Origin of the sequence: Brevibacillus sp. NPDC003359 (assembly GCF_042878995.1) — a bacterium.
Lineage (GTDB): Bacteria > Bacillota > Bacilli > Brevibacillales > Brevibacillaceae > Brevibacillus.
This window is the reverse complement of the sequence record NZ_JBIAOR010000011.1, coordinates 115,113-171,633: the sequence shown is the minus strand read 5'-3', so window position 1 is coordinate 171,633 and position 56,521 is coordinate 115,113. Positions and strand designations below refer to the sequence as shown.

The window sequence follows — 56,521 nt, the reverse complement described above, 5'->3', positions numbered from 1 at the left end:
TTTAATGGGAAGGACGTTCGCCAAATTCGTGTGCTCAACAGTTGCTGGTTCTTATATTTAGAAAAAAATGGCGGCCACCCTGACTGACAGGAGGCCGCCTTTTAGTTCATTCTTATCCTTCCGTTGGCGCGATCATGGTCATCCCTACACGCTGACGCTTCTCGTCAATTTCTACTACCCATACATCTACGATATCGCCAACGGTCACCACTTCCAGTGGATGTTTGACAAAGCCCTTCTTCAAACGGGAAATGTGCACGAGACCGTCGTTTTTCAGGCCGATATCCACAAACGCTCCGAAGTCGACCACGTTGCGCACAGTCCCTTGCAGCTTCAAGCCCACACTCAGATCTGACAACTGGAGGACATCGCTTCGCAAGAGTGGTTTTGGCAGCTCGTCACGCGGGTCGCGACCAGGACGCAAGAGGCTGTCCACAATGTCTTGCAGCGTTGGCTCACCAATCCCGAGCTTTGAAGCGGTCTCTTTTACATCCAAAGACTGTATACGTTCCTTGCAGTTCTCGCTGCCGATTTCATGAGCGTTAATGCCCAGCATCGACAATAGCTGATGAGTCGCATCGTACGATTCCGGGTGAATCGGCGTTTTGTCCAGTGGATTCGCACCCTCCATCACGCGCAAAAACCCGATACACTGCTCGTACGTTTTAGCGCCCAAGCGCGGAACCGCCTTCAATTGGGAGCGCTCCGTGAACTTCCCGATCTCGTCCCGTTTTTTCACGATATTCCCCGCCACTTGACGGCTGATCCCTGATACATACTGCAAAAGAGAAGGAGATGCGGTATTCACATCTACCCCGACATGGTTTACGGCAGACTCAACCACAAACTGCAGACTGTCTGCCAGCCTCGACTGGGAAACATCATGCTGGTACTGACCAACCCCGACGGACTTCGGATCGATTTTGACCAACTCAGCGAGTGGGTCCTGCAAGCGGCGCGCGATCGAAGCTGCACTTCGCTCTGCTACATCCAGTTCCGGGAATTCTTCCTTGGCCAGAGTGGATGCGGAATACACAGATGCACCTGCCTCGTTCACGATGATGTACATGACCTCTCGCTTCAGCTCTTTCAGTAGCGTGGCAATGAACTGTTCTGTCTCGCGCGAAGCAGTACCGTTCCCAATCGCCACAACCGTAACCCCATAAGTTTCAATCAACTGCTTCACTTTCACTGTAGCTTCCGCCACTTTATTGGCCGGAGGGGTCGGATAAACGACTGCAACCTCCAGCAGTTTGCCGGTCTCGTCTACAACGGCGAGCTTACAGCCAGTCCGAAACGCCGGATCTACCCCAAGTACGATTTTGCCTTTTACAGGCGGTTGAAGCAGCAGATTGCGCAGATTTTCTGCAAAAATGTGAATAGCACGTTCCTCGGCTGCCTCTGTCAGCTCGGCGCGCACCTCCCGTTCAATAGAAGGTGCAATCAGACGCTTATACCCGTCCTCGACTGTCAGTGTCAGCAGATTGCGAGCCACTGTATCGCGAGGAATGGTGCGTTTTTGCATCCAAGCCAGAATTTCTGCAACAGGTGCTTCTATGGAAACCTTCAAAATGCCTTCGTTTTCTCCCCGATTGATGGCCAGTACCCGATGTGGAACGACCTTTTTCAGAGGCTCACTATATGCGTAATACATTTGGTATACATTTTTCTCGTCCGCTTCTTCGGCCTTCTGCTCCGTTAGAAGCAATCCTTTTTGCACGAAGCGTTGACGAACCCACTGGCGAATTTCTGGGTCATCAGACAAAAGCTCCGCCACGATGTCCATTGCTCCTTGCAAAGCTTGCTCCGTCGTCTCGACGCCTTTTTCCGGGTTGATATATGGTTTTGCTTCTTCTTCCGGACTCCCGGTTTTCGGTAAGCTCATGAGGTAGTTGGCAAGTGGCTCTAGTCCCTTCTCCTTGGCCATGGTTGCACGCGTTCGGCGTTTTTGACGGTAAGGGCGGTACAGGTCTTCTACCTCTTGCAGCTTTGTCGCACGCTCAATAGCTGTGCGCAGCTCGTCCGTCAGCTTGCCTTGCTCATCGATGAGCCGAACGACTTCTTCCTTCCGCACTGACAGGTTGCGTAAATAGCGAACGCGTTCCTCAATCGCTCGAATTTGTGTTTCATCTAGCTGCCCCGTCATTTCTTTGCGGTAGCGGGCAATAAAAGGAACCGTGTTTCCTTCATCCAGGAGGCCAACCGTACGCTCCACCTGGTGAGGTTTGACACCCGTATCTTGGGCGATTGTCTGGATCATCAACGTAAGCTCCATACCTGTCCTCCTGCGCTCATTCTTCGTCGTTTATTGTACCACATTTGCTAACAAGGACTGGAAAAAGGGAAGAAAAAAGAGGAGCCACTTGGCCCCTCTACCTCACGATTTCCAGTTGTTCCACTTTCAATGCTTCTCTCAGCTTGCCCAACGCCCTGCGCTGAAGGCGGGAAATATGCATCTGCGACATCCCCATGATGTCCCCCGCTTGTTTCTGACTCAAATTTTGATAAAAAGTTAATTGAATGATTTCTTTTTCACGATGATCCAAAATTTGCAGGGCCCGCTCCAGCATCAGATTCTGCTCGACTGCTCCGTACCCTTCTTCCGTCGACCCAACTAGGTCGAGTAAAGAAATGGTGTTGCCGTCCAAATCCGCTTCCAGTTCGCTGTCCATGGAGAGGGAATGATAGCTGCGCCCCATCTCCAATGTCTCCAGAATCGCTTCCTCTGTAACGCCGAGACTGTTGGCAATGTCCGCAATTTGGGGAGAACGTTGCAGCTTGATCGTGAGCTCGTCTACCACCCGTTTGATCTTCGGGCTCAGCTCCTTTACTCTGCGCGGAACATAGACACTCCATGTCTTGTCCCGAATATAGCGTTTAATCTCCCCCACGATAGTCGGGATCGCAAAGCTCTCAAATGTCCGCTCAAAACTAGGGTCGAACCGACGAAAGGAAGCAAGCAGGCCGATTAATCCGACTTGCACGAGGTCTTCATACATGACTTGTCCGCGAACAAACCTCTTCGCTAACGATGCTACAAGAGGAGTATAGGCCCTCACCAGCTGTTCCTGTATCGCAGGATCTTTTGTTTCACCATACAGGTGGATGAGCTCCTTCAACTCCTCTGGACTATATTTCTGCTTCCGAGATTGTCCAGTCATTGCCAGCCACCCCATCCTGCCGAACATACTTGGTCATGGAGACTACTACTCCTGATTCAGAGCGAATCTCCACTTCATCCATAAGCGTGTGAATGAGATAGAGCCCGAGCCCGCCCTCATCCAAATCCTCAAGGCTTTTCCCTGCATAAATCGGCGTCAGTTGCTCAGCAATGAGCTCATTTGAAAATCCAACGCCCTGATCGCCTACCTCGATCACCAATCGATCTTCATAAACGTGGCATTGGATATGAATGGAGCCAGGATTCTCTATTTCCTTGTATGCATGTCTTACTACATTCGTGCATGCTTCTCCGACGGCAAGCTTGATATCCTCAATCTCTTCATAAGAAAAGCCCATACGGTTGGCTACACCGGATACAGTCAGACGCGCTACTCCCAAATACTCCGCCTGGCTTGGCAAAGTCAATTGAATTACGTCTGCCTGAGGTCGATTTGGACCCATTACTCGCTCTCTCCTTTGCGGATGGCAATATGATCGTATAAGCCAGTGATGCGAAATAGCCTTTCCACACGCGGAGACAATTTGTGCACCTCAAATGTACGATTTCGTTGGATGCACTCTTTCATAATCCCGATGAAAATTCCGATTCCGGTACTGTCCATGTATTCTACTGCTTCCAAATCAACCGTAATGCGATTGATATCCGGCTTGGTGACGAGTGACATGAGTGTTTCCTTTACTTTCGGTGCTGTAAAAGCATCAATATCTCCACCAAGGACCACTCGGTGCTCAGTTTCAAGGCTCGTTGTCTGAATTAGCAGGTCCATCTGCGTCTACCCCCCGTACGTTGCTTAGGTTCTTCGAAGTACAATCATGGTGTAATCATCCAGCAGATCAAACTGGGAGAGCAGAAGCAGTCTATTGTACAGGCCGCTTGCCATCTTCTGGGCAGGTTCGCCCACCTCTTTTTGCAAATGGTGTACAAGCTCTTCCCTTTGCAAATAGTATCGGTTATTTTTGCATTCTGTTACACCATCCGTCAGAAGAATCAGAACATCATTTATTTCTAAACGAATCTCCTGAACCTCGTATTCACTGTTTGGGAATAAACCGAGTGCATTCCCTCGCCCTTCGAGATCGTAAAACTTCCCTTCGGCCGACCTGTACAAAAATCCTGGCTCGTGCCCTGCTGTCGCGTAACGGAAACAGTGTTCCTTCGAGTCGTAACTGCCAAACAACATCGTCACAAACATGCTCGGATCAATATTTCTTCCCACAATCCGGTTTAAATGGTGCAGCATTTCATCGGGACCCAGCTCCATTTGTCCAAGGCTGTCTATCGCATATTTCACCATCGACATACACATCGCAGCAGGCATTCCTTTTCCGGTAATGTCTGCAATGGCGACGCCAAAATGCCCTTCATTTTGCCCGATGAAGTCGTAATAGTCACCCGAGATTTGTTTCGCTGCAATACTCACTACGCCAATCTCCAGCTCTGGATAGACTGGAACCTTACTTGGCAAAAGTGATTGCTGCATCGCTTTCGCCACGGCTATTTCTGATTCCATTTGCTGATGCCTGTTTCGCCAGCTGTTTACGGATCGGTGCTCATTCCCGTATTCAATCATGACCTCTGTCAAAATGGAGAAGGAGGAGCGCACAAATTCTGGAACTTCCCCGAGCTGCTCAAGCGCTCGCGCATGCAAATCTGTTATTTCTTCTGGCGAAATATCTCGAGAAAGCATCCATTTGCCCAACTGCTGGGCTCCGTATAGCTGATCCTCCCCTTGAGCACTCAGGTAATCCCGAAGAATTTTTACATACTCTTCTTGGAAGCTCCGGGTTACCATCTATCTCATTCCTCCTTTACTTGATCGCTCCACTTCACAACAACGACACGTGTCCCTTCCCCCTGGGTACTGTGGATCTCAAATTCATCCATCATGCGCCTGACACCCGGCAATCCGGCTCCAAGTGCACCCGAAGTCGAATAGCCATCATCTAACGCCTGGCGAATATCAGGAATCCCTGGACCGTTGTCATTCGCTGTTATTTGCAAGCCGATCATTCCTTCGCGCTCAACCGGCGAAATCGTGATCGTCCCCGTACCCGCATACAAATAAATGTTGCGAGCTAATTCGGAGATTGACGTGGCGATGCGGGACTGCGTGATCGTACCAAAGCCAAACAGCTTCGACATATTTCGGCCCACTTGTCGCGCCGTCACGATGTCTGATTCTTGTTCTATATTGATTGTCTCAGGAAAATAGTCTGCCACAACCAAAAAAACCCCTTCCGCCTCGCTTGGTAGGTAGAAATGAGTTTTTTCTCTACCTCGAAAAATAATGCATATTGTGTCGCTTTTTGTCTTTTATTCTCTTTTCGAACACTTCGCTGTGCACCTATAAAATCCCTGCAAATCTGACAGCAAAAAACCACTTGCTTCACTCAAGTGGCTTTTCCTATCAAGTAGTAGTCTGATCTTCTTTCACACGTTAAAAATCAATGAGTCCTAAACTAATTTGCAAGGATTCATTAACCCGATCCATCATCTCGTCATCGAGATGCGTAATTTTATCAGTTAGACGTTGTTTGTCAATGGTTCGTATTTGTTCCAACAGAATAACGGAGTCACGATCAAATCCATAAGTTTTTGCGTCAATTTCCACATGCGTAGGCAGCTTCGCCTTTTGAATCTGCGCCGTAATGGCTGCGACGATGACCGTCGGACTAAATCGATTTCCAATGTCGTTTTGAATGACTAAAACAGGCCGTACGCCTCCTTGCTCAGAGCCAACGACCGGGGACAGGTCCGCGAAAAACACATCGCCACGTTTGACAATCACCAGTCACACCCCGCTAACTAAGCGGACAAGAGTATGGTCAGCCTCTTCTTCAGCGCCAAAAGCCTCCGATGCCATATTCAGATTGATCTTCGCCATCTCCATGTACCCTTTTTGCATGGTCTCACGGATCGTACGTTTTTTACGCTCTTTCAAATACAAATGCATCGCTTGACGAATAAACTCGCTGCGATTGGATTTTTCCTTTTGAATAACGCCATCCACTTCCTGAAGCAAGTGTTGTGGCAAGCTGATCATGATGCGTTTCGTGTTTGACTTCGACAAGACAAATCCACCTCCAACCATGACCGTAACTTCCATCCGCTATGCTAGTTCTAGAAAGAACAGCCAGTATGAACAATACCATTATGTCGAATCCATTGCAAAAATATACCTACTGTGCGCTTTTTCGGTGAGAAAACGTGAGTGTAAACAATCCAAAGGTGTAGGTGAAGACTTCGTTTACCCAAAAAAGCCAGCTTTTTCGCTTAACTAGTATTCGTGTTCCACGGGAAAATTCCTGCTGAATTTCCTTGCTAGTTATTTACATTTTCATAGGACGAGTGTTTCATCGTCAATGGGTGAAAGACGTCCGTAACTTTCTGGTCGCGCAAATAGAGGCGCGGAATTCGGTAATTCAGCATACAAGGAACCTCGTAATTGATTGTTCCCAGCAAATCGGCAATTTCATCCAGGGAGATTTCCTCGTCACCCTGCTTACCATACAAGACGACCTCATCATTGACCTCTGCTTCTGTCGAATTCAGGCTGACCATGATCTGATCCATGCAAACTCTGCCTGCAATCGGGTAGCGAGATCCATTGTACAACACCTCACCACGATTGGACAAAAGACGAGAATAGCCATCTGCGTATCCGATCGGCAGTGTTGCGATCCACTCGTCAGACTGTGCTGCATACGTAGCACCATAGCTGACCGTGTATGGCTCATCTGCCTTCTTTACGTGGGCAATTCTGGTCTTTAGCGCCAGGGCGGGGGCAAGAATGACATCCGCACGTTCTTTCATGTACAAAGAAGGATACAATCCGTATAAACCTATGCCTAAACGAATCGTATCATACCCCCAATCGGGAAATGCGATAGCCGCAGCCGTATTGCAGCAATGAACCGTCGGTAATGTTTTATTTGCTTCACGCAGTGCTTGCAAAAAGGATTGAAACAAGTCGTGTTGTCGTCGCACATGGGTTGTATCTGGTTCATCCGCGCAGGAAAAATGCGTAAAAATGCCTGTCCACTTAAGCTTCGAGCATTCTTCAAGGGCACGTACAACCGCAAGCAGATCTTCCTTTGTCCGAACGCCCAAACGCCCCATGCCCGTATCGGTCTTCACATGAATCCCGACAGGTTTGTGATCGTTTTTCAGAAGAATGTCGTTCGCATTAGTGAGCCATTCGACACTGTATGCGGTTAACTCCACTTCCAGCTCGCTTGCGGTGACGATGGATTCGACAGGTGTGTATCCCAGCACCAAAATCGGAGCTGTGATCCCTGCCTTCCGCAAAACAAGCGCCTCATCGAGCAATGCGACTGCAAGTGAATCTGCACCGCTCGCCAACGCTTCTTTTCCGACATGGACAGCGCCATGGCCATACCCGTCTGCTTTCACAACAGCCATAATACCTGTTTTTTCTGGCAAATGGCGTCTGAATGTCTTGAGGTTCGCCCGGATTGCATCCAGATCAACCTCTACCCAAGTGTCACGACAAAACGATTTCATTCCTATCTCCTCTTGTTCGCTTTTTTATAGTAAAACAAGCGCTCATTTAAGTGGGTGAGAAATTGCCTGGAAACCATCAGTGATTCCTTTTTGCCGCCTACACGATAAAAATGACGGCCTTCATAAATTTGCTCGACTTCAGATAGCGGGTAGCTCTTTTCCTGTCCTGACATGGATATAATCAGGTGGGTCTTGGTCAACTTGTACACCGGACGAAAAACCGATTTGTACAGAAACGGAGACAATCCAACAACAGCAATGGCAATGGCAAAAACAAGCACCTTGAATCTCGTGTCATTGGTCGGGAAAAATTGAGAAAGAATCATCATCCCCAGTACAAACATGACAGTCTCGTTAATACGCATTTTCCAGCTTTTTCGCAGGAGCATGTCTTTGTAGGTCGATGCTTCCTCGTACAAAACTTCGTTAGACGGTTTCTTCATGTAAAGCATGCCACCTCATTCAATAAGTTACTCTGAATGTATCGTGTTTTCCCGCTGTGTGTCAATTCGCGGATTGTCCCCTCATCTCATTCGCACGTTGGTTTTTATGTACAAATCGGCCCTCATCGACCAATCCTGAGAAAATAGAAAAGCAGATGGGATCAGCTCCCACCTGCTGTTATTTCTACTTCGTTTTCTCCTGGTCTTTTTTCACTTTGTCATGTCTTGGGAAAACGACTTTTTCAAAGCTGCCATCCACCATCTTTTGCACCATCGCTGTCAATTCCTCGCTGCGTTTGTCTGCTTGCTCCTGCGTGAGCTTGCCTGCCTCCACCGCTTCTTTTAGCTTGGCTTCCTGCTGACCTACTAAGAGCTCGATGACGTCATCCACTTCAACACCTTGCCCCTTAGCAATGGTCGCCAACGATTTCCCTGCTTTTTGTTCTTCCTTCAGCTTGGTTGCATCCAGCTTGAGGAGGGACAGCAGTTCTTCATTTTTCTCGATGCCCATTCCTTTACCCGGTCCACGTCCATGATGCGTGTTTTGCACCATTTCTTTTACCCGCTCGCTCGCATTTTCATTCACCTTGTCAGCTTGCTCCTGCTTGAGCTTGCCTGCTTTTACCGCCTCTTTCAGCGTGGCTTCCTGCTGTTTTACCAACAGAGCAACCAGATCATCTACAGATACGCCTTGAGCTTCTGCAATTGCCGCCAGCGATTTCTCAGCTTTCAGCTTTTCTTGGAGTTTATCGGCATCCAGCTTCAAGAGGGACAGCAGCTCTTCATTTTTCTCGAAGCCCATTCCTTTACCCGGTCCACGTCCATGATGCGTGTTTTGCACCATTTCTTTTACCCGTTCGCTCGCATTTTCATTCATCTTGTCGGCTTGCTCCTGCTTGAGCTTGCCTGCCGCTACCGCCTCTTTCAGCTGGGCTTCCTGCTGTTTTACTAACAGAGCCACCAGATCATTCTGAGATACGCCTTGGGCTTCTGCGATTGCCGCCAGCGATTTCTCAGCTTTCAGCTTTTCTTGGAGTTTATCGGCATCCAGCTTCAAGAGGGACAGCAGCTCTTCATTTTTCTCGAAGCCACCGATGAAGCCTCCTTTACCGAAGCCTTTATTTCCTCCTTTGTCAAAGCCTTTATTCGGCTTTGTGTTTTCTACTTGTTCTTTTACGCGATCGCTCAGATTTTCAGACTGCTTATCTGCCTGCTCCTGCGTCAGCTTGCCTGCCGCTACTGCTTCCTTCAATTTGGCCTCTTGCTGTTCAACCAGAAGTGCCACGACATCTGCTGTGTCGACTCCCTGAGCTTGTGCAATCGCTGCGAGTGTTTTCCCTGCCTGGAGCTCTTCTTTTAGCTTGTCAGCATCCAGCTTCAACAGGGAGAGAAGCTCTGTATTTACTTTGAAGTCCACTCCAACGTGTTGGCCCATCTTTCCTGTTTTGAATTTTACTTCTGTCGGTTTATTCAATGAAGTTGTTTGTGCTGAATCGGCTGCCATTGCTCCGCCTATGCTACCCAGACTCAGAACCACTGCCATCGTTCCCATCAGCATTCCCATTTTCGCTTTGCTAAACATATACACTCAACCCTTTCGTTATTGCTCGTGTAGTGTGCTGCCTCTTTGGTACAAGACCAAGTGTACATGGTTATTTTTAGATTCCCGTTTGAGAAAAAAGGAAAACTTGAGGGAAAATCGAGGAGTAGTAGAGGAAAAGAAAAAGCACAGTTCTCTTCGACTCTGACACGCCAGCGTGGGTGATTGACTGTCCGTCTCCACTTCAAAAAGAGGACCGTCGAGCCAAAGCCACCCTACGGGCGGACGTTTCTCAAAGAAGAAGTGTTCGACAAGCGTGGTCCTCTTTTTGAAGTTCCGACTGGGTAGGCGTTGTCAAGCTTCTTTAAAAACTTAGGAAGATCATTCTTTGAGTATCAACAGGGGGGTATTTTTCTCAAATAGTGGGACAAAGCCGCTTGGGAAGAAGTGCATTTCCAGTCCAAGCGCCTCTGGAGCGGACAGTCTAACCCCTTGCAGGGCGTAGGTCGAAGCGTAGACTGGAAATGCGCTTCTTCCCCTCCGCTACAGCCACTTTCTAATGCGAAAACAAAAGAGGACGGCCATCACCGTCCCCTCTCCCCCACTTTATTTCGCGCTGAGACCATATGTCGACTGTGCGACATTCACCATTTCTTCCTCTGGAAGATCCCCCGCGATTGTATATTCAATGCCGTCGAGCTCCCATGTCAGAAGTCGCTGATTCTCACCTGTCTGCGCAAGCACACCAACCGTAAAGCCGAGGTTCACAGGCATCCCTTGTTCATACGACACAGATGCTGCTGTCGGGCGCCCTTCGATTACCTTGTAGTTGTATGCCCCTTTGTAGGTCAAGATGACTTTTCTCTCCCCATCACGGGTAACTGGCTCGATATCTCCTTGCTTAACCCCTTCAGGCGTATACGTAGGGACGATGACACCGAATTGGCTGTTTGGTTGTTTCACGACCTGTCCATTTGTTTGCGCCATTGTTGGGATCGTTGTCATCGAGCTTGTTGTCATGTTGCGCTCTTTGTCAAAGGAATCTTTGTCAAACATAGGGTTGAACGAAAAATCAGTGAAATCAATCCGTACGAGCGGATTCATGCTAGCATCCATGATTTCAGCGTGCGTCGGTTTGAAATCTTCAGTCAGCCAAATTTTTTGCTTGGTCAAAGAACGATTGCCGCTGTAGTTCGCTTTCACTTCAAATACATACTGTTTTTCATCCATCTTCATTTGTCGCTCAGTGTCATCGATAATGCTCTTGGCCAGCGTTTCGTATAGATACAACGGTCCGTTGTTCTCAGGCCAGCCACTTTGGAAGCGGAAGCTCTTGTTCAGATGCGGGGTCAGTACAAAGACGCCTTCATTGTTACGCAAGATGATTTGTGTAATGCCACGCTGCTTCGAGGTGAGAGCTACCCGATAGTTGGTTGGCTTTTCATACCAAACCTGAACATCGTACTCCATGGGGGTAGAGCCTGTCTGCATGGTCAAAACAGCCTGAGACTTGTACCCAGTCATTTTTCCCAGCGTACCGTTCAGGTCGCTCACCACATCTTCTGGTGTTTTCTGACCGAAACAACCGCCGAGGAACAGGGTGAAAACCAACAATAACACCAGTGGTAAAGCTACCCGTTTCATTCAATGAACTCCTCCTTGTCAACATTTTCGACAAAGAAGGGCATCCCTGTCTATTTCCTGGGAAATCTGTCAGTCTCTCGCCTATGCAGCGCACATCGTGTCAATGGTTGCGAATGGATACGAAGTTGGCGATATATCGCTTTGATCGGCTACAGACTTAGCCTTCCTGTGTAAGAGCAGGTAGTCCCTCCTGATCTACGCGATATAAATGTATGTCCATCCTCGTCCCAATATGCAGACAAGTTTATCGTTCTTCTACAATTACTTGCGCAATCGCATGCGTCTGGCTATGTGAAATGCTCACATGAATATGAACGCGAGCTGGGTCCAGATCAAGTTTACTGTACACCTCGTTCTTTATGGTCATGACCGGCTTGCCCATATGATTCGGGAGGATTTCCATATCCAAAAAGCTAAGTACAGCACCAATGCCTGTGCCAAGAGCCTTTGCTCCCGCTTCCTTGGCAGCAAATCTGCCTGCAACCATTTCCACCTGTCTCGTCTCTGACTTTCCATGCAGGAGCTGTTGTTCATCTGTGGTCAAAAAGCGTTTGATCGCATTCTCTTGTCTTTTTATCAAAGTAGCGATGCGCTCTATCTCCACAATGTCTACGCCTGTTCCAATGATCATGAGCAATTGCCTCCTAGTGGGCTGATTTACGAATCACAGTATCATCCACTTCCACGCTTTTGCAAGTGCGAGGATAGAAACCACATTTCAGCGCATAGACTTTACGTAAAAAATAAGAAAACCCCCGCAAATTGCGAGGGTCTTTGTCCGCTGGCTACTACTCAGTAGCTTGGCCAGAAGATTGTTGCGCAGCCGATTGTTGGTTTTGACGGCGAACTTCCGCAACGTTTGTTTCACTTGCGAATTCAGTCGCAGCGTTTTGGGAAGCAGCGCTTTGTGCAGATTGTTGAGCGGATTGTTGGTTCTGACGACGAACCTCTGTTGCGTTTGTTTCACTTGCGAATTCAGTCGCAGTGTTAGCTGCTTGGCTAGCTTGGTTCGCTTTGCTCATACCAGCTTGTTTGTTTTGTTTAGGCATCGTTCCATTCACCTCCTCGACGTCACTGAATATAATTTGTACCTCCCCCCATTTGCGTATCCATCCTAATCTTTCCAAATCACATTGTGGTTGCACTTGCTTTGTTGTGACCATTCAGGCATATTGGAAAGTGCAAGGCTTACTCAAGCTTGTGAAAGGAGCAATTCTATATGGCTCATAAGGTCATCATCTATACCCAAGTCACTTGCGGTCCTTGTCAGGAAGAAAAAATGTGGCTGACTTCAAACAATGTGGCATTCGAGGACAGGGACATCCGTCAGAACGAAGCTTATTTTCAGGAAGCCATTCAACTAGGTGCCAGCATGACACCCGTCACCTATATTGAGAAGGAAAACGGCGAGCAAATTGTCATCCACGGATTTGACAAGGAAGAACTAAAAAAAGCGTTGGATCTCAATTGATCCAACGCTTTTTACAACTGATCAGCCAAATGAAGGTTCACTTGCGGCTGATTTTTGTTTGACGACTGGCGACATGTCCGGCAAGTTAGACAAAATTTGCTTCACTTCAGGACCGCATTCCGTATTAACGGAGTAATATACCCATGGTCCCTTCCGGCGCTCTTTGACCAAACCATGAGTTTTTAGCTTAGCCAAGTGCTGAGAAACAGAAGGCTGGGAAGTTTGCAAAATTTCTACGAGATCACGGACACATAAGGACTGTACTTGCAGGAGAGCCATGATCGTCAAGCGCGTCTTGTCACCAAGTAGCTTATAAGTCTCTGACAAAAACAGTACCTGCATCAAATCCATTTCCATAAGGATACCCACCTTTGCCTTACATATCTGCTTATCAGTATACTATATGGCTTATATGATGGGGAAGATAGGAACGCAAAAGTTATGTGAACCCTGCTTATACATCTTGCTTTTTCATCGCCTCAATGATCTTGTCTGCAGTGCGCGCAGCCAGTGCCATGACTGTATTTGTCGGGTTGCTTCCACTCGAGGTAACGAACGTAGAAGCACCCGCTATGAAAAGATTGGGTATGTCATGTGACTGCCCATATTCATTCACAACAGAGGTTTCCCTGTCATTCCCCATCCGGCATCCCCCCATGAGATGCGCGGTATCAGACACCACATGCTCCGGCTGTCCCCCCATCGCTTCTATAATCCGGTTCATTTGCCCAATCGCATGCTTGTACAGTTGTTTGTCGTTCTCCTGATAACTGAACGTTACCGTAGGAATTGGCATTCCGTATTCATCTTTTTCCCCTGAGAGCGTTACCCTGTTATCTGGATGAGGCAACACTTCCCCTACCAAGGTGATCCGCGCATACATATTGTAATCCAGCATGGTCTCTCGAAGCTGTTTTCCCCATAAATACGAGCCGTCTTCCCTCTCGGCAGCTATGGCAGCCGCCATCCCGACAGGACGTGCCCCATGAGCACTCAACGTATATCCGCGGGCAAATCCTCGTTCCCGGTCCGTCTCATAAAAATGCTGGGTCAAAGCAAGGACAGGTGTTCCTTTGTACAATCGAACTTCCTCCGGGAGTCTTCCGTATACATCATGGCTGGAGTGGGGCATAATTGCTTTTCCTACCCATCCACTCGAATTCGCCAGCCCTTGCGGAAATTGAGCATTCGCTGAACTGAGCAGCAATCTGGGAGTCTCCACCACAAATCCGGCCAAAATGACCACACGAGCCATTTGCCTGTGCGTCAAACCATTATGATTGAACAACACGCCGCTAACCCGGTCGCCAGCCATTAAAATTTCCGTCACCATACAGTCGGACAGTACCTCTGCCCCCTCCGCTATCGCTTTGGGAATATGATGAATCAACCCGCTGTACTTGGCATTCGGCATGCACCCTTGATTGCAAAAGCCACGATTGATACAGGGGGGACGTCCATCAAAAGGAGCCGATAAAATCGCCAAAGGGGCGACCACACTCTCGATCCCCAGCTTCTCGCACCCTTCCCGGAACAACTGGGCATTGGCACTGATGGGCTCCCGAACGGGGTAAGGATACGGGCCTTGAAAGGAACCCCACGGAAAATGATTCGGACCTGAGACGGCAATCTCACTCTCAATCTTGTCGTAATACGGGGCAAGGTCCTGATACGTAATTGGCCAATCTTCTCCTACGCCGTCTACGGTCTTTGTCTTAAAATCACTCTCGTGGAAACGAAGGAACACCCCCGTAAAATGCACGGTGCCTCCCCCAATTCCCCGTCCTGAGTTGTTATGGCCCAAACGCAGTGGGTCATTTCCTGCTACCAGCCTCGTTTCCTGCCAGGCCAATCTCCGCATCGACAGCTCATCACTGGCAAAATCGTGTTGCGGGTCCCAAAACGGCCCTGCTTCCAAAACGACAACACGCAACCCGGCCTTTGCCAGCTCGTAAGCCAGTACGCCACCTGCTGCTCCTGCACCTACGATGCATACATCTGCGTCATCGGCGTATTTTCTTTGATCCACGGAAGTGGGGCGATGAGTAATCGTACGATGGTCATGACTCGTCATTTGCTTTCGCCTCCCATGGGTCCGTCAATCCTTTTTCCACCCGTACATAGCCGCGCGGATAAGCAGGTCCGCCATAGCCGATATCCGACCAAACCAACGGATGTGAATAGTACGCACTGACAGTGTCATGCAGCAACCGCTTGAAAAAATCGACAGAAGCGAATTCTGTCCACGCTTCCTGGTTTTGGATGCCCCCATTCGCGACATGCTGAAGAACGGCCTCCTGCTGGTCTAGCTTCAACGCAACAAAGTCAGCTCCATAAGCGGCATGACTCTCCGCATCAATCCCTTTCAAACCCGAGCGGTAGAACTCTTTTTGGGGTGGAACTCCGACCTTTCGTTGCGACTCGCCGATATTACTAGCCGTCGTATCATCCAGATGCTCCACCACAAAAGTCAGCACCTCCAGGCGGTGATCATTGACCAATACACCTACGACTGTCTGCAAAAGCAAGGATTCAGGCTTCGTAAAAAATTGATTGGCAATCGCGGGCATTCGTCTGGCCCCTACTACTTTCCTGGTGTGAGCATCCCACTCTGTATGCTGGTCCCAAACATCATAGAATGGGTAACGTCCAGGCTTCTCCATGTCCTCTCACCCCTTCGAAAACGATTTTTACCAAAACAGCGCAAGAAGCCCTAATGCTGACATTGCCGTGATCAGCAAAGGAAGAATCACAGGAGGACCGACGAGAAAATTTTGACCTTGTGAATAACCTCCCACACGCTGTCCAACTCCGACCGTATGCAAATAGGCTCCGTACACCCCACCAGCCATGCCGACCACCATCATTAAGGCAAACACCCAGCGCAGCCACCCTGCATTCACAAACGATAAAACAATAGCAGTAACCGCAAATACAGGGAGCTCAAGCACGGGAATCCACATTGCCCAATGTCGGAAGTTTTGTCTGGCGTGAAAAAGTGTGACCTGAACCGCAATCAGGGCAAACGCCAATCCAGCAAAAAGAATCAGTACGCGTTCGATCGGCCAGCCATGCCACATGGAAACATCCTCCTTTTTAGTAACGTTGCGCCTATTTTTTCCGTCCTTGTCAGGTCCTATTCTGTTTGTTTTACTGCAAGCCACGTAATGAATAGAAAAAAGCCTGCTGACTAACAACCAGCAGGCGAGGCGTTTCCTTTCCTATGAAAAATAGACCAACGTCAGATACAATCCAAGCAAGGTTATCATCAATGTCGGTACGGTCAAAATAACGCCCGTCCGAAAGTACTGTCCCCACGTAATCGTCACGTCTTTGCGTCCCAAGACATGCAACCAGAGCAAAGTCGCCAGTGATCCAATCGGGGTCATTTTCGGCCCCAAATCGCTCCCGATCACATTCGCGTAAATCATCGCTTCCCGCATCACTCCGTCTGCCTGTGTTCCTGCAATCGCCAGCGCGTTGAACATGACTGTCGGAAGGTTGTTCATGACAGAGGAGAGAACAGCAGCCAGAAAGCCTGTTCCCAAAGTCGTTGCGAGTAAACCATGCGCCATGAACCAATCCAAGGTGTCCTTGACCAAGTCAGTCAATCTCGCGTTGTGCAGCCCCCACACCACGACATACATGCCAATCGAAAAAACAACGACTACCCACGGTGCTTCTTTCATAATCCGCCGCATGGCAATTGCTTCACTTTTTCTTGCAGCCAAGCAAAAAATGATGGCTGCCCCCGCAATGATGATCGAAACGGGCGTATGGATGGACTCGCTAATAAAAAAGCCAATCAACAAGACCGCAAGAATCGGCCACGCTAGACGGAACATTCTCTGGTCACGAATCGCTTCCTCCGGATTTTTCAGATGCGAGAGGTCGACCTGCGCCGGGATGCTTTTGCGAAAATATAAGTACAAAACCAGCAGACTTCCACCAATCGAAAACAAAGTCGGAAGGATCATTTTAGCCGCATACGCAGCAAAGCCTATATCAAAATAATCAGCGGAAACAATATTCACCAGATTACTAATCACAAACGGCAAAGAACTCGTATCTGCAATGAAACCGCTCGCCATGACAAATGCCAAAACCGTTTTCCCATCCAGCTTTAATGCCCGCACCTGTGCCAACACAATCGGTGTCAAGATCAAGGCAGCCCCATCATTCGTAAACAAGGCAGATACGAGTGAACCAAGCAGGATGACATAAACGAACATAAGCCGGCCATTTCCTTTAGCAAAACGAGCCATATGAAGCGCAGCCCATTCAAAAAAACCGATTTCGTCCAATACGAGCGAGATGATGATAATCCCGATTAATGCTAGCGTCGCATTCCAAACAATCGAAGTTACCTCTGCGACATCACCGATCGTAACTACCCCAATCGCCAAGGCCAACAGCGCTCCACCGACTGCCGGATAACCAATCGACAGCCCCCGCGGTTGCCAGATGACCAATGTCAACGTGATCAGAAAAAGGAATAATGAAATCCAAACCACTGCATGTATCTCCTTTCCAAAAACCAAAAAGAACGGACCTCGAAAAGTCCGCTCTCCTACCATCATGTCTATTGAATTATCCAAAACGTCCGGTAATGTAATCCTCTGTTCTTTTGTCACGAGGATTTTGGAAGATCGTCGGGGTACTGTCAAACTCGACTAGCTCTCCATTCAAGAAAAACGCAGTCTTGTCGGAAATACGTGCTGCCTGCTGCATGTTGTGCGTCACGATTACAATCGTATAACGGCTCTTCAGCTCTTCTAGCAGCTCTTCGATTTTGGCTGTAGAAATCGGGTCCAAGGCAGAGGTTGGCTCATCCATCAAAATGATCTGTGGCTGAACAGCGAGTGCCCGCGCGATACAGAGGCGTTGCTGCTGTCCACCTGAAAGCCCTGTTGCTGGCTTTTTCAGTACATCCTTCACTTCATCCCAAAGGGCTGCTGCCTTGAGGCTTGTCTCTACCAACTCGTCCAGCTTGTTACGATCGTTCATGCCATGGAGTCTCGGCCCGTATGTGATGTTGTCATAGATACTCTTCGGAAATGGATTCGGATGCTGAAACACCATGCCGATATTTTTGCGAAGTCGCTCGACTTCTACACGAGAGCTATATATATCCTCGTCGAACACTTTTACCGTTCCCGTTATTTTGGTGTTCGGTACAGAATCGTTCATTCGATTCAACGTCCGTAAAAATGTAGACTTACCGCAGCCTGACGGGCCGATTAAGGCTGTAATGGAGTCAGACTCTACATCCAGATTTATATTATAGAGGGCTTGCTTATTACCGTAGAAGAGATTCAACTCTCTCACCGAAATAACGCTCATACGGTCTTCGCTCCTTCGTGATTGTTACGTCCTTTTACTTCCCCACTATAGCGCACCAATGTTAGGTTTCCGTATGATGTTTATTAAGTTTCAATAAAGATTTTGTCTTAGGACTTTTTACATAGGTCATCTTACATTAAGTTATGGTAAATGTTGCTGGTAAAGCATATACGCTCTCCTAGGTACCCCCTACAATAAAACTGAACGTTTTGACGAATAAGGGGAGAACAATTCATGCCAGACATAAGAAAACTATGGGGTCACTCGTCGTTTCATTATCGTTCAATTTTCACTAGGCTGTTCGCAGGCATTATGGGGATGGTGGTCTGCATGATGGCAATCGCCGCTTTCTTCATCAGCTATCAATCCGAAGCCACACTTAATGAAAAAACAAAGCAGCAATTACACGAGGCATCGGGTGCAGCTCTACAGAAAGTACATAGCAGGGTCTATGACATCGTAACCGCCTTGCAATCATTTGCTTCCACTTATAAAAACAGTAAGGTCACCAACAGCCAGATATTTGGCATTTTTACAGATATGTCTGCAAGCAATCCTACGATATCCGAGCTACAGATCGTCACTTCAGATGGACGGTACTTGACCTTTCCGGGATCGCCCCTCGACAGTTCCTACGATCCACGAAAAATGGACTGGTATGAGGGGGCGTTGAATCAACCACCGCAGGGGGTTTTTGTCTCGGATGTCTTCCAGTTTTCCGAGACGGAGTTTCCAAAGATCGCCGTCTCACTCCCTTTGCGCAATGAAGACGAGGAGCCCGTAGGCGTCGTCGTAGCATTTGTCTCTGTTCCGAAGCTGAGCGAATCAATCGGTCAAATTAAACTAGGGGAAACCGGATATGCCATGATCGTTGATCAGCAAGGCAAGCTGGTCGCTCATCCCGATCAATCCTACGCGTTGCAACGCCCCCTTCTCACAGAACTTGCGATCGTGCAAAACGTCATCGGCGGTCAATCTGGCTACGAACCGAGCAGGATCAATGGGGTGGACTCTTTTGCCGCCTATCAATTTGACCCCTCCTTAAAATGGGGAGTGATCGTCGCACAGTCGGTATCCGAGGTAAAGCAAGAGGTACGTCGCCTACAGCTAACCATTTTGGCCGTCTCACTCGTTGGACTCGCTGCACTCGCACTGATGCTGTATGTGTACGTACGCCGAATCATCAAGCCCATTAAGGAAGCACAACAAAAAATGTCCGCCTTTAGCGAGGGCGATCTCCTGCAAACCATGCACGTACATAGCAATGATGAAATTCGCCAGCTGGCTGACAGCTTCAATCGAATGAGTGAACAAATCCGGACGATCATCGGTAAAATCCAGTACGTCATCGCAGACGTCAAACAAGTAGCCGATCATGTAGGAAAAGGCTCCCGCCACTCTCACGCCATGCAGTCAGAAGTCGTATCCGTAACAGAGCGGCTTGCCCTAGAAATGGACAACCAACAGGAACAGATCGATGATATCCACGCTACAATGGCCGACATCACGCAGGAAATGTCTCGGATCACTGACTCAATGGAACAAGCAATCGTACAAAGCCAGGAATCACGTCAGCAAAATGCCAAGGCAGCAACCTCCATTGATTTGTTAAAAGAAAATATGCACAGTATCTCAGAAGATATGAAAGCTTCGCTGCATGCCATGTCCTCCATGCGAGAAAGCATGAGCGATATCAACGAAATGCTCGGTCTGATTTCCGCCATCTCGAAACGAACTAAGCTATTGTCCTTCAATGCCCGAATCGAAGCTTCCCGGGCTGGACAAGCCGGGATCGGCTTCAGCGTCGTAGCAGACGAAATTCGCTTGCTATCCGACCAGACCGAAGAGGCATCGGCCCGTATTCAAAAGGTAATTGTATCAGGGGAAGAACGAATGGAGCACGTAGCCGCCTGCTTGCAAACGACCGATCACGCTACTGTAAATGGAATTCAAACTTTGCACCAGGCAGCCTCTATCTTTCACAATACGATACAGCTCAGCGAAGCGTTGACTGCTCAATTTGAATCGATCAGAAAGCTCACGGGAACAATCTCGACACAGAGCCAAGTTATTTCACAGCGAGTAGACAATCTGTCTGCCTCTGCACAGCAAGTAGTATCAGGTACGCAGCAAGCCGTAGCCGCCAATCAAGAAAGTCTATCCTTATCAGAACAATTTCTCGATGACTCCCTGCGTTTGGCAGAAATCGTTGAGGATCTGGAGCAAGCGATCAAATTTTTCAGAGCAGAAGACAGTCCCTCTCTCCAAAGACATTCATCATGACACGAAGAAGCCCTCCTACAAGCACATGTGCTTGGGAGGGCTTTTCTTTTCGATTAACCAAAACGTCCGCTAATATACGCCTCGGTTTTTTCGTTTTCAGGTGATGTGAAGATTTTCCCTGTCTCATTCATCTCAATCAGCTCACCCATCAGGAAGAAGGCGGTTTTCTCAGAAATTCGCGCTGCCTGATGGAGGTTATGGGTAACGATCACGATCGTATATTCATCTTTTAGCTGCATGACCAGCTCTTCGATTTTCATGGTAGAGATCGGATCAAGAGCGGAAGCCGGTTCGTCCAACAGCAAAATGGTTGGCTGCATCGCGATTGCACGTGCGATACAAAGCCTTTGCTGCTGTCCACCGGAAAGGGAGAGCGCTGAGTCGCGAAGACGATCCTTTACCTCATCCCAAAGTGCTGCTTTTCGCAGGCTCGACTCAACCAGTTCGTCCAAGTCACGTTTATTGGACATCCCGTGGAAACGCGGTGCAAATGCGATGTTTTCATAGATAGATTTGAAAAATGGATTCGCTCGTTGGAACACCATTCCGACCACTTGGCGCAGACTCTCGATGTTTACTTGCGAGCTGTTAATGTCGATACCATCTACAATAATGGAACCCTCTACACGACAAGAAGGAACCAGATCATTCATCCGGTTCAAGCTCCGTAAAAGCGTCGATTTCCCGCATCCGGACGGACCGATAAAGGCCGTCACGGAGTTTTTTTCAATATCCATCGATATATTTTTTACGGCCTGCTTCTCTCCGTAGTATACATTCACGTTATTCGTCTGAATGATCGTATCTTGCATGGTCAGTACGGACATGGCTGCCACCTACCTCTTCTTAGTTTGATCCTGACGTCATCTTTTTGTAAACCCAATTCCCGAACCAACGAGCGGAAAGGTTAAAGACCAAGACGGCAATAATCAGAACAGCAGCCGCACCATCTGCAACATCACGCGCATCCGGTGTCAGCCCCTCGCTGTTTACCTTCCAAATATGCACAGCCAATGTCTCAGCAGGACGGAACGGGTTCAACGGTGAGGTCGTACTATTCAATGAGAAGTCGGTGAAATCCAGATTCGGTGAAGACATCCCTGCCGTAAACAGCAAGGCAGCGGCTTCCCCAAATACACGGCCAGACGCCAGAATCGCACCCGTAATGATACCTGGGAGTGCTGCTGGAAGGATGACAGACACGATGGTACGCCATTTGGTAATACCAAGTGCGAGACTCGCTTCCTTTTGACTGCGTGGTACGTTGCGCAGTGCATCCTCTGTTACACGAACCAAGAGAGGCAGGTTAAATACCGTCAGAGCAAGCGCCCCACCAAACAGGGTATAGCCCCAGCCAGTCATATTTACGAACACGAGCAATCCAAACAAACCAACAACGATAGACGGAAGGGAAGACAATACTTCTATACTCATGCGGATAAACTGTGTAATCTTGTTATCCGGCGCATATTCAGCCATATAAATGCCTGCTCCGATCCCGAGCGGCAACGCGATCAGCATGGTCAGGACCAGCAAGTACAACGAGTTGAAAAGCTGTGGTCCAATCCCGCCACCCGCATTGACGATATCCGGAGGAGAGGTCAAAAAGTCGAGATTCAGCTTATGCCAGCCTTGGGAGAGAATGAAGCCCAATAATCCCACCAAGGTACCGATAATCAGTACGGCAATCAGTGTCAAAACAACAGTAGCAGCGCGGTCCATCAGTCTCGCTTTCATCTATTTCGCCAACCTCTTTCTGCCCAACAGGCGCAAAATAACGATAAAGACGAAAGACATCGCCAAGAGCAGCAAAGCCATTGACCAAAGAGCATTGTTATACGGTGTTCCTTGAATCGTATTCCCCATGTTCAATGTAATACCGCTAGTGAGCGTACTGATCGGTTCGAGCAAACCGCCTGGCAGCTTCGTTGTGTTACCGATAACCATTTGCACAGCCAAAGCTTCTCCAAAAGCGCGAGACATTCCCAAAACGATGGCCGTCAAACAGCCAGGAAGCGCGGAATGCAACACGACATTCCAAATCGTTTGCCAGCGAGTAGCACCCAGTGCGAGCGAAGCGTTGCGCAAATCTTGCGGAACAGCCTCAATAGCATCTGCTGCCACACTCGTAATCGTAGGCAAAATCATCAGGGCAAGAACAAGTCCCCCTGCCAATAAGCTGAAACCAAGAACATCAAATTGTTCGCGAATAAATGGAACAAGCAAAGTTAGTCCGACATAGCCGTATACGACCGATGGGATACCCACCAACAGCTCGATAACCGGCTTCAACACTTTTTTCCCGAAGCCCGGGAAGATCTCTGTCATGAAAATAGCGGCGCCGATTCCAAGTGGCGCGGCAATCAAAGCGGCCAGTGCCGTTACGAAAAACGAACCAAGAATAAAAGGCAGGACACCATACGCGGATGGCTCACCTTCTGGGTCCCATTTATTATGGGTTAAAAATTCTTTGATGCTTACTCCATCGACAAAGAATGTCGACAGCCCTTTTGAAGCAATAAAATAGGTGATCGATAAAACAACAATAACGAGCAAACCCGCACAAATCATCGCGATGGTTTTGCCGGTAATATTCTCTGTTTTTTGACGTTTGTTCGTTGTCAGCATCTTTTGCGCGATCATCGATTGACGCTCTGTATTTACCCCTTCAGTACGATGGCTCATGTTCTCCCTCCTGGAAAGAAAACGACTGTACGCAAGCAAAATGAGGGGAAGGCCCCCCTACCCCTCTATTTTGCTGTTGACGATAACGCTTATTTTTGTGTTACTTTGCCTTCTGCATCACGTTCTACTTTCATATCTGTGATTGGCAGGAAGCCCAATTCTGTAACGGTTTTCTTTTGTACGTCGTCAGTCAGGATGAAGTCGAGGAATGCTTTCGCATCACCAGTTGCTTCACCTTTGGTGTACATATGCTCGTACGCCCATACTGGATATTTGTTCGCTGTAATGTTTTCTGCGTTTGCTTCCACGCCATCCAATTTCAAAGCTTTTACAGAGTCATTGAAGTAGGACAGTGCCAAGTAACCAATTGCACCTGGAGTTTCTGCAATGATTTTGCGAACAGTACCGGAGGAATCCTCTGTGATACCTTCTGCTTCTTCTTTGCCATCCAACGCGAATTTGCTGAATGTCGCGCGAGTTCCGGAAGATTTCGGACGGTTAACCAACGTGATCTTCATATCTTCACCGCCAACGTCTTTCCAGTTGGTGATTTTACCAGTGAAGATGTCGATCAATTGTTGCTTGGTCAAAGTGTCTACTTTTACTTGCGGACTTACCGCTGCTGCCATTCCAACAACCGCTACTTTATGGTCAACCAATTCGTTTGCTGGGATCCCTTTTTTCTCTTCTGCAAAAATATCGGAGTTACCAATCGTTGCTGCACCACTTACTACTTGGCTTAAGCCTGTGCCGCTTCCTCCGCCTTGTACTTGAATTTGTGCGCCTGCATTCTTTGCCATAAAGTCTTTGGCCGCTTGCTCGACCAGAGGCTGTAAAGCGGTAGAACCCACTGCTGTTACAGGTTCACCGGAAGTTTTTGTTGTCGAACCAGAGTTGCTTTGCTCCTGAGCTGGTTTTTGCGCTGGTGCTGGTGTCTGAGCAGTGTTGCCGTTGCCGCTTCCGCATCCCGCGAGTAATGCCCCTACACATGTCAGCGCAATAAACATTTTGCTGAGTTTTTTCATTGGATGAAAATCCTCCTTAAAAGGTCCGGTTTGTTTTTTCTCTCTTACAAGTACAAACTATACAGGGGGAATGTTGTCGTATTATGTTGCGAATGTAAAGCTTTCTTAAAGATGGAGGGATACCTGTTGTAAAACGGCGCAAACATGGGAAAACTGTCCCTATTCTTTTTTTTGGGGGGTGTCCATGTGAATCGGCTGGCCTTGCTTTTTGTGATCATTGGTGCCCTGAACTGGGGATTAATCGGGTTATTTCAGTTTGATTTAGTCGCGAGCTTGTTTGGTGGAGCGGAGTCTATCGTAAGCCGAATCGTGTATACGTTGGTAGGCCTGTTTGGGGTGTACGCCATCAAGTTTCTTTTCACGGATCGGGAAGAAACACCAACATAAAAAACGATGTCCCGATGTCCGGCTGTTGGGGAGAGGAGGAAACAGGAGAAAACGCTCAGCTTCTTGTCCCACCCGCTGAGGGATTCACTGCCCGCGTCCAAAGTGGTCCATTCAAGAGGTGTCTCAGAGGTGGACGCTAAAAGCTTGTTTCGCTTTTTTTCATTACGCCTCGGTCGGTGTACCAAAGATCTTCGCTTATTTCTCCTGTTTCCTCTACCAGCTATCGTGCTATTCGGATTTTAAAAGCCTTGAAAGAATGAAGAAATGTAATCAGTCACGACAGAGAAGAATATTTCCAGACGTAGCGACTTGTGGAGTCCTACCGAGCGGAGTAGGGATTAGCGGACAAAAGAAACGCAACGTGCTCGCGCTTCGGAGCAGACAGTCTCAGCCCCCAGCAGGACGGAGCCTGGAGCCTAGACTGGAAATATTCTTCTCTCCACGACAGCCACTATACGTAAAACACGTTACTATGAAAAAAAGCGGCACATCCCGTTTAACAGGGTGTGCCGCCTTTATGTGATGATTAATTGTCTCGTTTCAGTGGCTCGGAGAGATCTACGTGCCCCATCAGCGTTTCTACTTTCTTTCCATCCTCTAGGAAGACAATTTCCTTTACTTCCGAGAACTGAAAGAATGTATTCTTCAACGCATCCAAAGCCATAGTCTCGCCACTTGAACCCATATTGAACTGATTTTTGCTATCTGCATCAATTGTCAGGGTTCCTTTATCAAACGTGATCGAATGGTACTTGAAGTCTTTCCACAGTGGAATGTGCACGTCTGGCTTTACAGGCGTCTCCAGCAGGGCAAGTGTCTTTTTGTACTTCTCGATATCTTCGGCAAACGTGATCTCTTGCTCTTCTTTTTGCAGCTCCATCACGTTATTATCCGAGTAGTAAACGGTGACCATTTGCTTTTTCAGAGTCGGCTCTGTTGTCGATGGATCAGTGTTTGAACCAGATGGCTGTTCTACTGGTGTGGTTGGCTGTGGTGTTTCAGTCGCGTTTTGTCCACATCCGGCCAAAAGCAGCATCACTAACGCTGCCATCCAGATCACTCGACTTTTTTTCATCGTGAAAAGCCCCCTTACTGATAAGACTCGTAGTATTCACGAATAGCCGCAACAATGGCTTTCGCGATTTTATCTTGGAATGCCGGATTCGTCAGCTGCGCATTCTCCTGTGGATTGGAGAGGAAGCCTGTCTCGGTCAACACAGCAGGCATATTTGTGTTTTTGATCACATAAAAGCCGCTCTGCTTGACGCCTCGATCCGGGAACTGCGTTGCCCCTCGTAAATGTTTATGTACCACTTGGGCTAAGTCTTTACTATTTTCATTATAATAGAAGGTTTCTGTTCCTGCAGCCGTCGGTTTCGGAAATGCGTTGGCATGAATAGACAAGAACAAGTCGGCTTCTAACTCATTGGCAAAAGCGACACGCTCTGACAGTTCATAAAACACATCCGTCGTGCGTACGGGAACGACTTGAAACTCCGGATATTGCTTCAGCAAAGCCACAATTTTATTGGAGACAGCCAAGTTGTAATCTTTTTCATTGTTGCCAGCGGTGCCCTTCGTGCCTGGGTCTTTTCCTCCATGACCGGCATCAACAACGATCAGGTAGCCCGTTTTCTTCGGTTTTGGCGTCAACTTTACTTCGATGCCATTTTCCGTGTAAACCAGCTCATACGCACTCTTTTGGTTCAGCTCAATGACGATGCGAACCGTATCAGGAGACGCGCTGTATTGGCTGTAACGCAGGTCAGCGATAAGAGGTTCTTCTTTCGCTCGCTCTGCCTGATTCTGTTCATCAGAATCTGAATCTGTGTCTTGGTCTTCATCATCAGCGGAGGCCGTTTCCTCTGATTCACCTACGCTATCATTTTTTTCATCTTGACGTTTTAGATCCTCAATTAAATCGTCATCCAATGATGTTTGTGGGAGATCCAAGACGATCCGGTGAGGACCTGTCATCACAAAGGACTGTGGAATAACAGGAACGGTCGTTTTAATACGAACACGGTCCCCGTCCTCAGATACATCTTTCAAAATATTGAGGCGATCGATCTCAACCTGATTATTTTTCTTGTCCCATGCAAATGAACCTCCAAGCTCGTCCTCCAATTGACGTAATGGGAGGACCAACTGATCATCAATCGTCATCCCGCGCTCAGGTCGTTTCCACGCAAAGCCTTTTTGTCCCACTTGCTCAGCTACAGCCTGTGCGGACGCGTACATCGTGTCTTCCACTTGATACAGCTTGATCGGTTGGGTTGGTGCCTTGCCATTCAGCTTGATCTGTGGTGTTTCGTTCGCAATGACAGTTCGTGTGCTGTTGTCCCACCCAACAGTAACACCAAGTGACTCCCCGACAAAACGCAGTGGCAGCAGCATACGCTTTTGTGAAATAACAGGTGGCGTATCGAGCTTCACTTGTTTGCCGTTCAACACTGCTGTAAGGGAGTCAAGTGTAAGGGAGAGCTGCTGTGTGCCTTTGGTAATGACAGCTGTACGAGTAGCGTCATTCCAATCCACTTTTGCACCTAGTCCTTCGGCGATGACACGAACAGGAACCAACGTGCGTCCATTCTTGATGACTGGCGGCACTTCAGCATTCACTGCTTGTCCACCAATCATGAGATTGACAGCTTCCTCTGAGGCACTGTTTGCTGCAACCGCCAAACCGGGGATCAGCAGCAGGACCAGCAATGCAAAAAGCAGAGGGTAAAATCGTCTCTTCATCCTGACCTCCTCCGTGATGTCTGTTTTTCTTTCGTTATGTGGCGTCAGCCAATGTGCAACGTTCACCATTCTATTAGACGCTAGATGATCTGTAAAGTTTTATAGTCTTTTGGTACCAAAATGAAAAGACCGCCTCCGCAAGACCCACGAGACAGTCTTTACCACTGATCGTTTGTTAGCGAAAAAATCCCCGCCTCTCTTGCCTGCTTACTTCTTGAACAGGTTTTTTTAACATGTTCAAGCCCCCGTTGGCAAGAAATTGCTGTATCAGCGAAAGCACAGCTGGATTCGAGAGCACTTTAATGGAGTCGGCTACTTTCGGATTTTTTAACTGGGGAATAGCATCGCCTAGATGCGGTAAAAGCGGCAGTAAATCTTCGATAGAAATGGCAGGCTTTTGTGGTTGGGATACAGTTTCCACCGGAGCACCATTCCGTCGCCCTCCAAACAGGAAACCTCGTCGTTCTCCTGTATTTCTTGGAGGTGCTTGTTTGAGACGCCCCAGTGTATTCTTCATGTCCTGCAGCTCCTGTCGCACCTGACTCATCTCTTTCATCATTTGGGCATTGTTTGTATGTTGTGCATCCGCAAGTTTGTTGATCGATTCTAGCAAATTGTTCTTGGGGACGGTCTGCTTCTTTTTCGCTTTCATTTTCTCAATGATAATCCCACCTCCCTCCTCACTTACCCCCTTATTTAAAGCGTTTTTTAATATTTTCCAAATCCTTTGCAGTGACACCTTTTTTCGAAAGCTTATTCAACAGACTTCCGACATTTTCTGTTTTCTGCATCTGACGAAACTGCGCAGCATACCCGTTAATCTCTTGCTCGGTCAATTTTTTCCCTGATTTTCTGGCCATTTCGCGAATGACTTCCTTGATTCCCGCATCTGTCCTCAGCTTTTCCTTGGGAATTGATTTTACAATGTTGAGCAAAGAACCAATATCCATCAATATCCCCCCTGGTTGCAGTTAGTTCCTTTTTACTCTATGTAGCCAAGAGCGTAATGGATTGGTCATTTGTCCATGAGACTAAAAAAAAGAAGAGGTCGTAAAAACCCTCTTCTCATCCGTGTTTTGATTATGGAGTAATATCTGCGTATTTGAAATCGATAGCACCTAGACCATCCATGATTACATCCTTCAGCTTGTCGTTTTGCACCCACGAATGCGTATAGTAGTAGAGGGGCGTGATAGGCATTTCATCCATTAAAATTTGTTCAGCCTGCGCCAAAATCGCTTTTCGCTTCTTTTGGTCTTGCTCTAGGTTAGATTGGTTCAAAAGCTCCCTGTATTTCGGATTTTCCCAACCAGTATCGTTGTTTCCACCGTCTGCTTCCTTGAACAATTCCAGGAAGCTTATCGGATCATTGAAATCAGCTGTCCAACTTGCACGAGCAATTTGGTAGTCACCTTCGTTCACATCTTCCAGGAACACCTCCCACTCTTTGTCTTCAAGCTTCACATCTACACCGAGGTTTATCTTCCATTGATGCTGAATGATCTCCGAGACCTTCTTATGGCCTTCGGACGTGTTGTAGGTAAGTGTGATTGGCGGAAGCTTGGTGATACCTTCTTCTTTCATCCCCTCTATAAGCAGCTTCTTCGCTGTTTCCACATCATTATCTGTAAAATATCCCTTTTCATTCAATGTCATAGTCGGCGGTACATATCTGGTTGCAAGCAATGGACTAAGGGGAGAAACATTCATCAATAATTGACGATTAATCGCATAAGCAAAAGCTTTCCGAATTTTTGCGTTGTGAAACGGTGCTTTTTCGGTGTTAAAACGGTAGAAGTATGTACCTGCAATCGGCTTCCATTTTATTTTCTCAGCAACCTTACTATCGATATAAAATGGCAGTGACGAAGTTGGAGATCCTGCCCAATCCAACTCTCCATGTTTGAACATTTCCAGCTCCGTGTACTCATCTTCTTCCATCGAGAAATCGATTCTGTCCAACTTTACGTTATCTTTATCCCAGTAGTTCTCGTTTTTAACAAGGACCATTTTGATTTTTTGTTCCCATGTTTCCATTTTGAATGGTCCGTTACCAATGATCGTTTTTACATCGTTAGCCCACTTCGGGTTACTTTCAACAACCTTCTTGTTTACCGGATAGTATGTTTTGAAGGACAACAGCTCCAAGAAATATGGCGTTGGGTTTGTTAGCTCCACCTTTAGCGTTTTATCGTCGATCGCTTTTACGCCAATGTCTCCCACATTGCCAGTCCCTTTATTAAATGCTTCTGCACCCTTGATATAATACAACTGGTAGGCATAATTAGAAGCTGTCTTTGGATCGAGAACGCGTTTCCAGGCATATTCAAAGTCGTGTGCCGTTACTTGATCGCCGTTACTCCATTTTGCTTTACGAATCTTAAATGTATATGTTTTCCCATCCTCAGAAATGGTATAGCTCTCTGCTGCTGCTTCGTGTGTCTTACTGTCCTTACCTTGACGGGTCAGCCCTTCAAAAGTAGCGCTGATAATCGTAAGAGAAAGCCTATCCTCTGCAATACCCGGGTCTGCTGTGGACGGCTCCGATTGCAGATTCATTCTCAGTACCTTTTTTGACTCTGCCATTTTGGCAATGCCCTCGTTCCCTGTCATCATTCCACCAAAAACGAGGACCGAACTTAACACCAGAAAAACACTCTTTTTCAAAATATACACCCCATTTTTTTCTAAATAATCCCAAAAATAGTATACATCAAAAATCGAATTTCAATTGAAAATGAGACAAAAAAGAAGAGTGGTTTATACAACACCACTCTTCTTTTTGCCTGTCATTTATTTCTTTTCTACGAGATCTGCATATTTGAAATCGATATCACCCAGACCATCGATTACTACATCTTTCAAATTCTCGTTTTGCAGCCATGAGTTCGCGTAGAAGTAGATTGGCATGATCGGCATTTCGTCCATCAGGATTTGCTCGGCCTGCATGAGAATTGCTTTGCGCTTCTCTGGGTCTTGCTCCAAAGCGGATTGGTTCAAGAGCTCCTTGTACTTTTGATTTCCCCAACGTGTATCGTTGTTTCCGCCGTCTTTTTCCTGGAACATTTCCAAGAAGTTGATGGGATCATTGAAATCACCCAGCCAGCCTCCACGAGCGATTTGATAATTACCTTGGTGTACGTCTTCTAAGTATACCTTCCACTCTTTATTTTCGAGTTTTACATCTACGCCGAGGTTTTTATTCCATTGACCCTGAATTTCTTCTGCAATCTTTTTATGACCTTCGGATGTGTTATAGATTAGAGTGATCGGCGGTAGTTTGGTGATCCCCTCTTCCTTCAAGCCTTCTACCAGTAACTTCTTTGCAACCTCAAGGTCATTATCTTTGAAATAACCGTCTTTATTCAACGCCATGCTCGGTGGTACATAGCTTGTTGCCGGTACTTGACCAGCTTGCAGGATATCGGAGGTGATGCTTTCACGATTAATGGCATACGCGAACGCCTTACGAATTTTTGCATTGGTAAACGGCGCTTGCTCTGTATTGAAACGGTAGAAGTAGGCACCGGCGATTGGCTGTGTCTTCAAGAAGCCAGCTTCCCTCAAAATCGGAAGTGCATCGGTTGGCAGCGAGGAGTTTGGAGCACCCGCCCAATCCAACTCGTCGTTATCAAACATGGCCAACTCAGTATTCTCATCCTCTATCATGGTGAATTCGATCTTGTCCAATTTTACGTTGGCTTTATCCCAGTACTTCTCGTTTTTTACGACAGTCAGCTTGCTCTTGTGTTCCCATGTTTCCATTTTGAATGGTCCGTTGCCAACAACCGTCTTTGCCTCGTCAGCCCATTTCTTGTTACCTTCGACTACCTTCTTGTTCACCGGGAAGTATGTTTTAAAAGCAACCAGCTCCGAGAAAAATGGTGTCGGGTTTGTCAGTTCCACTTTTAGTGTCTTATCGTCAATCGCCTTTACGCCAACGTCTCCCGCCTTGCCGATTCCTTTGTTGAAGTCTTCTGCACCTTTCAAATAGTACAGTTGATATGCATAGTTAGAAGCTATCTTTGGATCGATTGCGCGTTTCCAAGCATATTCGAAGTCATGCGCCGTTACTGGATCGTCGTTGCTCCATTTGGCTTCTCGAATCTTGAATGTATACGTCTTCCCGTCCTCAGAAATGGTATAGCTCTCTGCGGCGGCCGGATGCACCTTTCCGTCTTTTCCGAGTCGTGTCAGACCTTCGAATGTAGCTGTGATGATCGTGCTAGAGGTAGTATCCTCCGCAATTCCCGGGTCTACTGTAGGCGGTTCCCATTGCAGATTCATTCTTAATACTTTAGGCTCAGCTGCTTGGATAGCGCCTTCGTACCCTGTCATCATTCCACCGAAAACGAGGACCGAACTCAACACCATAAAAACACTTTTCTTCATCATATACACCCCATTACCCTCTGATAAAATCTTCCAAAAATAGTATACAATAAATAGTAAAAATTTGGATATTAAATAGATAAAAAAAGAAGAAAGGTGAGACACCTCTCTTCTTTTACATGCACAGTTATTATTTCTTTTCAGCGATATCTGCGTATTTGTAGTCTACAGCACCCAGACCATCGATGATTACGTCTTGAACCTTGTCGTCTTTAACCCAAGATTGTGTGTAGTAGTAGATTGGCATAATTGGCATTTCATCCATCAGGATTTGCTCAGCTTGTGCCAGGATTGCTTTACGTTTTTCTGGGTCTAGCTCCAGAGCGGATTGGTTCAGGAGTTCTTTGTATTTCGGATTTTCCCAACGAGTATCGTTGTTTCCGCCGTCTTTTTCCTTGAACATTTCCAGGAAGTTGATTGGATCGTTGAAGTCTCCCAACCAGCCTGCACGAGCCACTTGGTATTTACCTTGGTGTACGTCATCCAGGTATACCTTCCACTCTTTGTTCTCGAGCTTCACGTCTACGCCGAGGTTTTTCTTCCATTGGTCTTGGATTGCCTCAGCAATCTTTTTGTGGCCTTCGGAAGTGTTGAAGGAAAGAGTCAGGGCTGGGAATTTGCTGATGCCCGCTTCTTTCATACCTTCTTCGAGCAATTTCTTCGCTGCTTCGATGTCGTTATCCTTGTAGAAGCCGTCTTTGTTCAGCGCCATGCTTGGTGGTACATAACCTGTTGCAGGCAATTGACCAGCTTGCAGGATGTTGTCGATCAGGCTTTGACGATCGATCGCATACGCAAATGCTTTACGGATTTTCACATTGTTAAATGGTGGTTTTTCTGTGTTGAAACGGTAGAAGTAAGTACCCGCGATTGGCTGAGTTGTCATTTTGCCGGAGTCTTTCAAAGCTGGGATCGCGTCTGTTGGCAACGCAGAAGTTGGAGATCCCGCCCAATGCAGTTCACCGTTTTCGAACATGGACAGCTCAGTATTCTCATCCTCTACCATGGAGAATTCGATTTTGTCCAATTTTACGTTGTCTTTATCCCAGTAGTTGTCGTTTTTGGAAACTACGAGTTTGCTCTTGTGCTCCCAAGCATCCATTTTGAATGGACCGTTACCAATAACTGTTTTCGCATCGGTAGCCCATTTCTCGTTGCCATCTACTACTTTTGGATTAACTGGGAAGTATGTTTTGAATGCTACCAGCTCCAGGAAGAACGGAGTTGGGCTCGCCAATTCTACTTCCAGTGTTTTATCGTCAACTGCTTTTACGCCAACCTCTTCTACTTTACCCTTGCCTTTGTTGAAGGCTTCTGCGCCTTTCACATAGTACAGTTGGTATGCATAGTTAGAAGCTGTTTTTGGATCAAGAGCGCGTTTCCAAGCATATTCGAAATCTTTTGCCGATACAGGATCGCCATTGCTCCATTTATTATCACGAATTTTGAATGTATATTTTTTACCGTCTTCAGAAACAGTGTAGCTCTCTGCTGCTGCTGGATGGTATTTACCGTCTTTACCAACGCGAGTCAGACCTTCGAAGGTAGCTGTGATGATGGTTCCGGAAGTTGTATCTTCCGCGATACCTGGGTCAGCTGTTGGTGGCTCGGAGTGCAGGTTCAGTTTCAATACTTTAGTGCCGGTTGCTGGTGCAGAATTTTCTGTCTTTGCTCCAGAAGCGTTGCTATCTGCTGGTGCCGCCTGGTTTCCGCCACCGCATCCTGCGAGTGCCGCGCCAAGAACGAGGATAGAACTCATTGCCACGAAAACATTCTTTTTCATACAAGTAATCCCCCTTTTCTAAATCTTTTATCAATATACATGGTTTTATATATTTTTTAAATATGTTTTAGAATGATTTAATAAATTTTTATTTATTTATAAAGATAGTTAATGAATTATAAAATATATTGATCGATAAATTTATTTTCCAAAACATTCCTATCCCAATATTTCTATGAAAAACCGCATAATATCAAGCTTTCTCAGAGCTTCGGATTCAAATCGAATTTATTGATGTATTTTTCCATTCACCCAACTTTACCAACATTCAGTAAAGTAACAATAGTAATTTAATTTATAATTTTATAATTACTAACATCATCGTCAATCTACTGCTCGATTCCTTTACTCCCGAAATGGTTTACAAAAAAAGAAGAGTGCCGAAGCACCCTTCTTTTATTACAACGAGCTATGCTCTTTTTCTTATTGAATGTCTGCCCATTTCCAGTCTACGAAACCGAGACCGTCGAGTACTACACCTTTTACTTTGTCTTTTTTCACATAAGAATGTGTGTAGTAGTAGATTGGAACTGCTGGCATTTCGTCCATGAAAATAGCTTCTGCTTGTGCCAGAATTTGTTTGCGTTTTTCTGGGTCCTGTTCAAGAGCAGATTGGTTCAGCAGCTCTTTGTACTTCGGATTTTCCCATTTCGTGTCGTTGTTGCCGCCATCTTTGTCCTTGAACAGGTCCAAGAACGTGTATGGATCGTTGTAGTCACCACTCCAGCTGGAACGTGCGATTTGGAATTTACCTTGGTTCACATCTTCCAAGAATACTTTCCATTCTTTGTTCTCCAGCTTAATGTCTACGCCGAGTGCTTTCTTCCATTGGTCTTGGATCGCTTCGGCAATTTTCTTGTGACCTTCAGACGTGTTGAAGGAAAGAGTCAGGGTCGGCAATTTGGTAATGCCTTCTTCCTTCATACCTTCTTCCAGCAATTTTTTCGCTACTTCTACATCGGCGTCTTTGAAGTACGGGCTTGTTGCCACTGCCATTGTTGGCGGGATCAGACCCATAGCTGGTTCTTGATTTGCTTGTGTGATGTTGTCGATGATGGATTTACGATCAATCGCATAACCAAACGCTTTACGGATTTTCGCGTTGTTGAACGGCGGAACTTCCGTATTGAATTTGTACATGTACGTACCCGCGATTGGGCGTGTTTGCATTTGACCGGATTCTTTCAATGCAGGAATCGCATCGGTAGGAAGCGCACTCAAAGGTGCTCCGGACCAATCCAGATCGTCATTGTCGAACATGGACAGCTCTGTATTCGCGTCCTCAACCATGGAGAAGTTGAGCTTGTCGAGTTTTACAACGTCTTTATCCCAGTAGGTATCGCTTTTCACGAGAACCAATTTGCTCTTATGTTGCCATGTTTCCATTTTGAATGGACCGTTACCTACGTGAGTAGCTGCTTCGCCCGCCCATTTGTCGCTGCCTTCCACTACTTTTTGGTTAACTGGGTAGTACGTATAGAACGCAGTCAGCTCCAAGAAGAATGGTGTTGGGTTCTTCAATGTCACGACGAGTGTTTTATCATCTGTCGCTTTTACGCCAACATCTTCAGCTTTTGCTTTACCTTTGTTGAATTCTTCTGCGTTTTTCAGGTAATACAATTGGTAGGAGTAGTTAGATGCTGTCTTCGGATCGAGCGCTCGCTTCCAAGCGAATTCGAAATCCTTTGCTGTAACTGGCTCTCCATTGCTCCATTTGCTGTCACGCAGGGTGAATGTATAAGTAAGACCATCTTTGGATACGTCAATTTTTTCTGCTACAGATGGTTGTGGTTTGCCATCATCGCCAATACGGGTGAGACCATCAAATGTTGCACGCAGAACCGCACTGGAAGTAGAATCCTCAGCCAATGCAGGGTCAGCAGTTGGTGGCTCGGACATCATGTTCATTCTCAATTCTTTAGGACCACTTGTTTGCTCCTTAGAAGCATTGCCTTGCTCGCCTGCTTTCTCACCGCCGCCGCCACAGCCTGCCAGCGCCGCACTTAGAACCAGGATAGAACTCATTGCTGCAAAAACGCTTTTTTTCACGGTGTTGACCCCCTTTTTTCTATCGGTAAAAATTCCTTGAACGATACTCCACAAATATACTGCATTTTTAGTAATATTGAAGACATTTTAAGTAAAATTAATTATGTTTTATTCAAACATCAAATTCTATTAAAGGAAATAAATTTGGTATTTTTCATCATGTGAAGTATGCCTCGTACAAGAGAATTTATTCAGCAAAAACAACCCCTCCAGCCAGAAGGCGAAGGGGTTCACTATGATTACATTTGGGTTCGTCGATACTCATTCGGAGCTACACCGACGATTGCTCGAAAATCTCGAATGAAGTGAGAGTGATCATAGTAGCCAAGAGAGGTAGACAGGTCCAGCCAATCTTGGACCGTTCCCTGGTCAATCTGCTCTGCCGCCTCATGCAGTCTGTATCGTTGGATGACCGACTTCGGGCTGACACCTACATAACGGTCAAACAAGCGCTGCATCGTCCGCATGTTCATTCCGGTCAACTGTACCGCATCCTCAACCTTGAGTACGGATCGATCTGCCTGGATCATCCTGACGATTTCACTGATGCGCGCTACATTCGGGTCGGGCTTCGGCAAATATTCGTATAGAAAGGCTTCTACCCTTTTCACCATTTGCTCATCATCTGGCAGGCTTAGCACTTCTTTCTCAAGCTGCTCGGTCTCAACACTAAATACGGCTTCCAGACTCGTAGAAGTACCACTCAGCTTTGATACCGGGGCATTCAAATACGGATAAAAACCTCCGGGCACAAATTTCACTCCGAACACCTGACCTTGTCCCTCTAAAAGATGCGAGGAAGTCGTGCGGGCTACACCAAAAATGCCAGTTGCTCCTTTTTCAAACACCAGATTCACATTAGGATGAGCGAGTACGGTTTGCGAGTACGGAAGTTCTGTACGCAAATCCCACCGCACGACCCAGTAGTGCTGCACGAAGTAGCTAATTTCAGCAGATGGCTCGTATCTGTCCAGTGAAAATTTCTTCTGTCCAATCATCGCATGCAGTACACCCTTTGGGAGCTTGGCAGTCTGATTTTCCAAGGCGCGCCTCCTGTCGTGTTTTTACAATACACACTACTGAATTCTTCTTATAGTAAGAGTAGTAGTTGGGACACTTGATTACAATTCCCAAATGAAAAAATCAGGGGGTAAAACGATGGATCTTCGCTTCGATTTCTACATTGGTGCTACGCCAGAGCACGTCTGGCATGTCCTTACTTCCGATGAAGGCGTAAAGAGTACTTTCTTTGGCTGTACGATTCAGTCGACTTTTCAAGTAGGCGATGAGATGGCTTACGTTGGTCCGGGAAAAGACGGTGACGATACGGTGCATGTATACGGGAAGATTTTGCAGTTCGACCCTCATCACATTTTCAGTTTCACTGAACATCCTGGTCCTGCCTACTATGAGAATCATGCAGAATTGCAGTCTCGCGTCACGATTACCCTTGAACCGATTGGCGGCTGCACGAAGCTGACGCTGATTCAGGATCAATGGACAGAAAACCACCCCTCTCACGCAAGCGCCAGCAATAATTGGCCGATGATGCTTTCGTCGATCAAGACCTATGCGGAGACAGGCAAGACACTTGATTTTGGCTTCTAATAAAAAGAATCCCGAGACCAGGAAACGCCCTGACCTCGGGATTTTTGTTATTCTCGTTACTCCTTCATTTCTGCCCACTTCAGGTCGATAAATCCGAGTCCATCCACTTGAACGCCTTTCACCTTGTCGCTCTGCACCCAGACATCCACATCCGTGAACATCGGGATCAAAGGCATGGCATCCATGAAGATTTGCTCAGCCTCGCCAAACAGCTGCTTGCGCTTCTCTGGGTCCGTTTCTACCGATGCCTGCTTCAGCAGCTCCTGATAGCGCGGATCTTCCCAGCCCGTGTCGTTGTTGCCTGTTTTACCATCTCGGAACATCTCCAGGTAGTTCATCGGATCATTGAAGTCTGCATTCCAGCCGATACGGCCAATCTCGTAATTGAGTTCATGCATATCCTGCAAGTGAACAGCGAACTCCTTTACCATGAGCTTTACTTCAATGCCAAGTTTTTGTTTCCATTGGTCCTGAATCGCTTCGGCAATTTTCTTATGTCTGTCGTTTGGATTGTAAGACAAAGTGATCGGAGGCAGCTTTGTTACGTTAAGCTCCTTCATGCCTTCTTCCAACAGCTTTTTGGCTGTTTCTACATCATTATCCTTGAAGTAGCCTTCTTTATTGATAATCATGGATTGCGGCAGCATCCCCATCGTTGGCACCTGGCCCACTTGTGTGATGTTATCTACAATGGTTTGACGATCAACGGTGTATGCCAATGCTTTACGAATTTTCACATTGCTGAGCGGCCCTTTTGTCGTATTCATCTTGTACCAGTACATCGTCGCTTTTGGATGAACGACGAGTTTGCCCGCGTCCTTCAGTGACGGAATCGCATCGGTGGGAAGTCCGCCGAGTGGCTGACCTGCCCAATCCAGCTCACCGTTCTCGAACATGGACAGGGCTGTATTATCGTCCTCGATCATCGCGAACTCAATGCGATTGAGCTTCACTACGTCTTTATCCCAGTATTGCTCGTTCTTTTCCAGTACGATCTTGCTCTTGTGCTCCCACGCTGTCATCTTAAATGGACCGTTGCTTACATGCGTCGCCGCTTCGTTCGCCCATTTCGGATTGGCCTCCACTACTTTTTGGTTAACCGGGTAGTACGTGTAGAAAGCCGTCAGCTCCAGGAAGTAAGGCGTAGGATTCTCCAGCGTGACTTCCAATGTTTTGTCATCGAGAGCCTTTGCACCGAGGTCGTCGGGCTTCAACTTGCCTTCGTGAATCAGCTTCGCATTTTTAATGTAGTACAGCTGATAGGCATACTCAGCTCCAAAGGTCTTGCCGAGTGCACGCTTCCATGCATACACGAAGTCATGGGCAGTTACTGGATCGCCATTGCTCCACTTGGAGTCGCGGAGCGTGAACGTATACACCAGTTTGTCATCTGAGAGCTTTATTTCAGATGCTACTGAATTCACTGGCTTTGCGTTTGCATCGAAGCGAGTCAAGCCATCAAAAGTAGCACGAACAACCGCTCCCGAAGTGGCATCCTTCGTAAGACCTGGGTCGGCTGTCGATGGCTCACTCGTAATGTTCGCCCGAAATACCTGCTGCTTTCCATTTGCAGGCTTTTCAGCGGGCGCTGTGGTTCCCTCGGCTGGAGGGGTTGTCGTTGGTGGCTGCGTACTCGTGGAGCATCCGGCTAGCACACTTCCGGCGACCAGCATCGCACCAAGAAACAACTTGAGTTTCTTTTTCATCTGAAAATTCCCCCTTATCTATATTTTCTCACTTCAAACACAATATACTCGACTAGATTTGGGTTGAAAACGGGGTTGCTATAGATTTAATTTAATTTTATGAAAATTCACTATATTATAAATAAAAGTAAAACCCAACCAGCTTGTAGGCCAGTTGGGCTTTGTTGATCGATCAATTATTTCTACTTTAGAACGCTGGAATAATCGCGCCTTTGTATTCTTCTTCAATGAACTTTTTCACTTCAGGTGAGTTCAGTTCTTTTACCAGCTTTTGAATGGCTTCGGAATCCTTGTTGTCAGGACGAGCTACCAAGATGTTCGCATATGGAGTATCTTTGTCTTCAATAAACAGCGCATCTTTGGTTGGAACGAGCTTTGCTTCCAGTGCATAGTTGGTGTTGATCAGCGCCAAATCTACTTCTTCCAGAACGCGTGGCAGCATTGCTGCTTCTACTTCTTTGAACTTCAGGTTTTTCTTGTTCTCAACAACGTCTTTCACAGTACCACTGATGCCAACGCCTTCTTTCAGCTTGATCACGCCGTTTTTCTCCAAGAGTGCCAGTGCGCGGCCGCTGTTTGTTGGATCGTTTGGCAGCGCAATTGTTGCGCCATCAGCTAATTCATCCACAGATTTTACTTTTTTGCTGTAAGCGCCGAATGGCTCGATGTGTACAGCCACTACTGACTCCAGGTTCATGTTTTGTCCTTTATTGAACTCTTCCAGGTAAGGCTTGTGCTGGAAGAAGTTAGCGTCGAGTTGTTTCTCGTTCACTTGAACGTTAGGTTGTACATAATCGGTGAATTCTTTAATTTCCAGATTCACGCCTTGTTCTTTCAGTTTTGGTTGAACCAGCTTCAAGATTGCTGCGTGTGGAACGGGAGAAGCGCCTACCTTCAATGTTACTTCCTGTTGTCCGCCTTGTGCGCCGCCTTCAGCTGGTGCTGGTGATGTTTCGGTTTTGCCTCCGCAAGCTGCCAAAGAAAATGCCAACACAGTAGAAAGTACAGATACGACTAGCTTTTTCATGAATGATTTCCCCCTTGCATGTATTTATCTTATCATTTGAAACCCTATATGGAAAAATCCTACTTACGGCTGAACTTCAGAACCAGACGGTCCCCCAGCGATTGTAAGATCTGTACCAACACCAGCAAAATAACAACAGTCACAATCATGACATCGGTTTGGAAACGCTGATAACCGTATCGGATCGCCAAGTCACCCAAACCACCACCGCCAATTACTCCAGACATCGCAGTGTAGGAGACCAGCGTAACCGTCGTGATCGTAATGCCCGCGATCAATCCTGATCTAGACTCTGGCAAAAGGACATTCCAGACGATCTGCCAATTAGAAGCTCCCATGGATTGTGCAGCCTCAATCACGCCTTTATCAATCTCACGCAGAGAGGTTTCCACCAAACGCGCGAAAAACGGAGCGGCACCGAATACGAGCGGCGGAATAGCACCAAGTACGCCGAGTGAAGTTCCTACGATCATTTTCGTCACAGGAATCAGCAAAATCATCAATATGATAAACGGTACCGAGCGCAATACATTGACCACGAATGATGCGATCGTATAAAAAGAGCGGTTTTGCAGAAGCTGTCCGCGTGAGGTCAAGAACAGAATGATTCCCAGCGGCAAACCAATCAGGACGGTAAACAGAGTGGAAAAACCAAGCATCGTGAGCGTATCCATCGTACCTACACCGATTTCAGCCCAATCCACATTTTCGAATGTCCAGTCCATTTATATCACCTCTACTTCCAAGCCACGTTGGCGCAGCGTCTCGATGGTCTTTTGATTCTGTGCGACATCGCCTTCCAGCTCGATCACCAACTGACCATACGGCGTATCCTTCATGCGAGAGATCGTTCCCTGCAAAATGCTGAAGACCGTACCTGTCTCTTGCATCGTTTGGAATAGAATCGGCTGATACGTTTTTTCACCGAGGAAAGTAACACGAGCGATCGTGCGGTTCCCCGAGGCTTTTTCGTGCTCGACTGCTTCACGCAGTTCAGTAGAATCCGCTACTTGTTCCACGAATTCTTGTGTCGTTGGATGCTTCGGACGAAGGAAGACATCCAGTACGTTACCTGACTCGACGATCTTTCCTCCATCAATCACGCCGACACGATCACAAATGGAGCGAATGACGTGCATCTCGTGGGTAATCAACACAATGGTCAACCCCAACTTACGGTTGATGTCCAAGAGGAGTGCCAGAATGGAGTTCGTCGTCTGCGGATCGAGAGCCGACGTAGCTTCGTCACAGAGCAGCACTTTTGGATCATTTGCGAGCGCCCGGGCAATCCCGACACGCTGCTTCTGTCCGCCAGACAGCTGGGTCGGATATTTGTCCTTATGTGCCTCCAAGCCAACCAGCTTCAGCAACTCGTTTACTTTCTTATCTATCTCTGCCTTCGGACGCTTCGCCAGCTTGAGCGGAAACGCGACATTTTCGCCGACTGTCGACGAAGACAGCAAGTTAAAGTGCTGAAAAATCATGCCGATTGCGCGGCGTTTTTCTTGCAGCTTCCCTTCAGCCAGCTTTGTCAAATCGACGCCGTCTACAATAACTTCCCCCGAAGTTGGGCGCTCTAGCAAATTGATGCACCGGATCAACGTACTTTTTCCTGCACCTGAGTGTCCGATAATCCCGTATATTTCTCCTTGCTCTATGGAAAGGTCGATCCCCGTTAACGCTGGGATGGTTTTACCTTGTACTTGATAGCTTTTATGCAAATGACGCAGTTGGATCAACGCATCCACCTCCCGACCACAATCTTGATAAAATATAAAAACCCCTTTTTCACAAACGAAAAAGGGGCTGCAACGCAATGTATACGTTCGCATCCACCTTTCTCATCTATACAAGATCCAAATGATCCTGTAGGAATTGGCACCGCGACGTTCATTCGAAAATGAACCGGCTGCCGGGCTTCATAGGGCCTGTCCCTCCGCCTCTCTTAATAAGAAAGATATCTACGTATATTATGTTCGTTTTTTTGTTTTCATCATGATACAAAACGGATTATATCCTTTTCGGAAATATCACGTCAATAGTAATAGAAGGAAAAGTTTTTTAATCCATGACGCCGTTGCGGATAATGGTAGAAAATCATGGTTAGTCTTTCCCAAAATACAAAAAACAGCACGCTTAGTTTTGCGTGCTGCTTTCTTTCTCTCCCACGGGTTTATCTGAAGTTTCTGTAGGAGGGGCTATTTTTTCTTGGATAAAAGACTGAATCTGATCGACATCTGGAATCAAAACAGAACCTGCTCGGTTCGATTCACGGAACATCCCCATTGGTGGCAATTGATAATTGCCCGGCTGTAGCGTGTCCAACTTTAATCCGAGTGCAGACAGCTTCAGCATATCCACCGAACTAATGTTGGTTTGAACATACGGGGTTACTTCCTTCAAAATCGTAGGAAGCTGAATCAACGTCGTGCCATTCTTCATCTGATTCACGACAGCCGACATCAATTTGCGTTGTCGCTCCGTCCGTGTATAATCTGAGGTCGCATCATGGCGGAAACGGACATATTGTAAGGCTTTGTCTCCATCCAGCTTTTGCAGACCTTTTTTCAGATTAATATCGTACACACCTTTGTCTGTCGGGTCATGATAATACATATTTTTTTCTACATCGATCTCGACTCCGCCCACTGCATCAATCAGAGCCTTGAAGCCTTCAAAGTCAGTAATCACGTAACGATCTACTGGAATTCCAGTGAACTGACTAACCGTTTCCATTGCCAGCTCAGGTCCACCTTCTACAATCGCAGAATTGATCCGCGAGCTACCTCTACCTGGAATATCTACATACGTATCACGCAGGATTGAAAACATGTCATAACGTTTCCCCGTAGGATCGATGCTGACCAGCATCATGGAGTCAGAACGAGGAAGCCCGTTATTTTTCATTCCTCTGCGGTCTACTCCCATCAACAAGATGTTGACACGTTCCTTGCCATCCCACTCTGGTATTTCTGCTGCTTTGGTGGAATTCCCACCACTAGGCGGTGCGATGTTGGGTTCTTGAATATTTTGAGCAAATTGATAAAAAGAGTATCCGTAATATCCTGCTGTCGTAGCCATCACGACAAGCAAAAGAAGCAACACTCGTTTCCATATTCTCATAAAGTCCACCTTTATTCTCTCTATCCTCAGTTGATGTCATCTCTCCACTTTGTTTAGTATACTCGAATTTGGGGAAAGTGGAGCAGCCTTTATTTGGCTACCTGTGACATTATATACATTTAGATTTACAAAGTTTAGAATGTTCGTTATACTATTCTTATCCTTATTATAAGGGGTGAATTCCCGTGATATCACCGTCAGCCTTTCTCCATCGCTATCCGCGTGAGGCCATTTTCTTCCTCATCGCCAGCTTTATTAACTCCTCCGGGAGCGCTTTTATGTGGCCCTTAACTACATTATACGTACATACCATTTTGCAACGGTCGATGACGGAAGCCGGATTCGTCTTGATGATCCAATCGCTGGCTGGAATCTTCGGCCAATTCATCGGCGGATCGTTGTTTCATCGACTAGGTGCCAAGCGTCTCATTGTCGGCGCATTGATTGTTCAAGGACTTATTCAATTTTCCATTCCTTTCGTTCAGAGCTGGCCTGTCTACCTGATTCTCATGATGGGACTTGGCTTTACGTTCAACCTGTCGTTCCCAGCCATTCAAGCATTTATCGGTTTTCGCTGGAAAGAACAGCGCCGAGAATTGTTTAACATCGTCTACGTCGGTAATAATCTAGGGATGGCAATCGGAACCGCGTTGGCCGGCGTCATTGCCACTTTATCTTTCCAGCTGACTTTTTGGTTCAATAGCACGAGCACTTTACTGTTTGCCTTGTTCTTCTTCCTTTTTATGAAGAACATCTCCCATCAAGAGCTGGTCGGAGAGAATCAGGATGAACAGCAAAAGCAGCGCGAGAAAAACAAATTCACCCTGCTATTGAGCTATCAATTGTACTTGTTTATGGCATTGGGCGCAGCATTCATTTTCTTTTCCAACACGGTATGGAACACAGGCGTTGCTCCTTATATTACCGAGCAGGGTATGCCACTGTCATCGTATAGCTGGCTATGGACCATCAACGGCATTATCATTTTTGCCGGGCAGCCCATCACATCCTGGATCAAGCGGCTGTTGAATCAGAGCTTGTCTGCCCAACTTGTCGTCAGTGCCATCGCGTACGCTGTCGGTTTTGGGTGTATGCTGATCTACCACGGTAGTTATTACGCATTTGTCGTCGGAATGGTTATCACTACATTTGGTGAAATGCTCATCTCGCCCACTATTCCTACCTTTATTTCGGAAAAGACTGGAGAGAATGCACCGTTTTATTTGGGGGTCGTAGGGGCGATTACCACGGGTGGAAGGCTCTTGGGGCCGTTGGCTATGGGGTTCATGTACGACCACGGTGGCATTCATCCAACTCTGCTCTTGGCAACATTTGCATCCGCTGGTTCGGTCTTGCTCTGTCTGTTACATGCTTATTTTCATCGGGAAAAACAAACAGAGGTTGCCAAATACTGATTTCAACTGCAAAGAAGCCGCCCGATCCCTATTACAGGAACGAGCGGCTTGTTCATTACACTACTTCTTTTCTCCCTTGATTGGCACTTCCCAATCGACTTTGTTCTCTTTTATTACATGATCGAGGACAACTGTTATTTCCTTCACATCTTTTTTCTCAAAGAGCACCTCTAGCTTCCCTTCGAGTTTTATCGTACCATCTTGATTTTCTTTTTTGTTGACCATTAACCTTACTAGTCTGGCCTCATTCCCGTTTTCGTCCTTTACCGTCCATCGCTCTGGAAGTCCCACAATATCTTTGGCCAGAATGGCTTCCAATGGAATATCGATTGAGGTATCCTCCTCATCAACTTCCATTTCGATCGATTGAAACGTGATTTGGTTCCCAGCTACATTCACTTTTTTCGGACTTTTCTCCAGTTCAGCAAGAGATAGCTTGGTTTGAGAAGAGACTTTCTCTCCTGTATAGACAGCATCGAGCTTCATTGTCAAGTTTTTTGCAGGGTCCAGCGGCATGTACGTATGGACAAAACTCGTACTTGGCTGCCACTTCGTTGTGTAGTCAATCGAGGCGCCATGGCCCATGCCTAGGATTCTGAGATTTTGATCCCCTTCATATGGGTCAATCATATCATCCCATTTGCCCACTACAGTACCCGTTTCATCGACAAGCTCGTAACGAAAACCCTCCACTACTTTCTCATTCGGATTGCTGTTTGAGAACTCTAGCTGCGTAGCAGTGGGAACAAAGCGCGCTTCTTTTAGCTCTACTGTTGCCCCTGTTGGAGTTTTTAACTCCTTGTTTAACGCTACTGTTTTCATGGCTGCTTTTGCTGGTCGCATATCAATCGGGATATCGAAATTCCACTTGCCTTTCGTATCTGTCAGGCGCTTCACGCGCATTTCCAAAATCAATTCGTCCGGCATTGGATTCGCTTCATTAAAGAATGCACCCAGACCGCCTCCGTAGCCGTAGGCGAAGTTTTCACCGTTCGGCAGCGGCAGCCACCCCAGCAATTCCGATTGATCATCTAATCGTTTGATTACTTTGCCATTTTTATCTTTCAGTCGAACTTCCCTGAATTCATTCACATTGTCGCTTGAAATGAACGTGAACTGATCCTCCCAGAACGAAGGAATCTTTTTGCCTGACGAGTCCTTCACCGAACCCAGAACTATGATACGCAAGGGATCTGCTACAACTGCACTAATTTCCATGGTCAGACCTTGGTCTGTCACCTTCATGTCAAGCGGCTGTACAAAGCCGTTTTCTGCCGCTTTCTTCACGCCAATGTCTGTCTGCTTTTTATCAAACAGGTCGACTACTTGTTTCGCGTTGTATGGCCCTTTTGTTACCGTTATCTCGCTCGGATTGATCGACGCATAAATTCCATTCACATAGTTCGCAAAAGTAGGAGAAACTGCTGTTCCGAATGTGACAACCATAGCTAATCCTGCAACTGCAATCGTTGTTTTCTTCATTATATCTACACTCCGTTTTTTCCAATTCATTTGAACTGGTTGTTGTTGTATTGGTTTGAGTTTTAGTACGTTCATCGGGTAAGCGGGGAGCTTATCCATGACATTTTGAATGGTTGCCTCCGTCTGCCATACATCGTCCGCTGCATCGTCGGATGTATCCAACTCATCCAAATATTGCTCAAACTTGCTCTGGCACCAGCTGCATGTATCCAGGTGTCGTTGTACTTCTTGTTTCATTCGCAAAGGAAGCGTGTCTTCCAAATACGCATTCAGCATGAATTTATCCAAGCATGTCATAGGTGGAGGTCCCCTCCTTTACCCGAATTCGTAATGGCATTTTTGAGCTTGGCCCTACCTCTGGAAAGACGTGTTCGCACCGTACTGATGGGAACACCCAGCTCCTCGCTAATTTCTTCGTAGCTCAAAAATTGGAGGTAACGCAGTTCCAGGACGACGCGGTATTTTGACTCCAGGGTCATCATTCGATTTTGTAAAAAGACTTTCTGCTCTTTCGCAAGGTACTCGTGTTCAGGTGTATGACTGGTAGCCAGTTCAATCTCTGCTTCTGCAACCGTAATCGATCGTTTCCGGTTACGCAGCTCATCAAAGCAATAATTGGTGGCGATCCTGTAGAGCCAGGCACCGAATTCGTAGCTTTTGCTGTAGTCACCCAAATGGTAGTACACCTTGATAAAGATCTCCTGAGCCATGTCCTGCTCAAGATGCGGCTGTCCGATCATCTTGCGAATGAGCAATCTGACCCTTTTGTTATATTTTTGTATGATCTGAGAATACGCCTCTTTGTTTCCTCGGAGGACCTCCTCAATGATCAGCCTGTCGTCCTGCATCTGTCTTCCTCCCCATATCAAAAACCTGTATCGAGGGCTACAGGTTCAAAAAGGTACGCTGCGCAGCTATCACCTTTTTACTTGTACACCTTAATACGACGGAAAATGGTGGAAAAAGATCGCAACTTTTTTTGAAAAATTTTATGTAAGTGAAATAGTCGAACGAAAAAGTGGAGGTTGTATTACCTGAGAGTTATTTGCGGCAGTCGGGTAGCCTATTATTTGCGAGCTTTATCATGGGTGCCTACACATTAGCCCTTGGTATCATTCCGAACTTTTGGATTTATCTAGTCTTCATGGCTCTATTTGGATTCGCTTTGCCCATTTTCAATACCCCGACAATGGTCTTGGTTCAAGAGAAAGTGGATGAAAACTATTTGGAAGGCTATTCATTTTAATACTGGCTATGTTATTAGAGAAAAATAAGGTATTAATACAAGCTGGAAAGCCTAAATTGACTAAGTCTCCATGAACAAGGTCTCCCTTACACGGGAGATTTTTTTCATACAAAAAAGCTGCCAAGATATCCTCGACAGCCTGTGAAAGTATCAAAAGTGATTCAGTTGATTCTAACGGGCGGGCAGGTGAGCGACTTCCCGTTGTCTTGCGGACCAAGTCCGATGATGTACGGTACCGCAACATGGCTCCATTCTACCGGATTCGGTGCAGCGTCCACATCTTCTGGCGAGCATGATTGGAGCATGGAAGTATCGATACTGCCTCCTGGATCAAGCGCCACCACTGCCATTCCCTCAGGTAATTCGGCTGCCAATGATTGCGTCAATCCTTCGATGGCGAACTTCGATGCGCAGTACGGCGATAAAAACGCTTCCCCGATTCTTCCCCAGTAGGAGCTAATATTTACGACGACTCCGCCATTTGCGCGCTGAACCATAGTCGGTAAAAAGGCGCGAATCACATAGAATACACCATTCACATTGATGTCCATCACTCTCGAAAACTCACTTGGCGCAAGACCAATGACTGGACTGTTCCGGTTGATAATGGAAGCATTGTTAATCAACAAATCGGGAACGCCCAACTCGGCTCTGACTTCCTCTGCCCACTTTTCCACCTGCTCCATCACCGCAACGTCGACGACAGAAAAATGATGCTGTTCCCCGAATTGTTGACGCAGCCCTTGCACCTCTTTCTCCGAACGACCGCAGCCCGCAACCGTCCAGCCTGCTTCGTGAAAGCGCTCGACCATCGCCCTACCCAAACCACGTGTCACACCTGTAATCACTACCAACTTGCTCATTCTCTCTCCTCCTCCATTATTATACTTATTAAATATTTTAGTATAATAACAAAAGGAAATCAATCCCAGAACACAAAAAAGACGCCCGTTGCCGAGCGCCTCGTGTTGTTTCGTGATTTCTTATTTGTACGTATCGTAAGCGTTGGTCAACAGGCCTGCGATTGTTGCCAGTTCATTGTTCTCGATCTGATGACGCTCGACCATCGTCATGATTTTGCCGTCCTTCATGATCGCGAAGGATGGGGAAGACGGTGCATAGCCTTCGAAATACTCGCGTGCTTTTGCAGTCGCTTCCTTGTCTTGACCTGCGAATACAGTAAAGATGTTGTCAGGCTTGTTAGCGTGATTCAAGGAATGTACAACTGCTGGGCGAGCGAGTCCTGCCGCGCAGCCACAAACGGAGTTTACTACGACAAGTGACAAGCCTTTTGCGTTTGGCAGTGCTTGTTCTACTTCTTCAGCAGTGCGGAGCTCTTGAAAACCATTGCGAGTCAACTCATCGCGCATTGGTTGAATTACTTGGCTCATATATGCTTCATAAGACATCATTGGGCAACCTCTCCTTTTATCACGTGTTCAACTTACTTATTATTATAACCCGACTGCGCCTACCCGAGAAAGCAGAAGTGGTGACCAGTTACACTTCCATCAAAATGGTAAGGATCATCGGATTTCGGCCTGTTTTTTCGTAAATGAACGGCTTGATCACTTCATTAATCTGCGACTTCAGCTCAGACCATTCCTTGATTTTCTTATCCAATGCTTCCTGAAGACGCCCACGAACCAGCTGTGTCGCTTCCTGAATCAAGGATTCCGAACCGCGTACGTAAACGAAGCCCCGGCTCACGATATCTGGACCCGTTAAAATTTTGAAGTTCTTCATATCGAGGCTGACAACCACGACCATCAAGCCATCCTCAGCCAAATGCTTACGATCGCGCAGGACGATATTGCCCACGTCGCCGATACCACTGCCATCAATGAGGACAATCCCTGCTTGTACTTTGCTGAGCCACGCTTTTTCGCGGTTGCAGTTCAGTACTTCGCCGTTGTCCATAATAAAGATGTTGCTCTCCTCGATCCCAACCTGTTGGGCCAGCTTCGAGTGAGTCTTGAGCATCCGGTATTCCCCATGAATCGGGATGAAATATTTCGGACGAATGAAGTTGAGCATGAGCTTCAATTCTTCACTGCTGCCATGTCCAGATGCGTGGATGTCAAACGCATGACTCAATACCACGTTGGCACCTGCACGGTACAGCTTGTCTATCGTGCGACTGACGTTGATCGTGTTCCCAGGAATCGGGGATGCGGAAATGATAACCGTATCTTCTGGATAAATGGAAACAGTACGGTGCGATCCGGAAGCAATCCGGGTCAACGCTGCCATCGGCTCACCTTGACTACCCGTGCAAATAATCAGCACTTGGTTGTCCGCGTAGTTGTCGATGTGCTTAATATCAATCAACATGCCCTCTGGCATTTGGATGTAGCCCAGCTCTTGTCCAATCAAGAAAACCTTTTCCATACTGCGACCAATAACCGCCACTTTGCGATTGCATTGCTCGGCAGCGTCTACCACTTGTTGCAGGCGATGCACGTTGGAAGCAAAGGTAGCCAGGATGATGCGTCCACGCGCTTTGCGTACTACATCGAGAATCCCTTCCCCTACCGTTCTCTCCGACATAGTAAAGCCGTAACGCTCACTGTTCGTACTGTCAGACAAGAGCGCTAAAACGTCACCGCTCGCACCTAGGCGTGCAATTTTCCCGTACTCGGTCGTCTGTCCTACCGGTGTCATGTCAAACTTGAAGTCACCCGTGTGAATGACCATTCCTTCTGGTGTATGGAGTACAACCCCGAAGGAATCAGGAATACTGTGGTTCGTACGGAAGAATGTCGCCTTCAGCTTGGCAAAAGGAATTTCCGTATCTTCCGAAATTGGAATCAGCTTCACTTCATTTTGCAAACGGTGCTCTTCCAGCTTCGCCTTGACCAAGCCCAGGGTCAGACGACCACCGTAAATCGGCACCTTGATTTGCCGTAAAATATAAGGAATCGCTCCGATGTGATCCTCATGTCCGTGCGTCAACAAAAGTGCTTTTATCTTATGCTGGTTGTCCTTCAGATAAGAAATATCCGGGATAACCAAATCAATACCAAACATTTCATTTTCGGGGAATTTTACCCCGCAGTCAATAATGATGATTTCGTCCTCATACTCGACGCAGTACATATTTTTTCCGATCTCGCCGAGGCCGCCCATCGCGAAAATCTTAACGTCGCTCAAACTCTTTCCTCCTAACATCGTCGTGCATGATTATGGGAACCCGAACCAAGCATGCCATTCTTATTATATCACAACGTATGACGTTCGTTTCACCTAGTCTTGACTATTCCACACATTCATCTTCGGTCAATAATCGCATACTGATACTCCAAATCGGTAACTCGTTCATCGGTAACGACACTTGCTCTCGCCCAAAAGTCGTGCTTCGCATAGGAATCGCCTGTCCATACCTCCGTAATTTCTCCTGAAGAGAGCTTTAGTGGTACTGCCTCGATTTCTTTTAATACGGAGCCGCTTTTGTTTTGCAATCGTAGCTTCAAATCGATCTCCAACGGTTTATCCGATTGATTCCGTACCAGAATCAGACTTGTATACGGATACCCGGCACAATTTTTGGTACAGTCTTGTCTGCTGTATACGATGGCGAGATCAATGGGCTTCTCATTGTCCATCTTCGCCGATTTCCACCGGTCTTTTGCTTTTTGCACGACTGTGACGTACTCTGCTTTCTTCAAAAAGGGCCCCATGCCTAAAAAAGCAGCAGCAAAAAAGCTAAACAAACCAACGGCTGTGCATAGAAAAACGAGATTCATCTTCCAAAACTGTTTTCTCATCGTGATCAAAAAGCCAATATACATGAGGATACAAACAAACACCAACAGGATACAAAAGTATAAAAATACCTCCAAGTCAGCCTCCGTGGGTAACACCGGGATGCCATACTTCATTTGCCAATGTACATTCGCAGCGAAGCAGCCTCCGTAAATCAATACAGCTGAAGCAATCGTGAGTCCCCATTTTTTCCAGAACGGAGGCCTTTGAAAAATCACCGCCAGAACGCCCAACAGAACGGGAACACCAAATAAGGGAATGAGCAAGTAATGCATCGAATACCTCCCGACACTTCATTGTCATTATTTTCTACGAATGATATTCCGAAAAGTTTTCAAAATACATGGCAAACCATTTCGAAAAGGAGAGGGATAAGCAGGTGCAAGCCACTCGTCGCCTATTTCGCTTTCGAAACATGATACCCCTTTTCTCCACTGTATTTTTACTGCTCCTGTTTCAGACGCTCCCCACTTATGCTCAGCCTTCCTATGCAAAATGGGGCAGGCTCGCGATGCAAGAAACGATGAAACGGTATCCAAGCGCTCAAATTGTGGACTACCTGCACGTCGGACGAAAACAAAAAACGCCCACCACGTCGGAAGAGACGTTTAAGCTCTTGCTTCAAGAAGGCAATCGCAGGTGGGCGTTACTCGTTCATATTGAATTCGTAAATCAGACAGAAGAAGTCGTAAACATCTCCTATGAAGATACCCGCTAGTCAGCGAGCTGCTCCATCTCTTTCATCATGACTTCCATGTCCATGTCAGCTGCCATCCCGTACGCGCGGCGCATGTTTCCATCTCCATCCACCAGGAACATGCGAGCCGTATGGGCATAAGAACCATCTGGCTGCTTAATGACCATCAGACCAAAATCCTTCGTCACTTTCTCTACAGCCTGAGCGTCCCCGCGCAGGAACTTCCAGCCACTCTGATCTGCCTTGAATTTGGCTGCGTACTCCTGCAAGACTTCCGGCGTATCGTTATCAGGGTCAAAGGAAATGGAAATAAACTCTACTTTGTCTCCGAACAATCCCTTTTCCTTCAATTGATCTTGCAGCTTGGCCATGTTGTACGTGGTCGCCGGACAAATATCCGGGCACTTGGTAAACATAAACTCCACCAGTCGTACCTTGCCAGCACTTGCATTAAACGTATAGGGTGTTCCGTCACTATTGTCTAAGGTGAAGTCCGCGATGGGCTTCAACACCTCGATCTTCTCTTGTGTCATGTATTTATAACCAAATACTCCGACGATAGCCAAAATGATAATACCAGCTAACACAGGAAACCAATGTTTCTTCATTGCAGATTCCTGCTGCAATTGTGTTCCTTCACTCACGGGTTGTATCCTCCCTGCTTGTCCCATGCGAGATGCCTCCTGATTACACGCTGGAGGCATTCACACTGTTTCTATAACTTCCTACCGTTCCACTTCACCTTGCCATGCGAGCATACCGCCAACCATATTCGCCACGTCATACCCTTGCGCACTCAAATATGCTGTAGCATTATGGCTTCTGGCACCACTACGGCAAACCATCACAATCGGAATGTCCTTATCCAGCTCATCGATACGGTGCGGCAAAAAGCCGAGTGGGATCAGCTGTGCCTCTTTAATGTGACCTGCATTCCACTCATCGACTTCACGTACATCAATGACTTGCAGTTCCTCTTTGGCTTCCAGCTTTTCCAACAGCTCTTGTGGTGTCATTTCCTTTACTCCATGGCTCATCGCTATTTATCCTCCTATATGTACGATCAGATCAGTTGTAACCACCTCCATGATATCACACGTTTTTTTACTTTTCTAACGCGAAGAGCATCTGGCTTCATCCATGAGACCTTGCTCCCTATTTTCTACCATTATCGCCTATTTCGCTGCGGCAGTAGCCCCACGGGATGTGAACAGCTTGAGACAAAACCGTTACAAATTAATGGCATGAGTGAATAGCTTTTATACACATATACATAAAAACCTCCCTGATAACTATCTATTGCACATTGACAGCAAGGGGATATTTTCATACAATTACGACAACAACTTTTCTCATCGAGAGCGGTGGAGGGACAGGCCCTACGAAACCCGGCAACCAGCAGACTAGCTGCATGGTGCTAATTCCTGCAGAATCCAGTGATTCTGAGAGATGAACACAAGCCCGTGCATGATCGGAGCCTTCTTCTTCTCAGGAGAACGCTCCGTTTTTTATTTTCCGATTTCCCATAGAAAAAGGAGAGATGAACATGTCCGATCAACAACAATGGAAGCCAGAAACACTTGCCGTACACGGTGGGCAGGAGGTTGACCCTGTAACAGGCTCACGTGCTGTTCCGATCTATCAGACGACCTCCTACGTTTTCCGTGATACGGAGCATGCAGCGAATCTGTTTGGCTTAAAAGAGTTTGGGAACATCTATACACGCATCATGAATCCGACGCAGGATGTGTTTGAAAAGCGTGTTGCCCTGCTCGAAGGTGGCGTTGGCGCATTAGCGACCGCATCCGGGCAAGCTGCCATTACGTTCGCCATCTTAAATATTGCGCATGCAGGAGACGAGATTGTCGCTTCCAGCAGCCTCTACGGCGGTACCTACAACCTGTTCGCCCACACTCTTCCCCGCCTCGGTATCAAGGTTCATTTTGCTGATCAATCCAATCCGGAAAATTTCCGCGCCTATATCAACGAAAAGACAAAAGCCGTGTTTTGCGAGACGATCGGCAATCCACGTATTGATGTCGCGGATATCGAGGCGATCGCCACTATTGCCCACGAAAATGGCGTGCCTTTAATCGTGGACAACACCTTCGCGACTCCGATTTTGTGCCGTCCTTTTGAGCACGGAGCCGATATTGTCGTGCACTCCACTACCAAATTCATCGGCGGTCACGGAACGGCAATTGGCGGTATCATCGTAGACTCTGGAAAATTCGACTGGAACAACGGAAAATTCCCAGGCCTGACTACACCAGACCCAAGCTACCATGGCGTCGTCTATACAGAAGCAGTCGGTCCGCTTGCCTATATTATCAAGGCGCGCGTCCAGCTCCAGCGCGATATCGGAGCGGCTGTCGCCCCGATCAACTCCTTCTTGTTCCTCCAAGGCTTGGAAACCTTGCATCTGCGCATCGAGCGGCATAGCCAGAACGCCTTGGCAGTAGCCCAGTTCCTCGCCAATCACTCTGCCGTAGAGTGGGTGAATTATCCGGGACTGGAGGCAGACTCCCAGTATGAATCGGCACAAAAATATTTGCCAAAAGGTGCTGGCGCAATCCTGACCTTTGGAATTCGCGGGGGCATTGAGGCAGGAAAAACATTGATCGAGTCAGTGAAGCTGTTCTCCCATCTCGCAAATGTCGGAGACTCCAAGTCACTCATCATTCATCCAGCTAGCACAACACATCAGCAGATGACGGAAGAAGAACAGGTAGCAGCCGGAGTGACCCCAGGACTTATTCGCCTCTCAGTTGGCACAGAATCGATCGACGATATCATCTCTGATCTGGAGCAAGCACTGCAGCGTGCATCGCAATTATCCACGGTCGGTTAATGGAGCATCTATGATAAAAATAGAAGCACGTAGCTCTCTTACAGAGTTACGTGCTTCTTTCTTTCTATTATCGTTATAGTTCGGTTCCCTTGCCTTGGAACGCTTCCAGATTCCAAGTCAGACTGAGGGTGTCCCCTTGGAATTTATTTTGATCCTGACCATTCTCTTTAAAGATGACTTTCATTGCAATCGTATCTTCGTCACCCACTGGGAGCTTTTTCAAGCTCGTGTACAGGGTCGAGATGTCAGGTGACTGACCGTTGCTTGTTTTCCGTTGCAGCTCGCCCAAGGATTCGTTCAACAAAATCACTTGTCCATCGCTGGTTAAAAACTCCACGTACAAATGGTCGCCGAAGTCTTCTGTACCGTTGTCACCCTTTGCATCACTCACGGTGTATTTGGAATGCATCAGCACTTTTTCGATATCCAATGTACCGGAGTTCTTTATGGTAAAGTAGCGAACCATGTAATCTCCCGGCTTGATGTTTTTCACATCGTACACCACTTGCTTGTTCACGGATAAATCGAGGGTTCCAGCAGCAAATGTATTGTTGACCACCTCTTGGTCACTAAAGTAAGCAAAAGTCGCTCCTCCTACTAAGGCGCTACCTACGCCCACTGCTGCGAGGGCTATCATGAACTGACTTTTCCACTTTTTCATAGGTCATCTCCTCATTTGTAAAACGAAGGTGGGAAATCCCACCTTCGTTTTGAATCGTTATCTCATCTGGATTAGAGTTCTTTTCCTTTGGTTTGTGTAGCATCAAGGGTCCATTTCAATTTAACCCCATCGCCTTGGAACTGGTTTTGGTCTTTGTTGTTTTCTACAAACTCGATTTCCACGCGGATATCATTGATATCTTTTGCATTCAGTGTGTGGCCAGCTAACAGGTCTGGACGACCTATGCCTTGTTTTGCTTTCATTTCAGCCAATGTGTCCGAATAAACAATAACGTCTTTGTTATCTACGTTATAGATAAAATTCACACGCAAATGTTTGCCCAGATCTTCCGAGTTGTTTCCTTTTGCATCTGTAATGGTGTAATCACTGGTCAAGAACACGTTTTGGATTGCGAGAGTTCCGTTGTTCGTGAGCTTGTAAGATCTCTTTGCTTTGTCACCTGGCTTCATGTTCTTAAGGTCAAATACTACTTCCGGATTCACTGCGAGATCCAGAGTACCTGCTGCAAATGTGTTTTCTACTTTCTCCTGATCGCTGAAGTACGCAAACGTTCCTCCGCCGATCAGTGCTGCACCCAAACCTACCGAAGCCAATGTTAGTGCGAATTGTTTTTTCAGGTTCATCTATAATTCCTCCTATAAAATAATTGCTTTTCGTATGTGGCACCCCGTATGTGGTGTGCCTTACACTTCCAATCTTACTGATTTCTCCCCGTTCCAACTTCCTGCATCAGGGTGAAAAAAGGAGGAGGAGACGGATGAACTCACACTACAACTGCTCCGCTACCTGCCCTCATACTTGAGTATGAGAGAGAAACATCCAGACAGAAAAAAACCGCCAAGGCAAAAACCATGGCGGTCGTTGAGACTAAAATCAGCTCGTCTGCGCTCCTGCTTCTTTTATCATCTTAAATAGCTTCATGACTTGACTCACAATTAAATAGATTCCCGGAACCCCTAAAAATACGAGCATCCCTACTTTGGAACGGATGAATTCTATCAAATAGCCGAGAAGCGGCACATAATACTCTACTTGCCCAATCAATCGATCTTGAGTGACTGGCATGGTGTCATTCCCGTTGTTAGCATCGCCTCTCGTAATCAACCCTTGACCGGTGACCTCGACGACTCGGTGAGTAATCGTTAAGTCGTCTTCATTTTTAAACGTGACGATGTCGCCCTGTTTGATCTCTCCAAAGTTGACTGGCTTCACTGCGACGATGCTTCCCGTATCAAATGTAGGTGCCATCGATCCACTCAGTACGACCATGATCTCGCTGCCGAACAAGGTCGTCTTTCCACCGTTCATTTTGCTCGCAAACAAAAAACCAGAGAGAGCAATGATAAGTACAAGAAAAAGAGTCGTTGCATAGGACAAGCATTTTTTGAGAATGACCACGCATCCATTCCTCACTTTCCGTT

57 protein-coding genes, 1 pseudogene and 2 riboswitches (1 of these 60 running past the window's edge) are annotated in these 56,521 nt (G+C 46.9%); of the genes and pseudogenes, 9 read left to right on the top strand and 49 right to left on the bottom strand.

The genetic code is table 11. The annotated features are described in order from the left end of the window. Positions 1-87 carry the 3' portion of a cortex morphogenetic protein CmpA gene (cmpA, locus tag ACFYU8_RS22865; RefSeq protein ID WP_390304103.1) on the top strand. 36 nt of this gene lie to the left of the window's left edge, so 87 of the gene's 123 nt are visible here — the last part of the coding sequence; its start codon lies beyond the left edge, outside the window; its stop codon occupies positions 85-87. 25 nt (positions 88-112) lie between these two features. Here the strand turns inward: cmpA and ACFYU8_RS22860 are convergent, their stop codons facing one another. From ACFYU8_RS22860 to ACFYU8_RS22795, 14 genes are all read right to left on the bottom strand, one after another. Continuing rightward, positions 113-2,275, bottom strand: a complete 2,163-nt coding sequence (locus ACFYU8_RS22860; protein WP_390304101.1) for a Tex family protein — start codon at positions 2,273-2,275, stop codon at positions 113-115. A gap of 97 nt (positions 2,276-2,372) precedes the next feature. Continuing rightward, on the bottom strand, positions 2,373-3,161 hold the full coding sequence (gene sigB / locus ACFYU8_RS22855; protein WP_390304099.1) for an RNA polymerase sigma factor SigB: 789 nt from the start codon (positions 3,159-3,161) through the stop codon (positions 2,373-2,375). Then, positions 3,130-3,624, bottom strand: coding sequence for an anti-sigma B factor RsbW (rsbW, locus tag ACFYU8_RS22850; RefSeq protein ID WP_390304097.1), 495 nt, complete (start codon positions 3,622-3,624; stop codon positions 3,130-3,132). The genes sigB and rsbW overlap by 32 nt, the downstream gene beginning before the upstream one ends. Continuing rightward, on the bottom strand, positions 3,624-3,950 hold the full coding sequence (locus ACFYU8_RS22845; RefSeq protein ID WP_106841967.1) for an anti-sigma factor antagonist: 327 nt from the start codon (positions 3,948-3,950) through the stop codon (positions 3,624-3,626). The genes rsbW and ACFYU8_RS22845 overlap by 1 nt, the downstream gene beginning before the upstream one ends. A 24-nt stretch (positions 3,951-3,974) precedes the next feature. Beyond that, positions 3,975-4,976, bottom strand: a complete 1,002-nt coding sequence (locus tag ACFYU8_RS22840; RefSeq protein WP_390304095.1) for a PP2C family protein-serine/threonine phosphatase — start codon at positions 4,974-4,976, stop codon at positions 3,975-3,977. A gap of 5 nt (positions 4,977-4,981) precedes the next feature. Continuing rightward, complete coding sequence (locus tag ACFYU8_RS22835; RefSeq protein ID WP_390304093.1) at positions 4,982-5,410, bottom strand: anti-sigma regulatory factor; 429 nt, start codon at positions 5,408-5,410, stop codon at positions 4,982-4,984. 211 nt (positions 5,411-5,621) lie between these two features. Beyond that, positions 5,622-5,972 (bottom strand): type II toxin-antitoxin system PemK/MazF family toxin, encoded by a 351-nt coding sequence (locus ACFYU8_RS22830; RefSeq protein WP_005830205.1) that lies wholly within the window; start codon positions 5,970-5,972, stop codon positions 5,622-5,624. Between the two features lie 3 nt (positions 5,973-5,975). Beyond that, positions 5,976-6,275 carry a CopG family ribbon-helix-helix protein gene (locus tag ACFYU8_RS22825; protein ID WP_007721089.1) on the bottom strand — a complete coding sequence of 100 codons (300 nt, stop codon included), beginning with the start codon at positions 6,273-6,275 and terminating at the stop codon, positions 5,976-5,978. A 230-nt stretch (positions 6,276-6,505) separates the two neighbouring features. After that, the gene (alr, locus tag ACFYU8_RS22820) at positions 6,506-7,708 is read right to left on the bottom strand and encodes an alanine racemase (RefSeq protein WP_390304091.1); all 1,203 of its coding nucleotides are present in this window, start codon (positions 7,706-7,708) and stop codon (positions 6,506-6,508) included. A 2-nt stretch (positions 7,709-7,710) separates the two neighbouring features. Beyond that, on the bottom strand, positions 7,711-8,151 hold the full coding sequence (locus ACFYU8_RS22815) for a hypothetical protein (RefSeq protein ID WP_390304089.1): 441 nt from the start codon (positions 8,149-8,151) through the stop codon (positions 7,711-7,713). A gap of 184 nt (positions 8,152-8,335) precedes the next feature. Further along, the gene (locus ACFYU8_RS22810) at positions 8,336-9,733 is read right to left on the bottom strand and encodes a coiled-coil domain-containing protein (RefSeq protein ID WP_390304087.1); all 1,398 of its coding nucleotides are present in this window, start codon (positions 9,731-9,733) and stop codon (positions 8,336-8,338) included. 564 nt (positions 9,734-10,297) lie between these two features. Further along, a complete protein-coding gene (locus tag ACFYU8_RS22805; protein WP_390304085.1) occupies positions 10,298-11,335 on the bottom strand; it encodes an outer membrane lipoprotein-sorting protein in 1,038 nt (345 codons plus the stop codon). 244 nt (positions 11,336-11,579) lie between these two features. Further along, complete coding sequence (gene acpS / locus ACFYU8_RS22800) at positions 11,580-11,966, bottom strand: holo-ACP synthase (RefSeq protein WP_390304083.1); 387 nt, start codon at positions 11,964-11,966, stop codon at positions 11,580-11,582. A 157-nt stretch (positions 11,967-12,123) separates the two neighbouring features. After that, on the bottom strand, positions 12,124-12,384 hold the full coding sequence (locus tag ACFYU8_RS22795; protein WP_390304081.1) for a gamma-type small acid-soluble spore protein: 261 nt from the start codon (positions 12,382-12,384) through the stop codon (positions 12,124-12,126). A 170-nt stretch (positions 12,385-12,554) separates the two neighbouring features. Here ACFYU8_RS22795 and ACFYU8_RS22790 point away from each other — a divergent pair, with 170 nt between their 5' ends. Next, positions 12,555-12,806 (top strand): glutaredoxin family protein, encoded by a 252-nt coding sequence (locus tag ACFYU8_RS22790; protein ID WP_106841958.1) that lies wholly within the window; start codon positions 12,555-12,557, stop codon positions 12,804-12,806. A gap of 21 nt (positions 12,807-12,827) precedes the next feature. Here ACFYU8_RS22790 and ACFYU8_RS22785 read toward each other — a convergent pair whose 3' ends face one another. The 6 genes from ACFYU8_RS22785 to pstB (ACFYU8_RS22760) form a co-directional block, all read right to left on the bottom strand. Further along, a complete protein-coding gene (locus ACFYU8_RS22785) occupies positions 12,828-13,163 on the bottom strand; it encodes an ArsR/SmtB family transcription factor (RefSeq protein ID WP_390304079.1) in 336 nt (111 codons plus the stop codon). A 97-nt stretch (positions 13,164-13,260) separates the two neighbouring features. After that, on the bottom strand, positions 13,261-14,880 hold the full coding sequence (locus tag ACFYU8_RS22780; protein WP_390304077.1) for a GMC family oxidoreductase: 1,620 nt from the start codon (positions 14,878-14,880) through the stop codon (positions 13,261-13,263). Further along, complete coding sequence (locus ACFYU8_RS22775; RefSeq protein WP_390304076.1) at positions 14,867-15,469, bottom strand: gluconate 2-dehydrogenase subunit 3 family protein; 603 nt, start codon at positions 15,467-15,469, stop codon at positions 14,867-14,869. Before ACFYU8_RS22775 ends, ACFYU8_RS22780 begins: the two co-directional genes overlap by 14 nt. A 27-nt stretch (positions 15,470-15,496) precedes the next feature. After that, a complete protein-coding gene (locus ACFYU8_RS22770; RefSeq protein ID WP_390304074.1) occupies positions 15,497-15,886 on the bottom strand; it encodes a hypothetical protein in 390 nt (129 codons plus the stop codon). A 141-nt stretch (positions 15,887-16,027) separates the two neighbouring features. Then, positions 16,028-17,320: an arsenic transporter gene (locus ACFYU8_RS22765; RefSeq protein WP_390304072.1), complete on the bottom strand. Its 1,293-nt coding sequence runs from the start codon at positions 17,318-17,320 to the stop codon at positions 16,028-16,030. Positions 17,321-17,396: 76 nt separating this feature from the next. Further along, complete coding sequence (pstB, locus tag ACFYU8_RS22760) at positions 17,397-18,149, bottom strand: phosphate ABC transporter ATP-binding protein PstB (protein WP_390304070.1); 753 nt, start codon at positions 18,147-18,149, stop codon at positions 17,397-17,399. Positions 18,150-18,383: 234 nt separating this feature from the next. Between pstB (ACFYU8_RS22760) and ACFYU8_RS22755 the strand changes: the two genes are divergently transcribed. After that, entirely contained in the window at positions 18,384-20,432 is a 2,049-nt protein-coding gene (locus ACFYU8_RS22755) for a methyl-accepting chemotaxis protein (protein WP_390304068.1), read from the top strand. 53 nt (positions 20,433-20,485) lie between these two features. On the opposite strand, the gene pstB (ACFYU8_RS22750) is transcribed toward ACFYU8_RS22755, so the two are convergent. The 4 genes from pstB (ACFYU8_RS22750) to ACFYU8_RS22735 all read right to left on the bottom strand — a co-directional run bounded on the left by pstB (ACFYU8_RS22750) (position 20,486) and on the right by ACFYU8_RS22735 (position 24,142). Then, the gene (gene pstB / locus ACFYU8_RS22750) at positions 20,486-21,259 is read right to left on the bottom strand and encodes a phosphate ABC transporter ATP-binding protein PstB (protein ID WP_390304066.1); all 774 of its coding nucleotides are present in this window, start codon (positions 21,257-21,259) and stop codon (positions 20,486-20,488) included. A gap of 19 nt (positions 21,260-21,278) precedes the next feature. After that, on the bottom strand, positions 21,279-22,169 hold the full coding sequence (gene pstA / locus ACFYU8_RS22745; RefSeq protein WP_390304064.1) for a phosphate ABC transporter permease PstA: 891 nt from the start codon (positions 22,167-22,169) through the stop codon (positions 21,279-21,281). Continuing rightward, positions 22,170-23,117 (bottom strand): phosphate ABC transporter permease subunit PstC, encoded by a 948-nt coding sequence (gene pstC / locus ACFYU8_RS22740; RefSeq protein WP_390304062.1) that lies wholly within the window; start codon positions 23,115-23,117, stop codon positions 22,170-22,172. Positions 23,118-23,206: 89 nt separating this feature from the next. Further along, positions 23,207-24,142, bottom strand: a complete 936-nt coding sequence (locus tag ACFYU8_RS22735; RefSeq protein WP_390304060.1) for a phosphate ABC transporter substrate-binding protein PstS family protein — start codon at positions 24,140-24,142, stop codon at positions 23,207-23,209. Between the two features lie 186 nt (positions 24,143-24,328). Here ACFYU8_RS22735 and ACFYU8_RS22730 point away from each other — a divergent pair, with 186 nt between their 5' ends. Further along, positions 24,329-24,529 (top strand): DUF378 domain-containing protein, encoded by a 201-nt coding sequence (locus ACFYU8_RS22730; protein ID WP_390304058.1) that lies wholly within the window; start codon positions 24,329-24,331, stop codon positions 24,527-24,529. Positions 24,530-25,055: 526 nt separating this feature from the next. On the opposite strand, the gene ACFYU8_RS22725 is transcribed toward ACFYU8_RS22730, so the two are convergent. The 9 genes from ACFYU8_RS22725 to ACFYU8_RS22685 all read right to left on the bottom strand — a co-directional run bounded on the left by ACFYU8_RS22725 (position 25,056) and on the right by ACFYU8_RS22685 (position 36,541). Continuing rightward, on the bottom strand, positions 25,056-25,604 hold the full coding sequence (locus ACFYU8_RS22725; RefSeq protein ID WP_069852086.1) for a GerMN domain-containing protein: 549 nt from the start codon (positions 25,602-25,604) through the stop codon (positions 25,056-25,058). A 14-nt stretch (positions 25,605-25,618) separates the two neighbouring features. Then, positions 25,619-27,274: an N-acetylmuramoyl-L-alanine amidase family protein gene (locus ACFYU8_RS22720; RefSeq protein ID WP_390304056.1), complete on the bottom strand. Its 1,656-nt coding sequence runs from the start codon at positions 27,272-27,274 to the stop codon at positions 25,619-25,621. 175 nt (positions 27,275-27,449) lie between these two features. Next, positions 27,450-27,926, bottom strand: coding sequence for a hypothetical protein (locus tag ACFYU8_RS22715; RefSeq protein ID WP_390304054.1), 477 nt, complete (start codon positions 27,924-27,926; stop codon positions 27,450-27,452). Between the two features lie 40 nt (positions 27,927-27,966). Then, complete coding sequence (locus tag ACFYU8_RS22710; protein WP_390304052.1) at positions 27,967-28,224, bottom strand: hypothetical protein; 258 nt, start codon at positions 28,222-28,224, stop codon at positions 27,967-27,969. A gap of 130 nt (positions 28,225-28,354) precedes the next feature. After that, a complete protein-coding gene (locus tag ACFYU8_RS22705; protein ID WP_390304050.1) occupies positions 28,355-29,941 on the bottom strand; it encodes a peptide ABC transporter substrate-binding protein in 1,587 nt (528 codons plus the stop codon). A 126-nt stretch (positions 29,942-30,067) separates the two neighbouring features. Beyond that, on the bottom strand, positions 30,068-31,666 hold the full coding sequence (locus ACFYU8_RS22700; RefSeq protein WP_390304156.1) for a peptide ABC transporter substrate-binding protein: 1,599 nt from the start codon (positions 31,664-31,666) through the stop codon (positions 30,068-30,070). 130 nt (positions 31,667-31,796) lie between these two features. Continuing rightward, entirely contained in the window at positions 31,797-33,449 is a 1,653-nt protein-coding gene (locus ACFYU8_RS22695) for a peptide ABC transporter substrate-binding protein (protein ID WP_390304048.1), read from the bottom strand. 423 nt (positions 33,450-33,872) lie between these two features. Further along, positions 33,873-35,498, bottom strand: a complete 1,626-nt coding sequence (locus ACFYU8_RS22690) for a peptide ABC transporter substrate-binding protein (RefSeq protein WP_390304046.1) — start codon at positions 35,496-35,498, stop codon at positions 33,873-33,875. A gap of 239 nt (positions 35,499-35,737) precedes the next feature. Next, positions 35,738-36,541, bottom strand: coding sequence for a DUF6597 domain-containing transcriptional factor (locus tag ACFYU8_RS22685; RefSeq protein ID WP_390304044.1), 804 nt, complete (start codon positions 36,539-36,541; stop codon positions 35,738-35,740). A gap of 115 nt (positions 36,542-36,656) precedes the next feature. On the opposite strand from ACFYU8_RS22685, the gene ACFYU8_RS22680 reads away from it, so the two are divergent. Further along, positions 36,657-37,106, top strand: coding sequence for an SRPBCC family protein (locus tag ACFYU8_RS22680; protein WP_390304042.1), 450 nt, complete (start codon positions 36,657-36,659; stop codon positions 37,104-37,106). Between the two features lie 56 nt (positions 37,107-37,162). Here ACFYU8_RS22680 and ACFYU8_RS22675 read toward each other — a convergent pair whose 3' ends face one another. The 5 genes from ACFYU8_RS22675 to ACFYU8_RS22655 form a co-directional block, all read right to left on the bottom strand. After that, on the bottom strand, positions 37,163-38,812 hold the full coding sequence (locus ACFYU8_RS22675; protein ID WP_390304040.1) for a peptide ABC transporter substrate-binding protein: 1,650 nt from the start codon (positions 38,810-38,812) through the stop codon (positions 37,163-37,165). Between the two features lie 187 nt (positions 38,813-38,999). Further along, complete coding sequence (locus ACFYU8_RS22670; RefSeq protein ID WP_390304038.1) at positions 39,000-39,839, bottom strand: MetQ/NlpA family ABC transporter substrate-binding protein; 840 nt, start codon at positions 39,837-39,839, stop codon at positions 39,000-39,002. A gap of 59 nt (positions 39,840-39,898) precedes the next feature. Continuing rightward, positions 39,899-40,564: a methionine ABC transporter permease gene (locus tag ACFYU8_RS22665; protein ID WP_390304036.1), complete on the bottom strand. Its 666-nt coding sequence runs from the start codon at positions 40,562-40,564 to the stop codon at positions 39,899-39,901. Then, positions 40,565-41,578, bottom strand: coding sequence for a methionine ABC transporter ATP-binding protein (locus ACFYU8_RS22660; RefSeq protein ID WP_390304034.1), 1,014 nt, complete (start codon positions 41,576-41,578; stop codon positions 40,565-40,567). A 99-nt stretch (positions 41,579-41,677) separates the two neighbouring features. After that, positions 41,678-41,794: riboswitch (SAM riboswitch) on the bottom strand. A gap of 181 nt (positions 41,795-41,975) precedes the next feature. Further along, positions 41,976-42,962, bottom strand: a complete 987-nt coding sequence (locus ACFYU8_RS22655) for an LCP family protein (protein ID WP_390304032.1) — start codon at positions 42,960-42,962, stop codon at positions 41,976-41,978. 185 nt (positions 42,963-43,147) lie between these two features. Here ACFYU8_RS22655 and ACFYU8_RS22650 point away from each other — a divergent pair, with 185 nt between their 5' ends. Next, on the top strand, positions 43,148-44,377 hold the full coding sequence (locus ACFYU8_RS22650; protein ID WP_390304030.1) for an MFS transporter: 1,230 nt from the start codon (positions 43,148-43,150) through the stop codon (positions 44,375-44,377). 60 nt (positions 44,378-44,437) lie between these two features. On the opposite strand, the gene ACFYU8_RS22645 is transcribed toward ACFYU8_RS22650, so the two are convergent. Beyond that, positions 44,438-46,156, bottom strand: coding sequence for a DUF4179 domain-containing protein (locus tag ACFYU8_RS22645; protein ID WP_390304028.1), 1,719 nt, complete (start codon positions 46,154-46,156; stop codon positions 44,438-44,440). After that, positions 46,153-46,707 carry an RNA polymerase sigma factor gene (locus ACFYU8_RS22640; RefSeq protein WP_390304026.1) on the bottom strand — a complete coding sequence of 185 codons (555 nt, stop codon included), beginning with the start codon at positions 46,705-46,707 and terminating at the stop codon, positions 46,153-46,155. Before ACFYU8_RS22640 ends, ACFYU8_RS22645 begins: the two co-directional genes overlap by 4 nt. 212 nt (positions 46,708-46,919) lie before the next feature. Between ACFYU8_RS22640 and ACFYU8_RS22635 the strand changes: the two are divergent. Then, positions 46,920-47,179, top strand: a pseudogene (locus tag ACFYU8_RS22635) (MFS transporter); the annotation flags it as partial. 87 nt (positions 47,180-47,266) lie between these two features. Here the strand turns inward: ACFYU8_RS22635 and ACFYU8_RS22630 are convergent. The 4 genes from ACFYU8_RS22630 to ACFYU8_RS22615 all read right to left on the bottom strand — a co-directional run bounded on the left by ACFYU8_RS22630 (position 47,267) and on the right by ACFYU8_RS22615 (position 51,145). Next, a complete protein-coding gene (locus ACFYU8_RS22630) occupies positions 47,267-47,968 on the bottom strand; it encodes an SDR family oxidoreductase (protein ID WP_390304024.1) in 702 nt (233 codons plus the stop codon). Positions 47,969-48,088: 120 nt separating this feature from the next. Then, a complete protein-coding gene (locus tag ACFYU8_RS22625; protein ID WP_390304022.1) occupies positions 48,089-48,517 on the bottom strand; it encodes a BrxA/BrxB family bacilliredoxin in 429 nt (142 codons plus the stop codon). An 88-nt stretch (positions 48,518-48,605) separates the two neighbouring features. Next, a complete protein-coding gene (gene rnjA, locus ACFYU8_RS22620; RefSeq protein ID WP_390304020.1) occupies positions 48,606-50,276 on the bottom strand; it encodes a ribonuclease J1 in 1,671 nt (556 codons plus the stop codon). 98 nt (positions 50,277-50,374) lie between these two features. Further along, positions 50,375-51,145, bottom strand: a complete 771-nt coding sequence (locus tag ACFYU8_RS22615) for a hypothetical protein (protein ID WP_390304018.1) — start codon at positions 51,143-51,145, stop codon at positions 50,375-50,377. Between the two features lie 104 nt (positions 51,146-51,249). Between ACFYU8_RS22615 and ACFYU8_RS22610 the strand changes: the two genes are divergently transcribed. Continuing rightward, entirely contained in the window at positions 51,250-51,588 is a 339-nt protein-coding gene (locus ACFYU8_RS22610; protein ID WP_390304017.1) for a YqzG/YhdC family protein, read from the top strand. On the opposite strand, the gene ACFYU8_RS22605 is transcribed toward ACFYU8_RS22610, so the two are convergent. Both ACFYU8_RS22605 and ACFYU8_RS22600 read right to left on the bottom strand, forming a co-directional pair. Then, positions 51,585-52,211 carry an SCO family protein gene (locus ACFYU8_RS22605; RefSeq protein ID WP_390304015.1) on the bottom strand — a complete coding sequence of 209 codons (627 nt, stop codon included), beginning with the start codon at positions 52,209-52,211 and terminating at the stop codon, positions 51,585-51,587. The two genes, ACFYU8_RS22610 and ACFYU8_RS22605, sit on opposite strands and share 4 nt — an antisense overlap. 81 nt (positions 52,212-52,292) lie before the next feature. Then, the gene (locus ACFYU8_RS22600) at positions 52,293-52,604 is read right to left on the bottom strand and encodes a rhodanese-like domain-containing protein (protein ID WP_390304014.1); all 312 of its coding nucleotides are present in this window, start codon (positions 52,602-52,604) and stop codon (positions 52,293-52,295) included. Between the two features lie 312 nt (positions 52,605-52,916). Continuing rightward, a riboswitch (SAM riboswitch) is annotated at positions 52,917-53,023 on the top strand. Positions 53,024-53,113: 90 nt separating this feature from the next. Here ACFYU8_RS22600 and ACFYU8_RS22595 point away from each other — a divergent pair. Next, positions 53,114-54,418, top strand: a complete 1,305-nt coding sequence (locus tag ACFYU8_RS22595; protein ID WP_390304012.1) for a homocysteine synthase — start codon at positions 53,114-53,116, stop codon at positions 54,416-54,418. A gap of 73 nt (positions 54,419-54,491) precedes the next feature. On the opposite strand, the gene ACFYU8_RS22590 is transcribed toward ACFYU8_RS22595, so the two are convergent. The 3 genes from ACFYU8_RS22590 to ACFYU8_RS22580 form a co-directional block, all read right to left on the bottom strand. Continuing rightward, positions 54,492-55,079 (bottom strand): TasA family protein, encoded by a 588-nt coding sequence (locus ACFYU8_RS22590; RefSeq protein ID WP_390304010.1) that lies wholly within the window; start codon positions 55,077-55,079, stop codon positions 54,492-54,494. Between the two features lie 71 nt (positions 55,080-55,150). Then, entirely contained in the window at positions 55,151-55,723 is a 573-nt protein-coding gene (locus ACFYU8_RS22585; protein ID WP_390304008.1) for a TasA family protein, read from the bottom strand. A 250-nt stretch (positions 55,724-55,973) separates the two neighbouring features. Continuing rightward, complete coding sequence (locus tag ACFYU8_RS22580) at positions 55,974-56,498, bottom strand: signal peptidase I (protein WP_390304006.1); 525 nt, start codon at positions 56,496-56,498, stop codon at positions 55,974-55,976. Positions 56,499-56,521 lie beyond the last annotated feature (23 nt).

Excerpts from the sequence above, each read along its gene's own strand:
- ACFYU8_RS22860 (WP_390304101.1), bottom strand. The coding sequence starts at position 2,275 with ATGGAGCTTACGTTGATGATCCAGACAATCGCCCAAGATACGGGTGTC.
- sigB (WP_390304099.1), bottom strand. The coding sequence starts at position 3,161 with ATGACTGGACAATCTCGGAAGCAGAAATATAGTCCAGAGGAGTTGAAG.
- rsbW (WP_390304097.1), bottom strand. The coding sequence starts at position 3,624 with ATGGGTCCAAATCGACCTCAGGCAGACGTAATTCAATTGACTTTGCCA.
- ACFYU8_RS22845 (WP_106841967.1), bottom strand. The coding sequence starts at position 3,950 with ATGGACCTGCTAATTCAGACAACGAGCCTTGAAACTGAGCACCGAGTG.
- ACFYU8_RS22840 (WP_390304095.1), bottom strand. The coding sequence starts at position 4,976 with ATGGTAACCCGGAGCTTCCAAGAAGAGTATGTAAAAATTCTTCGGGAT.
- ACFYU8_RS22825 (WP_007721089.1), bottom strand. The coding sequence starts at position 6,275 with ATGGTTGGAGGTGGATTTGTCTTGTCGAAGTCAAACACGAAACGCATC.
- alr (WP_390304091.1), bottom strand. The coding sequence starts at position 7,708 with ATGAAATCGTTTTGTCGTGACACTTGGGTAGAGGTTGATCTGGATGCA.
- ACFYU8_RS22815 (WP_390304089.1), bottom strand. The coding sequence starts at position 8,151 with ATGAAGAAACCGTCTAACGAAGTTTTGTACGAGGAAGCATCGACCTAC.
- ACFYU8_RS22810 (WP_390304087.1), bottom strand. The coding sequence starts at position 9,733 with ATGTTTAGCAAAGCGAAAATGGGAATGCTGATGGGAACGATGGCAGTG.
- ACFYU8_RS22805 (WP_390304085.1), bottom strand. The coding sequence starts at position 11,335 with ATGAAACGGGTAGCTTTACCACTGGTGTTATTGTTGGTTTTCACCCTG.
- acpS (WP_390304083.1), bottom strand. The coding sequence starts at position 11,966 with ATGATCATTGGAACAGGCGTAGACATTGTGGAGATAGAGCGCATCGCT.
- ACFYU8_RS22795 (WP_390304081.1), bottom strand. The coding sequence starts at position 12,384 with ATGCCTAAACAAAACAAACAAGCTGGTATGAGCAAAGCGAACCAAGCT.
- ACFYU8_RS22790 (WP_106841958.1), top strand. The coding sequence starts at position 12,555 with ATGGCTCATAAGGTCATCATCTATACCCAAGTCACTTGCGGTCCTTGT.
- ACFYU8_RS22785 (WP_390304079.1), bottom strand. The coding sequence starts at position 13,163 with ATGGAAATGGATTTGATGCAGGTACTGTTTTTGTCAGAGACTTATAAG.
- ACFYU8_RS22780 (WP_390304077.1), bottom strand. The coding sequence starts at position 14,880 with ATGACGAGTCATGACCATCGTACGATTACTCATCGCCCCACTTCCGTG.
- ACFYU8_RS22775 (WP_390304076.1), bottom strand. The coding sequence starts at position 15,469 with ATGGAGAAGCCTGGACGTTACCCATTCTATGATGTTTGGGACCAGCAT.
- ACFYU8_RS22770 (WP_390304074.1), bottom strand. The coding sequence starts at position 15,886 with ATGTGGCATGGCTGGCCGATCGAACGCGTACTGATTCTTTTTGCTGGA.
- pstB (WP_390304070.1), bottom strand. The coding sequence starts at position 18,149 with ATGAGCGTTATTTCGGTGAGAGAGTTGAATCTCTTCTACGGTAATAAG.
- ACFYU8_RS22755 (WP_390304068.1), top strand. The coding sequence starts at position 18,384 with ATGCCAGACATAAGAAAACTATGGGGTCACTCGTCGTTTCATTATCGT.
- pstB (WP_390304066.1), bottom strand. The coding sequence starts at position 21,259 with ATGTCCGTACTGACCATGCAAGATACGATCATTCAGACGAATAACGTG.
- pstA (WP_390304064.1), bottom strand. The coding sequence starts at position 22,169 with ATGAAAGCGAGACTGATGGACCGCGCTGCTACTGTTGTTTTGACACTG.
- pstC (WP_390304062.1), bottom strand. The coding sequence starts at position 23,117 with ATGAGCCATCGTACTGAAGGGGTAAATACAGAGCGTCAATCGATGATC.
- ACFYU8_RS22735 (WP_390304060.1), bottom strand. The coding sequence starts at position 24,142 with ATGAAAAAACTCAGCAAAATGTTTATTGCGCTGACATGTGTAGGGGCA.
- ACFYU8_RS22725 (WP_069852086.1), bottom strand. The coding sequence starts at position 25,604 with ATGAAAAAAAGTCGAGTGATCTGGATGGCAGCGTTAGTGATGCTGCTT.
- ACFYU8_RS22720 (WP_390304056.1), bottom strand. The coding sequence starts at position 27,274 with ATGAAGAGACGATTTTACCCTCTGCTTTTTGCATTGCTGGTCCTGCTG.
- ACFYU8_RS22715 (WP_390304054.1), bottom strand. The coding sequence starts at position 27,926 with ATGAAAGCGAAAAAGAAGCAGACCGTCCCCAAGAACAATTTGCTAGAA.
- ACFYU8_RS22710 (WP_390304052.1), bottom strand. The coding sequence starts at position 28,224 with ATGGATATTGGTTCTTTGCTCAACATTGTAAAATCAATTCCCAAGGAA.
- ACFYU8_RS22700 (WP_390304156.1), bottom strand. The coding sequence starts at position 31,666 with ATGAAGAAAAGTGTTTTTATGGTGTTGAGTTCGGTCCTCGTTTTCGGT.
- ACFYU8_RS22695 (WP_390304048.1), bottom strand. The coding sequence starts at position 33,449 with ATGAAAAAGAATGTTTTCGTGGCAATGAGTTCTATCCTCGTTCTTGGC.
- ACFYU8_RS22680 (WP_390304042.1), top strand. The coding sequence starts at position 36,657 with ATGGATCTTCGCTTCGATTTCTACATTGGTGCTACGCCAGAGCACGTC.
- ACFYU8_RS22675 (WP_390304040.1), bottom strand. The coding sequence starts at position 38,812 with ATGAAAAAGAAACTCAAGTTGTTTCTTGGTGCGATGCTGGTCGCCGGA.
- ACFYU8_RS22670 (WP_390304038.1), bottom strand. The coding sequence starts at position 39,839 with ATGAAAAAGCTAGTCGTATCTGTACTTTCTACTGTGTTGGCATTTTCT.
- ACFYU8_RS22665 (WP_390304036.1), bottom strand. The coding sequence starts at position 40,564 with ATGGACTGGACATTCGAAAATGTGGATTGGGCTGAAATCGGTGTAGGT.
- ACFYU8_RS22655 (WP_390304032.1), bottom strand. The coding sequence starts at position 42,962 with ATGAGAATATGGAAACGAGTGTTGCTTCTTTTGCTTGTCGTGATGGCT.
- ACFYU8_RS22645 (WP_390304028.1), bottom strand. The coding sequence starts at position 46,156 with ATGACATGCTTGGATAAATTCATGCTGAATGCGTATTTGGAAGACACG.
- ACFYU8_RS22640 (WP_390304026.1), bottom strand. The coding sequence starts at position 46,707 with ATGCAGGACGACAGGCTGATCATTGAGGAGGTCCTCCGAGGAAACAAA.
- ACFYU8_RS22630 (WP_390304024.1), bottom strand. The coding sequence starts at position 47,968 with ATGAGCAAGTTGGTAGTGATTACAGGTGTGACACGTGGTTTGGGTAGG.
- ACFYU8_RS22625 (WP_390304022.1), bottom strand. The coding sequence starts at position 48,517 with ATGATGTCTTATGAAGCATATATGAGCCAAGTAATTCAACCAATGCGC.
- rnjA (WP_390304020.1), bottom strand. The coding sequence starts at position 50,276 with ATGTTAGGAGGAAAGAGTTTGAGCGACGTTAAGATTTTCGCGATGGGC.
- ACFYU8_RS22615 (WP_390304018.1), bottom strand. The coding sequence starts at position 51,145 with ATGCATTACTTGCTCATTCCCTTATTTGGTGTTCCCGTTCTGTTGGGC.
- ACFYU8_RS22600 (WP_390304014.1), bottom strand. The coding sequence starts at position 52,604 with ATGAGCCATGGAGTAAAGGAAATGACACCACAAGAGCTGTTGGAAAAG.
- ACFYU8_RS22595 (WP_390304012.1), top strand. The coding sequence starts at position 53,114 with ATGTCCGATCAACAACAATGGAAGCCAGAAACACTTGCCGTACACGGT.
- ACFYU8_RS22590 (WP_390304010.1), bottom strand. The coding sequence starts at position 55,079 with ATGAAAAAGTGGAAAAGTCAGTTCATGATAGCCCTCGCAGCAGTGGGC.
- ACFYU8_RS22585 (WP_390304008.1), bottom strand. The coding sequence starts at position 55,723 with ATGAACCTGAAAAAACAATTCGCACTAACATTGGCTTCGGTAGGTTTG.